Source organism: Paraliobacillus sp. PM-2 (assembly GCF_001368815.1).
Classification (GTDB): Bacteria; Bacillota; Bacilli; order Bacillales; family Amphibacillaceae; genus Paraliobacillus.
On record NZ_CTEI01000001.1, the window covers coordinates 288,357 to 346,027 of the forward strand.

General features: G+C 34.6%; 57 protein-coding genes, 8 pseudogenes, 1 riboswitch and 2 other annotated features (1 of these 68 only partly in view). Of the genes and pseudogenes, 46 read left to right on the forward strand and 19 right to left on the reverse strand.

The genetic code is table 11. From position 1 onward, the window contains the following. Positions 1–96 precede the first annotated feature (96 nt). From BN1058_RS14250 to BN1058_RS01315, 5 genes are all read left to right on the forward strand, one after another. On the forward strand, positions 97–438 hold the full coding sequence (locus BN1058_RS14250) for a hypothetical protein (protein WP_176694410.1): 342 nt from the start codon (positions 97–99) through the stop codon (positions 436–438). Between the two features lie 304 nt (positions 439–742). Next, entirely contained in the window at positions 743–1,030 is a 288-nt protein-coding gene (locus tag BN1058_RS01300) for a hypothetical protein (protein WP_255306941.1), read from the forward strand. A 130-nt stretch (positions 1,031–1,160) separates the two neighbouring features. Beyond that, complete coding sequence (locus BN1058_RS14415) at positions 1,161–1,415, forward strand: hypothetical protein (protein WP_090851743.1); 255 nt, start codon at positions 1,161–1,163, stop codon at positions 1,413–1,415. 295 nt (positions 1,416–1,710) lie between these two features. Further along, positions 1,711–2,712 (forward strand): acrylyl-CoA reductase family protein, encoded by a 1,002-nt coding sequence (locus BN1058_RS01310; RefSeq protein ID WP_090851746.1) that lies wholly within the window; start codon positions 1,711–1,713, stop codon positions 2,710–2,712. A gap of 35 nt (positions 2,713–2,747) precedes the next feature. After that, positions 2,748–3,482 carry an NAD-dependent protein deacylase gene (locus BN1058_RS01315; protein ID WP_090851749.1) on the forward strand — a complete coding sequence of 245 codons (735 nt, stop codon included), beginning with the start codon at positions 2,748–2,750 and terminating at the stop codon, positions 3,480–3,482. Between the two features lie 74 nt (positions 3,483–3,556). Here BN1058_RS01315 and BN1058_RS01320 read toward each other — a convergent pair whose 3' ends face one another. Continuing rightward, positions 3,557–3,958 carry a secondary thiamine-phosphate synthase enzyme YjbQ gene (locus BN1058_RS01320; RefSeq protein ID WP_090851752.1) on the reverse strand — a complete coding sequence of 134 codons (402 nt, stop codon included), beginning with the start codon at positions 3,956–3,958 and terminating at the stop codon, positions 3,557–3,559. Between the two features lie 406 nt (positions 3,959–4,364). Here BN1058_RS01320 and BN1058_RS01325 point away from each other — a divergent pair, with 406 nt between their 5' ends. The 3 genes from BN1058_RS01325 (at position 4,365) to BN1058_RS01335 (ending at position 6,493) form a co-directional block, all read left to right on the forward strand. Beyond that, a complete protein-coding gene (locus BN1058_RS01325; RefSeq protein WP_090851755.1) occupies positions 4,365–4,745 on the forward strand; it encodes a RidA family protein in 381 nt (126 codons plus the stop codon). A gap of 269 nt (positions 4,746–5,014) precedes the next feature. Further along, positions 5,015–5,911 (forward strand): DUF1002 domain-containing protein, encoded by an 897-nt coding sequence (locus BN1058_RS01330; protein ID WP_090851758.1) that lies wholly within the window; start codon positions 5,015–5,017, stop codon positions 5,909–5,911. Between the two features lie 30 nt (positions 5,912–5,941). Further along, positions 5,942–6,493 carry a DUF6241 domain-containing protein gene (locus BN1058_RS01335; RefSeq protein ID WP_090851761.1) on the forward strand — a complete coding sequence of 184 codons (552 nt, stop codon included), beginning with the start codon at positions 5,942–5,944 and terminating at the stop codon, positions 6,491–6,493. Between the two features lie 50 nt (positions 6,494–6,543). Here the strand turns inward: BN1058_RS01335 and BN1058_RS01340 are convergent, their stop codons facing one another. Beyond that, complete coding sequence (locus BN1058_RS01340; protein ID WP_090855862.1) at positions 6,544–7,725, reverse strand: MFS transporter; 1,182 nt, start codon at positions 7,723–7,725, stop codon at positions 6,544–6,546. Positions 7,726–8,128: 403 nt separating this feature from the next. Here BN1058_RS01340 and helD point away from each other — a divergent pair, with 403 nt between their 5' ends. The 7 genes and pseudogenes from helD (at position 8,129) to BN1058_RS01370 (ending at position 14,694) form a co-directional block, all read left to right on the forward strand. Then, complete coding sequence (gene helD / locus BN1058_RS01345) at positions 8,129–10,483, forward strand: RNA polymerase recycling motor HelD (RefSeq protein WP_090851763.1); 2,355 nt, start codon at positions 8,129–8,131, stop codon at positions 10,481–10,483. A 103-nt stretch (positions 10,484–10,586) separates the two neighbouring features. Beyond that, a complete protein-coding gene (locus BN1058_RS01350) occupies positions 10,587–11,426 on the forward strand; it encodes an aldo/keto reductase (RefSeq protein ID WP_090851766.1) in 840 nt (279 codons plus the stop codon). Positions 11,427–11,495: 69 nt separating this feature from the next. Next, positions 11,496–11,963 (forward strand): NUDIX hydrolase, encoded by a 468-nt coding sequence (locus BN1058_RS01355; RefSeq protein ID WP_090851769.1) that lies wholly within the window; start codon positions 11,496–11,498, stop codon positions 11,961–11,963. 80 nt (positions 11,964–12,043) lie between these two features. Continuing rightward, positions 12,044–12,622 (forward strand): HAD family hydrolase, encoded by a 579-nt coding sequence (locus BN1058_RS01360; RefSeq protein WP_090851772.1) that lies wholly within the window; start codon positions 12,044–12,046, stop codon positions 12,620–12,622. Between the two features lie 92 nt (positions 12,623–12,714). Then, positions 12,715–12,953, forward strand: a pseudogene (locus tag BN1058_RS01365) (HTH domain-containing protein); the annotation flags it as partial. A 142-nt stretch (positions 12,954–13,095) separates the two neighbouring features. Continuing rightward, positions 13,096–13,185 (forward strand): putative holin-like toxin, encoded by a 90-nt coding sequence (locus BN1058_RS14420; RefSeq protein WP_255307033.1) that lies wholly within the window; start codon positions 13,096–13,098, stop codon positions 13,183–13,185. 615 nt (positions 13,186–13,800) lie between these two features. Further along, the gene (locus BN1058_RS01370; RefSeq protein ID WP_090851778.1) at positions 13,801–14,694 is read left to right on the forward strand and encodes a CPBP family intramembrane glutamic endopeptidase; all 894 of its coding nucleotides are present in this window, start codon (positions 13,801–13,803) and stop codon (positions 14,692–14,694) included. An 18-nt stretch (positions 14,695–14,712) separates the two neighbouring features. Here the strand turns inward: BN1058_RS01370 and BN1058_RS14425 are convergent. The 3 genes and pseudogenes from BN1058_RS14425 to BN1058_RS14255 all read right to left on the reverse strand — a co-directional run. Then, positions 14,713–14,877, reverse strand: a pseudogene (locus BN1058_RS14425) (IS30 family transposase); the annotation flags it as partial. 437 nt (positions 14,878–15,314) lie between these two features. After that, positions 15,315–15,473 (reverse strand): transposase, encoded by a 159-nt coding sequence (locus tag BN1058_RS14135; RefSeq protein ID WP_141652096.1) that lies wholly within the window; start codon positions 15,471–15,473, stop codon positions 15,315–15,317. Between the two features lie 3 nt (positions 15,474–15,476). After that, the gene (locus tag BN1058_RS14255; RefSeq protein ID WP_176694412.1) at positions 15,477–15,641 is read right to left on the reverse strand and encodes a hypothetical protein; all 165 of its coding nucleotides are present in this window, start codon (positions 15,639–15,641) and stop codon (positions 15,477–15,479) included. Positions 15,642–16,022: 381 nt separating this feature from the next. On the opposite strand from BN1058_RS14255, the gene BN1058_RS01375 reads away from it, so the two are divergent. The 6 genes from BN1058_RS01375 to tnpB all read left to right on the forward strand — a co-directional run bounded on the left by BN1058_RS01375 (position 16,023) and on the right by tnpB (position 19,805). Continuing rightward, positions 16,023–16,586, forward strand: a complete 564-nt coding sequence (locus BN1058_RS01375) for a peptidoglycan-binding domain-containing protein (RefSeq protein WP_090851782.1) — start codon at positions 16,023–16,025, stop codon at positions 16,584–16,586. Positions 16,587–16,646: 60 nt separating this feature from the next. Further along, positions 16,647–17,315, forward strand: coding sequence for an ABC transporter ATP-binding protein (locus BN1058_RS01380; protein ID WP_176694413.1), 669 nt, complete (start codon positions 16,647–16,649; stop codon positions 17,313–17,315). 16 nt (positions 17,316–17,331) lie between these two features. Then, entirely contained in the window at positions 17,332–18,075 is a 744-nt protein-coding gene (locus tag BN1058_RS14575) for an ABC transporter permease (protein WP_369688247.1), read from the forward strand. Between the two features lie 11 nt (positions 18,076–18,086). Next, positions 18,087–18,770, forward strand: coding sequence for a tetratricopeptide repeat protein (locus BN1058_RS01390; protein ID WP_090851791.1), 684 nt, complete (start codon positions 18,087–18,089; stop codon positions 18,768–18,770). 445 nt (positions 18,771–19,215) lie between these two features. Continuing rightward, positions 19,216–19,458, forward strand: a complete 243-nt coding sequence (locus tag BN1058_RS01395; protein ID WP_090851794.1) for an IS66 family insertion sequence element accessory protein TnpA — start codon at positions 19,216–19,218, stop codon at positions 19,456–19,458. Continuing rightward, positions 19,455–19,805, forward strand: a complete 351-nt coding sequence (tnpB, locus tag BN1058_RS01400) for an IS66 family insertion sequence element accessory protein TnpB (protein ID WP_090851796.1) — start codon at positions 19,455–19,457, stop codon at positions 19,803–19,805. The genes BN1058_RS01395 and tnpB overlap by 4 nt, the downstream gene beginning before the upstream one ends. Before the next feature lie 60 nt (positions 19,806–19,865). Here tnpB and BN1058_RS01405 read toward each other — a convergent pair. The 4 pseudogenes from BN1058_RS01405 to BN1058_RS01420 all read right to left on the reverse strand — a co-directional run. Continuing rightward, positions 19,866–20,021, reverse strand: a pseudogene (locus tag BN1058_RS01405) (IS3 family transposase); the annotation flags it as partial. A gap of 76 nt (positions 20,022–20,097) precedes the next feature. Beyond that, positions 20,098–20,304, reverse strand: a pseudogene (locus tag BN1058_RS01410) (transposase domain-containing protein); the annotation flags it as partial. A gap of 29 nt (positions 20,305–20,333) precedes the next feature. After that, positions 20,334–21,445, reverse strand: a pseudogene (locus BN1058_RS01415) (IS3 family transposase). Positions 21,446–21,523: 78 nt separating this feature from the next. Continuing rightward, positions 21,524–22,876 (reverse strand): annotated as a pseudogene (locus BN1058_RS01420) (IS66 family transposase); the annotation flags it as partial. Between the two features lie 129 nt (positions 22,877–23,005). On the opposite strand from BN1058_RS01420, the pseudogene BN1058_RS01425 reads away from it, so the two are divergent. The 5 genes and pseudogenes from BN1058_RS01425 to BN1058_RS01445 all read left to right on the forward strand — a co-directional run bounded on the left by BN1058_RS01425 (position 23,006) and on the right by BN1058_RS01445 (position 29,233). Continuing rightward, a pseudogene (locus BN1058_RS01425) lies at positions 23,006–24,344 on the forward strand (IS3 family transposase). A gap of 67 nt (positions 24,345–24,411) precedes the next feature. Next, positions 24,412–24,669, forward strand: coding sequence for an HAD family hydrolase (locus tag BN1058_RS01430; protein ID WP_090851803.1), 258 nt, complete (start codon positions 24,412–24,414; stop codon positions 24,667–24,669). Between the two features lie 32 nt (positions 24,670–24,701). After that, positions 24,702–24,802: riboswitch (purine riboswitch) on the forward strand. A 116-nt stretch (positions 24,803–24,918) separates the two neighbouring features. Then, positions 24,919–26,700 (forward strand): adenine deaminase, encoded by a 1,782-nt coding sequence (gene ade, locus BN1058_RS01435; RefSeq protein WP_090851806.1) that lies wholly within the window; start codon positions 24,919–24,921, stop codon positions 26,698–26,700. A 211-nt stretch (positions 26,701–26,911) separates the two neighbouring features. Next, a complete protein-coding gene (locus BN1058_RS01440; RefSeq protein WP_090851808.1) occupies positions 26,912–27,895 on the forward strand; it encodes an aldo/keto reductase in 984 nt (327 codons plus the stop codon). Positions 27,896–28,030: 135 nt separating this feature from the next. Further along, entirely contained in the window at positions 28,031–29,233 is a 1,203-nt protein-coding gene (locus tag BN1058_RS01445; protein WP_090851811.1) for an ROK family transcriptional regulator, read from the forward strand. Between the two features lie 59 nt (positions 29,234–29,292). On the opposite strand, the gene BN1058_RS01450 is transcribed toward BN1058_RS01445, so the two are convergent. Genes BN1058_RS01450 through BN1058_RS01465 form a run of 4 tightly spaced genes read right to left on the reverse strand, consistent with a single transcriptional unit; the run spans position 29,293 to position 34,037 of the window. Further along, on the reverse strand, positions 29,293–30,339 hold the full coding sequence (locus BN1058_RS01450; protein ID WP_090851814.1) for an aldose epimerase family protein: 1,047 nt from the start codon (positions 30,337–30,339) through the stop codon (positions 29,293–29,295). A 12-nt stretch (positions 30,340–30,351) separates the two neighbouring features. Beyond that, positions 30,352–31,854, reverse strand: a complete 1,503-nt coding sequence (gene galT / locus BN1058_RS01455; protein WP_090851817.1) for a UDP-glucose--hexose-1-phosphate uridylyltransferase — start codon at positions 31,852–31,854, stop codon at positions 30,352–30,354. Positions 31,855–31,856: 2 nt separating this feature from the next. Next, positions 31,857–32,852 carry a UDP-glucose 4-epimerase GalE gene (gene galE / locus BN1058_RS01460; RefSeq protein WP_090851820.1) on the reverse strand — a complete coding sequence of 332 codons (996 nt, stop codon included), beginning with the start codon at positions 32,850–32,852 and terminating at the stop codon, positions 31,857–31,859. A 12-nt stretch (positions 32,853–32,864) separates the two neighbouring features. Further along, positions 32,865–34,037 (reverse strand): galactokinase, encoded by a 1,173-nt coding sequence (locus tag BN1058_RS01465; RefSeq protein WP_090851822.1) that lies wholly within the window; start codon positions 34,035–34,037, stop codon positions 32,865–32,867. Positions 34,038–34,258: 221 nt separating this feature from the next. Between BN1058_RS01465 and BN1058_RS01470 the strand changes: the two genes are divergently transcribed. Together BN1058_RS01470 and BN1058_RS14580 are read left to right on the forward strand one after the other, a co-directional pair. After that, positions 34,259–34,831, forward strand: a complete 573-nt coding sequence (locus tag BN1058_RS01470) for a nitroreductase family protein (protein ID WP_090851824.1) — start codon at positions 34,259–34,261, stop codon at positions 34,829–34,831. 154 nt (positions 34,832–34,985) lie between these two features. Continuing rightward, positions 34,986–35,189: pseudogene (locus tag BN1058_RS14580) on the forward strand (tyrosine-type recombinase/integrase); the annotation flags it as partial. Between the two features lie 117 nt (positions 35,190–35,306). Here the strand turns inward: BN1058_RS14580 and BN1058_RS14430 are convergent. Next, entirely contained in the window at positions 35,307–35,435 is a 129-nt protein-coding gene (locus tag BN1058_RS14430; protein WP_255306943.1) for a hypothetical protein, read from the reverse strand. Between the two features lie 70 nt (positions 35,436–35,505). On the opposite strand from BN1058_RS14430, the gene BN1058_RS01480 reads away from it, so the two are divergent. The 3 genes from BN1058_RS01480 (at position 35,506) to BN1058_RS01490 (ending at position 37,229) form a co-directional block, all read left to right on the forward strand. After that, positions 35,506–35,733, forward strand: a complete 228-nt coding sequence (locus BN1058_RS01480; protein WP_090851827.1) for a hypothetical protein — start codon at positions 35,506–35,508, stop codon at positions 35,731–35,733. Beyond that, positions 35,723–35,944 (forward strand): hypothetical protein, encoded by a 222-nt coding sequence (locus BN1058_RS01485; protein ID WP_090851832.1) that lies wholly within the window; start codon positions 35,723–35,725, stop codon positions 35,942–35,944. The genes BN1058_RS01480 and BN1058_RS01485 overlap by 11 nt, the downstream gene beginning before the upstream one ends. Positions 35,945–36,494: 550 nt before the next feature. Further along, the gene (locus BN1058_RS01490; protein WP_090851835.1) at positions 36,495–37,229 is read left to right on the forward strand and encodes a LysM peptidoglycan-binding and 3D domain-containing protein; all 735 of its coding nucleotides are present in this window, start codon (positions 36,495–36,497) and stop codon (positions 37,227–37,229) included. Between the two features lie 152 nt (positions 37,230–37,381). Here the strand turns inward: BN1058_RS01490 and BN1058_RS14435 are convergent, their stop codons facing one another. Further along, positions 37,382–37,507, reverse strand: a complete 126-nt coding sequence (locus BN1058_RS14435; protein WP_255306944.1) for a hypothetical protein — start codon at positions 37,505–37,507, stop codon at positions 37,382–37,384. Between the two features lie 154 nt (positions 37,508–37,661). Between BN1058_RS14435 and BN1058_RS01495 the strand changes: the two genes are divergently transcribed. The 8 genes from BN1058_RS01495 (at position 37,662) to trpA (ending at position 44,971) form a co-directional block, all read left to right on the forward strand. Beyond that, the gene (locus BN1058_RS01495) at positions 37,662–37,931 is read left to right on the forward strand and encodes a 3-dehydroquinate synthase II domain-containing protein (protein WP_255307034.1); all 270 of its coding nucleotides are present in this window, start codon (positions 37,662–37,664) and stop codon (positions 37,929–37,931) included. Positions 37,932–38,029: 98 nt separating this feature from the next. Then, positions 38,030–38,277, forward strand: a binding site (T-box leader). Positions 38,278–38,310: 33 nt separating this feature from the next. Continuing rightward, positions 38,311–38,531 (forward strand) — a binding site (T-box leader). Between the two features lie 85 nt (positions 38,532–38,616). Continuing rightward, entirely contained in the window at positions 38,617–39,996 is a 1,380-nt protein-coding gene (gene trpE / locus BN1058_RS01500; protein WP_090851841.1) for an anthranilate synthase component I, read from the forward strand. Between the two features lies 1 nt (position 39,997). Continuing rightward, entirely contained in the window at positions 39,998–40,597 is a 600-nt protein-coding gene (locus BN1058_RS01505; protein WP_090851844.1) for an anthranilate synthase component II, read from the forward strand. Beyond that, entirely contained in the window at positions 40,581–41,597 is a 1,017-nt protein-coding gene (trpD, locus tag BN1058_RS01510) for an anthranilate phosphoribosyltransferase (RefSeq protein WP_090851847.1), read from the forward strand. Before BN1058_RS01505 ends, trpD begins: the two co-directional genes overlap by 17 nt. A gap of 2 nt (positions 41,598–41,599) precedes the next feature. Continuing rightward, a complete protein-coding gene (gene trpC / locus BN1058_RS01515) occupies positions 41,600–42,373 on the forward strand; it encodes an indole-3-glycerol phosphate synthase TrpC (protein ID WP_090851850.1) in 774 nt (257 codons plus the stop codon). A gap of 12 nt (positions 42,374–42,385) precedes the next feature. After that, complete coding sequence (locus BN1058_RS01520) at positions 42,386–42,997, forward strand: phosphoribosylanthranilate isomerase (protein WP_090851853.1); 612 nt, start codon at positions 42,386–42,388, stop codon at positions 42,995–42,997. 2 nt (positions 42,998–42,999) lie between these two features. Continuing rightward, entirely contained in the window at positions 43,000–44,202 is a 1,203-nt protein-coding gene (gene trpB / locus BN1058_RS01525; RefSeq protein ID WP_090851856.1) for a tryptophan synthase subunit beta, read from the forward strand. Next, positions 44,195–44,971 carry a tryptophan synthase subunit alpha gene (gene trpA / locus BN1058_RS01530; protein ID WP_090851859.1) on the forward strand — a complete coding sequence of 259 codons (777 nt, stop codon included), beginning with the start codon at positions 44,195–44,197 and terminating at the stop codon, positions 44,969–44,971. Before trpB ends, trpA begins: the two co-directional genes overlap by 8 nt. An 89-nt stretch (positions 44,972–45,060) precedes the next feature. On the opposite strand, the gene BN1058_RS01535 is transcribed toward trpA, so the two are convergent. Together BN1058_RS01535 and BN1058_RS01540 are read right to left on the reverse strand one after the other, a co-directional pair. Continuing rightward, positions 45,061–46,419, reverse strand: coding sequence for an FAD-dependent oxidoreductase (locus BN1058_RS01535; protein ID WP_090851862.1), 1,359 nt, complete (start codon positions 46,417–46,419; stop codon positions 45,061–45,063). Positions 46,420–46,659: 240 nt separating this feature from the next. Beyond that, the gene (locus tag BN1058_RS01540; protein WP_090851865.1) at positions 46,660–48,279 is read right to left on the reverse strand and encodes an ABC-F family ATP-binding cassette domain-containing protein; all 1,620 of its coding nucleotides are present in this window, start codon (positions 48,277–48,279) and stop codon (positions 46,660–46,662) included. 242 nt (positions 48,280–48,521) lie between these two features. Here BN1058_RS01540 and BN1058_RS01545 point away from each other — a divergent pair, with 242 nt between their 5' ends. Together BN1058_RS01545 and BN1058_RS01550 are read left to right on the forward strand one after the other, a co-directional pair. After that, positions 48,522–49,805 (forward strand): helix-turn-helix transcriptional regulator, encoded by a 1,284-nt coding sequence (locus BN1058_RS01545; protein WP_090851868.1) that lies wholly within the window; start codon positions 48,522–48,524, stop codon positions 49,803–49,805. Between the two features lie 78 nt (positions 49,806–49,883). Then, a complete protein-coding gene (locus BN1058_RS01550; RefSeq protein ID WP_090851872.1) occupies positions 49,884–50,483 on the forward strand; it encodes a nitroreductase family protein in 600 nt (199 codons plus the stop codon). Positions 50,484–50,559: 76 nt separating this feature from the next. Here BN1058_RS01550 and BN1058_RS01555 read toward each other — a convergent pair whose 3' ends face one another. Both BN1058_RS01555 and BN1058_RS01560 read right to left on the reverse strand, forming a co-directional pair. Then, positions 50,560–51,357: a TIGR00266 family protein gene (locus tag BN1058_RS01555; protein ID WP_090851875.1), complete on the reverse strand. Its 798-nt coding sequence runs from the start codon at positions 51,355–51,357 to the stop codon at positions 50,560–50,562. Between the two features lie 59 nt (positions 51,358–51,416). Continuing rightward, positions 51,417–52,757: a metallophosphoesterase gene (locus BN1058_RS01560; protein ID WP_090851884.1), complete on the reverse strand. Its 1,341-nt coding sequence runs from the start codon at positions 52,755–52,757 to the stop codon at positions 51,417–51,419. Positions 52,758–52,934: 177 nt separating this feature from the next. Between BN1058_RS01560 and BN1058_RS01565 the strand changes: the two genes are divergently transcribed. From BN1058_RS01565 to BN1058_RS01585, 5 genes are all read left to right on the forward strand, one after another. Beyond that, on the forward strand, positions 52,935–55,109 hold the full coding sequence (locus tag BN1058_RS01565; protein WP_090855872.1) for a DNA topoisomerase III: 2,175 nt from the start codon (positions 52,935–52,937) through the stop codon (positions 55,107–55,109). Positions 55,110–55,218: 109 nt separating this feature from the next. Then, positions 55,219–56,133 carry a DMT family transporter gene (locus tag BN1058_RS01570; RefSeq protein WP_090851887.1) on the forward strand — a complete coding sequence of 305 codons (915 nt, stop codon included), beginning with the start codon at positions 55,219–55,221 and terminating at the stop codon, positions 56,131–56,133. Between the two features lie 310 nt (positions 56,134–56,443). Then, entirely contained in the window at positions 56,444–57,031 is a 588-nt protein-coding gene (locus BN1058_RS01575) for a hypothetical protein (RefSeq protein WP_090851890.1), read from the forward strand. A gap of 129 nt (positions 57,032–57,160) precedes the next feature. Continuing rightward, the gene (locus BN1058_RS01580) at positions 57,161–57,469 is read left to right on the forward strand and encodes a lmo0954 family membrane protein (protein ID WP_090851893.1); all 309 of its coding nucleotides are present in this window, start codon (positions 57,161–57,163) and stop codon (positions 57,467–57,469) included. Between the two features lie 134 nt (positions 57,470–57,603). Next, on the forward strand, positions 57,604–57,671 hold the start of the coding sequence (locus tag BN1058_RS01585) for a PspA/IM30 family protein (RefSeq protein WP_090851896.1). The gene runs 562 nt beyond the window's last position; 68 of the gene's 630 nt are visible here — the first part of the coding sequence; it begins with the start codon at positions 57,604–57,606; its stop codon lies beyond the right edge, outside the window.

Here is a 57,671-nt window from a genome sequence, read left to right on the forward strand (position 1 = left end):
CCAAGGTATAAGGTAAATCAAATCATACGTAATTTGGAAGAAAGAGATTATGTTAAAACAGTTAAACAAAGACCGATGTCAGAGAAGGGGAATTTTATGTTTATTGATACACTGAAAAATACATTTACAGATTATGATGTTGTGAGAAATAGCGAACATAATGTAGAAGATGTTTATAACTTAGTTAAGGAAAATAAATATTTTTTAGAAAATACACAAAGTCAAGATATTTCTCTTCAAGAATGCTACGAAGATATTACTGATCTCCCCCCTGGGAAAGATATTTCAAGCAAAACCTACATTTCATTTTATCAAAATAATAAATGTGCCTGTGTAATTGATTTTATTATGAACTATCCTGTAATTGATACTGGATATATTGGTCTTTTTATCATCGCTACTAATATGCATGGAAAAGAAACGGGTTCGTTGAAGTGAAGAGAAGCTCAAAAGAAAGTGAAGGTGAATTTTATGAAATAATTACTCTAAAGAAAGTCTTGTAGACCACAGTGACAACTTAGCAATCTTTTTTTAATTTGGGGATGAATTATACTTTTATCTAAAAAGAAAGGACATGAAAGGAATTGGGTATATTAAAATATAATAATTATTTATTGATAAACAATAATAATTGTATTAGGATTATACTATCGATAAATAAATGGGGTGCTTTTTTATTGAGCGAGGACTGCCTTTATAACCTTTAGAAAAATCCATGTATTTAGAATAAGGGGGGATATCATTGGCAAAGATTTTGATGATCTTAACTATACCGTTGATAGCTATTCACATGTTGATTCTTTACTTTTGGATATTTGATTGGAGACAATTAGTAACACAAGTAGGCATGATTTCGTGGATGGGCACAATCATATTAGGAATACTATTTTCTTTATTCTTTCGAAGTATTACGGTTAAAGGAAGATTATTTCAACTACTAAGAAGTGTGTTGTTTTGGACAACTGTGATAACAATCTTATTAGGTCTATTTGCTTTAATCATTGAAGCAATTACAAGTTCAATGCCTTAAATTAAAGGAGATTTCATTTAAAGCGTCCACTTAATAATTTTCGTGCGATGAAAAAAGGTCCACACGTGTTTTGATTGGAAAATGAAGTTTGGTATAATATGGAGAGAGATGCAAAATTGGAGGGGCTTGCATGGATGAGGATCTTGAAAAGGTTAGAAAGCGTGTTGAAAAACGTCTTGAACAGTATGACAACACCGACAACGAAGGTAAGCCGTTTAATGATGCTATGAATCATTTGCAAAGCATTGAAGGTTACCCGTCTACAAATCTCCGGCAATTCAATAGCAGAAGCTTACCGTTGCCAATCCGAATTATCGGCTATGTTCTGTGTGGATTTATCGGGTTGAGTGTTCTTATTATAATCGTATTTACTCTGATCCCTTGATAAAGGTTTATTGCAATAAAACGTTTGGTTGCTTAATTGATAAAACAACCTCTCTATACAATAGAAAACACTACATATACTTTTTCAAAAGATAAAGAATAAACAAAACATGACAAAAGAAAGATTATTTATGATAACGTAATACTAAGAGGATAATTATTCATTGTTAGATTAATCTAATTTAGTTAAAAAAATGTGTATAGTTTATACTTTTAAAGTGTGCATCAATAGAAAGCGTGTTAAATTATTAAGATTTAACAACGCAAAAACAATCATTCATTCTAGGAGGAAGAACATGGTAGATACATTCCGTGCATATCAGTTAACAAAAGAAAATGAAAAGGTAGTAGGGGTTGTAAAAGAACTTACAATAGATGATTTACCTGAAGGTGAAGTCTTAATTAAAGTACACTATTCAAGTGTCAATTATAAAGATGCGATGGCAAATACCGATAATAGTGCGATTGTAAAAAAATATCCTTTCATTCCTGGTATCGATCTTGTGGGTGAAGTAGTGGAATCGGCCGATGATCAATTTGAAGAAGGGGATCAAGTCATTGCAACAAGCTATAATATTGGCGTATCACATGATGGTGGATTTAGTGAATATGCAAGGGTTTCTTCTGCGTGGGTGCTTCCTTTACCAGAAGGTCTAACAATGAAGGAAGCCATGTTATACGGTACGGCTGGTTTTACTGCAGCACTCTCCGTTGATCGTCTAGAGCGAAATGGACTAACTCCAAATCAAGGGGAGGTATTAGTCACTGGCGCAACAGGTGGCGTAGGTAGCTTTGCAATTGCTATGCTAGCTAAAAGAGGATATCGTGTTACTGCTAGCTCTGGAAAGGAAGAGGCGGTAAGTTTTCTAAAATCCATTGGTGCAAAAGAAGTGATTGGAAGAAATGATGTATATGAAGAAAAGGTCCGCGCATTAGATAAACAAAAATGGAGTGCAGCAGTTGATCCAGTTGGTGGACAAACCCTTGCTGCTATTTTAAGTAAATTAAACTATGATGGAGCGGTTGCTGTCAGTGGCTTAACTGGTGGCATAAAAGTACCAACATCTGTCTATCCCTTTATTTTACGAGGTGTTAGCTTGTTAGGTGTAGATTCTGTTTATACACCAATGAGCAAAAGAAAAGAGATTTGGAATCGTATGGCTACCGATCTGAAACCAGCTACAGATGTATTAGATACGATTATGCATAAAGAGATTTCATTAGACCAACTATCAGAAGTGCTACCAACATTACTCGAAGGGAAATCATTGGGACGTATTATTGTTCGTGTACAGTAATACATCGTCGTTTAATAGGAGTAAGAGGTGATTATATGTCGCAAGCAGAAGAACTTGCTGTTATGATGAAAAATTCAAACAGAATCACGTTTCTCACGGGTGCTGGTGTATCGACTGCAAGTGGTATTCCAGATTTCAGATCTACCAATGGTTTGTGGACGGAAGACAAGTCACGCGAATATTATATGTCACGTCAATATTTTATGAAGAATCCAGAAGATTTTTGGCACAAATATAAAGAAATCTTTCGGGTGAAGATTCTAAAAAATTATCAACCAAACAAAGTACATTTGTTTTTGAAAGCGTTGGAAGACCAAGGAAAAGATATAACCATTATTACGCAAAATGTAGATGGTTTACACGGACATGCTGGAAATCAACATGTTTTGGAATATCACGGGAATTTGAATACTGCTACTTGCCCGATGTGTCAAACAACCTACGAATTAGATTATTTATTACATTCTTATGTGCCATTATGTAATCAAAATGGCTGTGGAGATGTACTAAAACCAGATATTGTGCTTTTTGGTGATCCAATCACACTCCATGAGCAAGCAGTGTATGCAATTAGACAAAGTGATTTAGTTGTTGTATTAGGAACCTCTTTAATGGTAACTCCTTTTAGTTTATTACCTTACACGGCTGCAGAAATGAAGATACCAATAGCATTAATCAATAGAGACGCTACACCTATGGACGGGTTGTTTAATTGGATCATTCATGACGATCTACTAAACACGATGGAAAAAATAAAAGGCACGATGTAAACCTTTTTTAAAAAAAGTAGTAGGGATAGATGGACCGTAATAATTATTTCCCATCTATCCTGCTATTTTATTACTTATCCCTCTATAACTTTCACATGATACCTTCGATTTCTAGGTCCATCAAATTCACAGAAATAAATCCCTTGCCACGTACCAAGTATTAGTGTTTTGTTTGATAGAATCATCGTTTGGGCATGGCCAACTGTACTTGCCTTTAGATGTGCGGCTGTATTCCCTTCCATGTGCAAATCTTTTGAATGTTCCCATGGGTAGACCTCATCTAATCTTCTTAAAAAATCAGTTTTTACATCTGGATCAGCATTTTCATTTACAGTGATTCCTGCTGTGGTGTGCATGGAAGAAATAATTACAATACCGTTACTTATTTCCTGTTCCATTAGCCATTGATTAATTTCTGATGTAATATCAATCATTTGATCATGAGCATTTGTTCGTAAAGAAAAAGTGTGTTCCACTAAAATCCCGTCCTTTCTCAAACATCTTTTGTTATTAGTCTACTAAAAAAATCAAATATGTTAAAATAACTTAAAAGAAAACGTTTGTTATTTTTCAGAAAAGGAATAAGATAATAAATCCTGAATTATTCATAGAAAATGTATATTTAAGTTTAGTCTCCTTGATAATAGTGTGTATTACATCAAGGGTGTGTTCACCTAAAAAGTGAAAGACATAATTTGTTAGTAATCTGTAGATATGAAGACTCCTACGGGAACAGCACGAGCTGAAGATCCACTCCGTAAAGCGTTTTTTGCTTTACGGAGTTAGCTGAATCCGTGCCCGTGGAAAGCGAAGTATCTACAGATTACGGAGGCATTTACTTTTACTGTGAATAATCCGGATAAATGCAGGAAGGATGATTAGATGACACGTAAAGCAATTCAAACAAATAAAGCACCGCAAGCTATTGGACCTTATTCACAAGCCATTGATTTAGGAGAACTTGTTCTTGTTTCAGGTCAAATTCCATTAAATCCAGAAACCATGCAGGTGGTAGAAGGTGATGTAGTAGCACAAACGAATCAAGTAATGCGTAATTTAGAAGCTATTTTAGAAGAAGCGGGATTAACTTTTGAACATGTTGCCAAGTTTACCATTTATATTACGAATATGGATGATTTCGCTAAGATAAATGAAGCATATGCAAAATATTTAACAGAGCCATATCCTGCAAGAGCAACAGTAGAAGTAAGCAAATTACCTAAGGGAGTTAATGTAGAAATGGATGTTATCGCTAAACGATAATGATTCTAAAATTAAAAATAAATAGAGTACATGATTAGCAGATCGTTTTCTATCCTATAAGCAAAAGAGTAAAACTGTATCGAAAACAGTCGATAAAAGTTTTACTCTTTTGCTTATAAATAACCTTAACGTATAGTAAACTATGTATGTGGTTATTTATTCCATTAATGTTTACATGTTGTTTGCAATATAGTAAAAATAGGGTTTTTCACCATGGTAGATTAACAATATCATAGGGAAAACAGATATATAAAAGGAGATTAAATACAATGAAACCATTTAAATTAATCATTGCCGTTTTAGTTATTGTATTGCTCAGTTCTGCCACAAATGTAGTAGCTAATGATGATAGTATTAATGAGAAGAATGGCGTGCCACGTGTTGTTTTTGGGGATGCACTTTCTGATGCTCAAAAACAAACAGTAAGAGAACTATTAGATGTAACAGACAATAATGCTGTCCAGGAATATATAGTAACAGGAGAAGATTTGGCTAATTATATTGGCGGTGATCCAAGCTCAAACATGTATTCTTCCGCTAAAATAACAAGAAAAAATAAAGGGTTTGGCTTAGTAATAAATGTGGTTAATGATGATAATATAACAGAAGTAACGAAAGAAATGTATGCCAATGCATTATTAACCGCAGGTGTAGAAAACGCAGAAGTTGATGTTGCTTCACCTGTGAAGGTAAGTGGGCATTCAGCGCTAACCGGGATATACAAAGCATTTAATGTCGATGGAGAGTCATTGGATAGAGATCGAATGGAAGTGGCTAACGAGGAATTAGAAATTGCTACCGATCTTGCTAATAACGAGGGAATTGATCAAGAAAAAGTAAGTGAATTACTTACAGAGATTAAACAAAAAATTTCGGAACAAAACCCTGCTTCAAAAGAAGAAGTAGAAAAAATTGTGAAAGATCAACTAGAGGAGCTTAATATTCAACTGAGCAAAGAAGACATGGAGACATTAACCAATCTATTTAATAAAATGAAAGATATTAATATTGATTTTGGCAAGGTGACTAGCCAATTGGAAGATATCGCAAAAAACATAAAAGATAGAATTTCTGATGTAGCAAACGACCCTGGTTTTTGGGAAGGTGTAAAAAAATTTTTTGCTAGTATTATTGATGGATTAAAAAATATTTTTGCTTCGGAGTAAGCCTCAAGCGTTAAAGTAGGAGGTAAATGGATGAAAGTATATCATTGGATTGTTATGACTTTAGTTGTAGTATTAATTGGCGTATTAAGTTTTTTTGGTGTTCAGATATATCAAGATTTCTATAGCAATAGCAATATGCCCGATAGTGAAGTTGATCAACAACAAAAAGAAACAGAAGGTAAACAAGTAACTGAATTGTCTGAAGAAAAATTTAAAAATAACCAAGATAAGGATTTAAATCCCTTTGGTGATACTACTTCACAAACGGGACTTACAAACAGCGACTACCAAGAATATATTCATCAAATGTCTCATCAAAAAGTAAAAGCAGATGAAAAGTGGGGTTTTTATCTTATTACCGAAGAGAGAATTAATTGGTTATTAGAAGGGTTAGAACAGGTTGAACTAGGTGAAAATGAAGCAGCGTATCAATCCATTCTAAAACGTTGGAGCAATGATGATTTCTCTCAAGCAGATGAGGATCATAATACGGTATGGCGCATGCAAGGTGGAACGATTGGAAAAGCTACAGACATATTGAGTGAATCAGAAGAAGAAGCATTTATTAATAGTAAACAATAAAGATAAAAAGCTACAGATCAAATTGATTTGTAGCTTTCTTATAGAGAAATTTAATTGGAATAGTTTCTTTCGGGTTCTGGATATTTTTTATATGTTAAAAGAAGGGTAATTCCGCAAGCCAATAGTAAAGAGCTAGTTACAATAAAAACAGCTGTATATCCAAACCCACCTGCAAGTGTACCGCCCAATACTGGGCCTATGATATTACCAAAGAAACGAATGCTTGTATTGTATCCCAAAACTTCTCCTTGCATGGCAATAGGGGCTTCTTGCCGGATATATGCAATTCGAACAGGTATAATGCCACCGATAGTAATGCCCAGTAAAAATCGTAAAATAACAAGCTGCCAAATATTTGTCACAAATCCTCCGGGTAAATAGAAGATTGCAGCAAAAAACAACAGAATGATTAGAATTTTTATGTAACCCATTCGATCAGCTACCTTTCCCCAATTCCTCGCCATCATTAAGTTACCAAGTCCAGCTGCAGAAAAAGCAACGCCAGAAAAGAATGCAATATTTTCTGGTCCGTGCAAGTCATTCACATATAACGAAAGGATCGGCTGGATACTGAAATGTGCAATTTGTATAAACATAGATACAAGCATGACCATTAAAAGCATGGGATGTTTGATGATATGAGTAAGTACTTCTTTACTTGAATAGCTTGTAGGTTGTCCAGATTCCACTTGTATTCTTCTTTCCTGGATACCTGTAAGGACAAGTATACCGGAGACGAATAATATGATAGAAAGCCATTTAAAACTAGTAGCATAACCAATAGTATCAGCAATAATTCCCCCGAATAAAGGGCCCATTAATGTTCCAGTAACACTTCCTGTTTGAAGCGTGCCTAGTACTCTTCCAGCAATATGTTTAGGTGTTTGTGTAGAAATCAATGCTTGAGACATGGAAATAAAACCTGTGAATACGCCCATGAAAAGTCGTAAGAAGAATAATTGCCAAACAGAAGTGACAAACCCCATAAGAAACACACACAATCCTAATCCAAAAGCAGAGAATACAAGGATAGGTTTTCTCCCGTAACGGTCACCAACTTTACCCCAAATAGGTGAGAAGATGAATGCAGCAACAAAGGTTACTCCAAAAGTTAAGCCTGACCAATTCTGGACATATGCATTAGAAAAATCACCTAATGTTTCTATATACAGTGATAAGAAAGGTAATACCATGGTAATACTACCTGCAATGAAAAAATTCGCAAACCACATAATAAAAAGATTCTTGTTAATCGATCTGTCTTCGTTCAACTTGACCACTTCTTTCAACGTACGTAAATTTCGATACACTAAATATCTATCATAGCTTACCTAGGCGAAATTTTAAAGGGGGTGCAACCAGGGATTATAGTTGCAGATCAAGTATTTTTAAATAATGCTTATCATCCAATCGTAGTAGCAAATTATGACTAGCAATAAAAAAGCAGATTTGATCATTAGGATATAAATGATTTAAATACTGAAAGTAACATATGTATAATTAGGTGTGTGAAAAAATTGCTAAGTACCTTTGTTATGTGGCAAGATAATAATTACTACATAATGTATGCGTTCGTTTGAAGTGTTAAAATAAACCTACAACTATGTTTGTAGTTTTAAAGTGGAGGTCTAAAACGTGGATAAACAGGATAAAGATTGGAAGAAAGAAGAAGAACGTGTGAATCAAGTAAAGAACATTATTAATTATAAAATAGATAATCTTAGTAAATATATAAAAACACTAAAGGATCGAGTAATTGATATACGTAAAAACTTTTGGGACGATGTCACTGTCAATCTAGAAGAAATGGACGATATCATTGAAACTCAAGCAAGTTTAAAACAGCAAGCGGAGTTTTTATCTGAACGCGAACGTAGTCATGGGCAATTATCAAAAGAATTGGATAAATTAGAACGATTACATCAATCACCATACTTTGGTAGAATTGATTTTCAAGAAGAAGGAGAAACAACTGTAGAATCCATCTATATTGGCATGGCATCATTAATGGATGAAAAAGACGAGGACTTCCTTATTTATGATTGGCGAGCACCAATTTCAAGTATGTATTACGATTATTCACCTGGAAAAGCAACCTATCAAGCAATAGATGAACAAGTACACGGTGAAATAACGTTAAAACGGCAATATATTATTCGTCAAGGACAATTAAAGGGAATGTTTAATACTGGATTAACAATAGGAGACCACTTATTACAATCTGTTTTAGGTGGAAATGCTTCTTCAAAGATGAAAAGCATTGTTGCAACAATACAACAGGAACAAAATCAAATCATACGCAACGAACGTAGCAAAACGCTTATTGTTCAAGGTGTTGCTGGAAGCGGAAAAACATCGGCTGCACTGCAACGCGTTGCCTATTTGTTATATCGATATCGAGAGGAACTTTCTTCAGAGAATATGATTTTATTTTCTCCAAATCCGTTATTTAATAGTTATGTTTCTACCGTATTACCGGAGTTAGGGGAAGATAATATAAAGCAAACAACATTCTATCGTTATGTAGATACCCATTTGGGCTATCAATTTAAAGTAGAATCTCCATTTGAACAGATGGAATATTATTTGCAAGCAAATAAAAACAATCCACCAGTGAGAATAGATGCGATGCGATATAAAGCGAGTACATCCTTTAAGCAGCTTATAGATCAATTTTTAGCTGATTTAAAACAGGATGGTTTGGAGTTTCGTAATATTCGTTTTCGTGGAAAAATAGTTGTATCTAAAAAGAAAATGCGTAATTTCTTTTATGCTTTACCATCTAATTTATCCATACCGCTTCGTTTTGAAAAAATGAGATACTGGTTATTGGAACAGATTGATGCGCTAGAAAAAAAAGAAAAAGAAAAAGATTGGGTATTAGAGGAATCTGAATTACTTGAAAAGGACGATTACTTAGAAGTTCATCAAAAACTAGAAGAGCAAGCAAATTTTTCAGAAGATACCTTTATGCATCATGTGAGTGAAGAGGCATTACTACGTAAAAAAGTGATGAAAAAGAAATTAAAACCGCTACGTGAAAAAATTAAACGGTTCCGTTTTATTGATATATTGCAAACATATATACAATTATTTAATAAAGGAGATCGGCTGGACATATCGACTACACCGGAGAATTGGAAAGATATCTGCGAAGAAACGAAAAAAAATCTTCAAGCCAACCTATTGACGTGGGAAGATGCTACGCCTTATCTGTATTTTGAAAGACGTTTAGTAGGCTTTCAGGCTAATCGAGCGATTAAACATTTGATTATAGATGAAGCACAGGATTATACACCCTTTCAATTTGCCTATCTAAGACATATTTTTCCGAATAGTCGTATGACATTGTTAGGGGACATGAATCAAGCCATTTATGTGCATGCATTAGAAGAAGACAATGTGTTAGCAGAGCGAAATGAAGCTAATTTTGAAAAGATAGAACTAATGAGAAGTTATCGATCAACCAGACCAATCGTAGAGTTCACCAAATCATGGATGCCTCAAGGGGATAAAATAGAGGCGTTTAATCGCGATGGTGCACTTCCTGAAGTGATGGAGGTAGATGATGTACGAGTAGTAGAGAATAAGTTACTACAGACAATTGAGCTTTATAAAGCAAAGGGTCATCAAACCATTGCAATTATATGTAAGACGTTGCAAGAAAGTGAAAAAATATATACGTATTTAAAAAAACAAATGGACGTCACATTACTTGATCCAAGTTCGCACACCTTTGAACAAGGATTACTTGTCATTCCTGCTTATTTAGCAAAAGGAATTGAATTTGATGCGGTGATTATTTATAATGCTTCAAAAACTAGGTATAACAATGAATTAGAACGAAATTTACTTTATACCGCTTGTACAAGAGCAATGCATGATTTATATGTCATATCTCTTGGTGAGATTAGTCCATTTATTCAACAGGTTCCAAAACAAAACTTCAAACATTACAAAATACATTCAGTTGGAGAGACTTATCAATAAACGCTTATGTTAGAAAAACTGTAGTTCATTCTTAAGCACGTTTGTTTAATAAAAAATCATTATATGCGAAAATAAAATTACCATAAAAAAGGAGGGCTTACAAATGCCAACACATTTACAAGACACCGTTACACTTCATAATGGTGTAAAAATGCCATGGTTAGGGTTAGGTGTGTATAAGGTTGAAGACGGAGATGAAGTGATTCATTCAGTTAAATCAGCATTAAACCATGGGTATAAAAGTATTGATACTGCTGCTTTTTATGGAAATGAATCAGGGGTTGGAAAAGCAATTGAAGAATCTGGCATTTCTCGTGATGAACTCTTTATCACCTCAAAGCTTTGGAACAGTGATCAAGGCTATGAAGCAACATTAGCAGCATTTGAAGCAACATTAAAACGCCTTGATCTAGATTATCTAGATTTATATCTAATTCATTGGCCGGTGCCAGAACAAGCCAAATTTAAAGATACATGGAAGGCGATGGAGAAGCTATATAAAGATGGAAAAATTAAGGCAATTGGGGTAAGTAATTTTAAAGAACATCATTTAGATGAGTTAATAAGAGATGCAGAAATTGTGCCGATGGTTAACCAAGTGGAATTTCATCCACATCTATCACAGGAATCTTTGCGTAACTATTGTAAAAAGCATCATATTCAAATGGAAGCTTGGTCACCGTTAAAGCAAGGCCAATTATTAGATAATCCTGTACTTAAAAGAATTGCTGATAAATATGGTAAAACTACCGCTCAAGTTATTCTGAGATGGGATGTGCAAAGTGGTGTTGTTACAATTCCAAAATCAGTGAAGGAAGAACGTATTGTTGCGAATGCATCTATATTTGATTTTGAATTATCACGTGAAGATATGGATGCTATTTATACACTAAATAGAGATGAACGTATTGGACCAGATCCTGATGAAATGAATAAGTTATAATAGCAATGGCGCTCGTATGGGCGCCATTTTGTTGTACAATAGATAATAAAAATACAAGGGAGAGTCAGAATGGATTATATTAGTTATGTACGTGATATGGTTGGTCATAAACCGTTAATAATGGTCGTATGTGGAGCAATTATATTTGACGAGTTTGGAAGAATCTTATTACATTTGCGTTCAGATAACAAAACATGGGGATTCCCTGGTGGTTACATGGAGTTAGGTGAGTCTGTAAAAGATACAGTAAGGCGAGAAGTTTTTGAAGAAACAGGTCTACAACTAGGTGCTCTAACATTGTTTAGCATATATTCTGGGACAGGAAATAAAAAAACATTAGTAAACGGCGATCAAGTAGAACTTGTCCAACATTGGTTTACTTGTCATGAATTCCGTGGAGAGCTAGTTAAGCAAAATGAAGAGTCATTGGATGCAGCATTTTTTTCATTAGATAATTTGCCGGATAACCTTTTTCCGAGTCAACAAAAAGTGATTCGGGATTTGAAGTCGAATGTTCAACGGCCAATTATACGCTAATATTTGCTCAATAGAATTACTCTTTAGACTGATAGAGATGCTATACTAATGATGCTTGTGAAAAAAGGGAGAGTGAGATAATGAGACAAAAAGATCCAAAAGCAATTTTTCTTGATATGGATGGAACGATACTAGATAACTATAATCAAACAAGTATAAAAACGAAACAAATAATTACGCAATTAAGAGAAAAAGGAATCCTTGTCTTTATTGCAACTGGACGATCAAGAGGTGAAGTTTTTTCAGCTTTGCCACATGACTTTAATGTAGATGGTGTAATTAGCTCAAATGGAATGTCAACGTATTTAGGTGATGAAAAGATTGAAGAACATAGTCTGCCATTTGATCTTGTAAAGCGAATTGTTGAGAAAGCACGTGAACATCGTGTCTATTATGAGCTTTTCCCAACAAAAGGCATGCGTGTTGCGCTAAAAGAAGATATTAAGATCCTCGCTGCTGAAGTAGAAGACCCAAAACCAAATGGAGTCGGCATTAATGAATGGATAGAAAGAAAAGACGCGATGGAAAAGGAAATTGATTGGGTGGAAGAATTACCTGAACAAAAATACTCTAAATTCTATTGTTTTAGTAAACAGGAGGAACATATTAGCCACTGGAAGCAAGTGTTAGACCAAGAAAAAGAATGGACAGATTTTTAAAATGTACCCTATAGAGTAGACACTTAAAAAAAGTCTACCTATAGGGTACTTTTGTGTAATAATAAAGAAAAAACAGTAAATGGGGAAAAAATATGAGTAAGAGATTATTTACGGAAAAGGAAATTAAAATATTATCTAAAAATCTCTATGTAAAATCTGTTAGTGAAAAGGCGATCACTTATACTGAAGAATTTAAAAGAATTTTTATTATTGAAAATGAAAAAGGTAAATTTCCAAAACAAATATTCGAGGATCATGGATTCGATATAGATATTATTGGAAAAAACGTATACAATCCTCGGGTAAAAGATGGCGTGAAGCATATCGGAAAATGGCATAGGTGGTAAGGACTTTTAAATGTAAATAAGAACACTTGTTCCTATTTTAAATAAATTATGCTATAATACAAGCAGATAATGTTCTTTTAGGGAAAGGTCGGCTAGCCTCGAGGTAGGGAGGTGATGCCTGTGGGGATGTATGAAATTTTCATGGTGCTATTTGGGTTTGGTACATTATTGATTGCATTACTCGCGTTAGTCGTTTCAATGATTAATAAAAAATAGACCTCCCTATTTACCCTGACAAGTGACTAGGAGAGGTCTATCTATCGTATCTGTAGATAGCCGATCCCTCTGGGGGAACCGCTTATCATTAGGTCACAGGGCGACTGTGGCCTAGATTTGATTTTTTATTAAATCAATTATACCACAGTTGTGTTTGCTTGAGAATAAAAGTCATTTTATGAAAGTACCTACCATGTGTATCACTCATGCAAATCCTATAACAATTATTTGCAGAGTTAACTCCAACAACTAGACTTCTAATCTTCTTATGTTTAATACATGCTTGGCGTACGGATTCATATTGTACTTATAATAGCAATGAAATTTTACCTTCATTAAAAAAGTGTTTCCCCATATTGAGTCTGATAACATGGTGCTTATGAAATGTTGTAGCTATAGTAAAAGTGTAAACAAACTGATCAAACTAACAATCTCGTGCCTTTAGTTATGATGAGTTCTATACTTAATGATGATCAAATTTTTATTTATTAGCAATTCAAAAATAACTTTTTTTATAGCAGAAAATCTGACCATAAGTTATAATGGACATAATGGGTATTTTTACTAAATTAAAACGATAAGAGTCATAGTTCTATTAAAGTAAGGGGGAAGTGGATGTCTTCATTTAGTCAATTTAAAAAAATTAGCATCTGGTCCATGTTAGGTAAGATTATTTTGTTAATAACAGTACTGTTCTTTACACTATCTTTAGTGTATTTTATCTATGACATTGATTTAACCGTATTAGGTACATATTATTCTATGTTTTTCTACATAGGGCTCATTTTTATATTGTTCTATACTTTTCGTAAAAAAGATATAAATAGAAACCATGTTTTAGGAATGCGGAAAACAAGTTGGAATGAATGGAAGCGATATATTCCTATACAATTGTTAGAAACGTTATTTTCTGCTGTAGCTATACTTACTGTTTTGTTTTATTTATCGGATATGTTTATTGAAGAGTTTCTAATGGATGAAATTAATAACATTGAGTCGGCTACTCCTGTAAACATCTACAACTTCATGTTGTCAGTAATTGTGAGTGTTTTTTTAGCTCCGGTTGCAGAAGAACTTTTATTTAGAGGGGTTTTAATCAATAGGTTGGGACTAGATATAGGTGTAGGGAAAGCTGTTTTAGTTAGTTCTATTTTATTTTCCTTAGTTCATCTTAATATAGGTTTTGTTGGACATTTTATTGGTGGATTAATATATGGGATGGTTTATGTCAAAACGAAAAAATTAATTGTTCCTATCGGTTTGCACGCATTACATAATTTGTTAATTAAAAGTCCTGAAATTTATGAAAGGATATTTTCTTCAAAAACCAATGCTAGTATGAAATATGCTGAAATAGAACAGACATTGTATTATATACAAAAATTTTTAGTAATAGGTGTTGCTCTCTTTATCCTTTTACTCCCTGTTATTTTGTATATTCTTTATCGATTGTATCCAAGAAATGAAACAGTTATTCCTTATGAAAGTAATAAGGTGAATGACGTTTAGTTTACTAATTTTTATTTGTCAAATTAAGCGAGACAAAGTTTCCTTGTCGACATGCTTCATAAAACACTCAATTGGTGTTTGATAATTTAATGATTTTCTTGGAATGTTGTTTCTTCTAGAAGCAACAGTTGATATATATTCTTGTGTAACGGAATTGAAATCCATCTCTTTTGGTAGACCGTTTCAGTGGAAATACACGAGACTCCTACGGGAACAGCACGAGCTGAAAATCACCCAAAGTGAACATAAGTGAACTTTGGGAAGTTGAAGCCGTGCCCGTGGAAAACGAAGGGTATTTCCGCTGCGTCGTACTAATTACTTCTTCTCATAAAACGTACTAGTTATTACTAATTTCATTATAACAGTAAGATTTAAATAACATAATAAACCCCAGTAAGGGACTTTTATTAATTAGTCCACTAAATGGGGTATAGTTCAAATTAAGGGGGTTGAAGTATTCTTTGTTTTTAACGTTTAAAGTCTTTACCACCTTAAGGAAAGAGTCGATATTTAAAGCTTTCATTACTTCCAGACATGCTACACACACTTTCATTAGACCACTGATCGAGCTTTTTTCTTCATCGTTGTTCAAATGTTTTGATTCCATAAGACATAACCGTTCATATATTGGCAGTAATTGATTTACTTTTTCTAGTTTCTTCGGTCAATTTATAGGTGGTTCTAAAAATTAATTTTTCACTTTGCTTTATACGGATACCAGCTTTCTTTTCTAGCGTTCGTTGCACTTCACGCCTCACTTCATCTAGTGCCCAATACACTTGTTAAATAAGGTGAAAACGCCTAGCGATAATTAACGGATGCCCTAAATCGTTAAGTGCTGTGTGGTTGAGTGACTTTGATAATCCCATGACTACAATTTGAACAAGGCTTGTATCACACGATTGTACGTAGTCATTAATTGTACCTATCCACTTTCTATCTAGCAATACATCTACAATCCTACCTGATAACAGTTTGTAATTATTCGCCCCTACATCTCATCAATAGCTATGGTGTGTAAAATTATCTTTTTCATATGTACTTCCTTTTGGACATGCATATTTATTAACCGATTGGCACTTAACTTATTCAATTACGCAACTGTATCTTTATATTGATCTCCATTTGAAGCTTTTCATAGAATGTGTTTGTACATAAATAAAATCGCTTTTTTAAATCGAATTTTACAGACTTTAAGGTTTTCGGTGTAAATTCATTACTTTTTTAACTTAAAAAGTATTTTTTTTAATAAAATGGTTGATGTTTTTTTTTGTAGTGTATTATATAAAATAAGACATGTCTAAAAATGGAATTGAGAGGAGAAAACAATGAGGAAAATTAAAAAAAATTTAGCAATTTGTTTGTCATTACTATTTTTTTCAACTACACCAATGATTGCGCTTGCAAATCAAAATGAAGCTGCTATCAACCCAGAAGAGCCTATTGCGTATGAGGAAATTCAGAATGAAGAGGAAATAGCGCCCAAGGGTTATTTAAAGTGGATAGTTAGATTCATTGTTAGTGTTGGAGGAAAAGAAGCAGCTTCATATGCAGTTGATACCTTTTCTGAAGCTTATCAGAAGTTGAAAGATTCGAAATGGTGGAACGGATTCACTAGAGATAGACCCGTAATACACACTGTGAAAGTAATGGGAGATGAATTTAATCCAGCTGATGTATCAAATTATGTAGGTTATAATTATACAAATAAATATAAAAGGGTAAATACTTTGCAAAGAGCTCTTAATGATTACTACGGATACACAAGACTTGTAACAGATGGAGCTTTTGGTCCAAATACAGCTAGCGTTTTAAGAGCTTATCAAACAAAAGAGGATCTACTCGTAGATTCAATAGCAGGACCGGGTACATGGAGACATTTGTCTAAGTAACTGTTGTTTATTAAGCCAGTCATGAAATTTTCATGACTGGCGGTAATGAGGAGTGTAAAAATGTCTGTGGAAATTAATGATGTGACTTTTGAAATAAAAAATAAAACCATTTTAAAAAATGTATCTTTTTCTTTAAAGCCTGGTAAAGTTGTAGGGTTAATAGGTCAAAACGGTGCAGGTAAAAGTACACTCTTTAAAATTATTGCTGGTCTATTAAATCCCTCTAAAGGAAACGTGGTATTCTCAGAGTATATTGATAGTGGTTCAATAGGATATATAATAGAAGAACCAATGTTGTATCCATATCTAACAGTAAAAGAGCATTTAGAAGTCTGTATGAAATTACATAATGTAGACATAGATTTTAACAAGAAAAAAGCCTATGAAATTTTAAATGTACAAAATTTTTTAAACATAAAAATAAATGCTCTCTCTTTAGGGATGAAGCAAAGATTATCAATTGCAGCAGCAGTATGTCATAATCCACAAGTTGTAATTCTTGATGAACCTACAAATTCCCTAGATGTGACTGGTGTACTGGAGGTACGTAAATTAATAGAAAATTTACGTTCGGAAAATAAATTTGTTATAATTTCTAGTCATTTGATATCTGAGATTGAGAAGGTATGCGATGAAATTATTATAATAGATAAAGGTATGATTGTTGAAAAAATAGATATTAATAATATTGATAATATAGAAGAGTTATATTTGGAGAGGTTAAAATAAAATGAAGAACTTATTAATGATAGAATTTAAAAAAGTTTATTATTCAAAGCAACTACTTTTGATTCTCACATTGTTAATGTTATCGTTAGTTATACCCTCGTTAGCATTGTATTTTTTTGGTTATAATTCAACATCTTACATGTATTTTTATGAATCGATAGCCTTAAATAACAAAATGGTATTCCCGCTGATTTACAGTGTTTTTTTTTCATGGTTAATTGCCAGTGAGTATCGGCAAAAAACCATAAGGCTTCTATATCATTCAAAGTATAGTATAGAGAAAGTTTTTTTTAGTAAAGTAATTGTTGGTTTTATTTCAATGACAATAATATTATTTATACTTTTTGTAGTAAGTGTATTGTTTATATTGCTCTATGATAATGATCAAATAAGTATTCATTACTATGTTGTAAATGAATGGGATTATCTATTACGTATAATAATAACCTTTTTATCAATATCAAATTATTTATTCACTTTTTCTTTAATAGTTATCTTATTTACAATTCTATTAAGAAAACAAAGTTTATCTATACTTTTATCCGTGGTATTAATTTTACTTTACCCTGTTCTGTCGTTTAATATTCCTTCACACTTAATTGATTTATCTCCGTTACGTGGTTTATCAATACATACTATTTTAATAACTTATAATTTAAAACCTTTAGAATTAATTCAATTTAATTTATCGTGTATAGCTTTCTCTATTATTTTAATTTTTATTAATTTACGTTTGTATAGAAAATGTAAGGTTGTTTAGGGGGGAGATCCATGAAATCAAACAAGATTTATATTTTTTTAGGTTTTTCATTAGTGATTGTAGTTATAACGTTATCAATTTTGACATTTTCAATAAACAATAATTATGAAACAACCAGTGTAACTAAAGAAGATATTGAAAAAATTGAAAAGTATGTTGAACTGTATCCTGAAAATACTGATAGTTTAATGTATTTAGCGAGGGCTTATAGTAAAAAAGGTTTATATGAAAAAGTAATACCAGTTTATAAAAAGATGATTACTCTTGAACCTGAAAACGATCAATATACTTACCGACTAAGTATTGCATATATTGAAAACAAACAATATGAACTTGGTTTGGAACAATTAAATTACACTGATAAGCTAAATCCAAGTCATCCTACAACACTTTTATTAATGTCGCAAATAAATCTTTTGTTAGGTAATTATAGTGAAGCGAATTTATTAGCTTTAAAATCATTAAAAAGCGCTGAAGAAATGATGGATAATCCATCTCATTATAAAAAATGGAGAGATATTTCTAGTAATTTCAATGAAACTAACGTACATGTATGGATAGATACAATAGAAATTTTATCCTTAGATTCACTAAAGATTCTTGCAATAGAGAATGCAATGAAACTTTCTGTGAATATGAAAGAAGAAGAAAAGGAATATTTATTAGATCAATTAGAATTTTTAAAAAAAGATTAAATTTAAATATTTAAACTTCTATATTTTGTTAAACTGTTATGTATTAAAGAATTGATATTACATAGGATTGTAGATTTAGGTTCTTTCGAATGTGAAGGTGTGCTTTTCTTTTTGCAAACGCAAAAAATAGGTGGGATACAAGGTTAACATATTCATTTTTTCTTTTGGTAATAATTTAAATGTGCTCCTTTATGTTACGGATTAGTATGCTTCCTTTTGCCTCTTCTTTCTTTTAAGGTTCTATGTCAAATAACGTTAGTGAGTCAACTGAGATATAATGTGTGTGGATACGTCTTAAAGTAGTTAAGCGACTTTAAGAGTAAGCGTCAAATACTACACACGTATGCAAATCACCCTCCCGATGAGATAATATTTGTAGATTAATTTTTGAAGGAGGTTTTTCATGTCGGATAAAAAGTAAGAATGGCAAGAAAGTGGCCTTAGTATGGCTGCTTGGTGCCGTGAAAGAAATATTAATATTCATCAAATGTATTACTGGAAACGTAGGTTTGATCAACTATTAGAAGCTAAAACAGCATCTACAGATTGGTTTGATGTAAGCCAATCAAACAGCCTGAATGAGGGAGCCTCTATCATGATTAGAGTAAATAATTTATCCGTAGAAGTTAATCCCCAAGTTGATCGACAGCTTTTATTCGATGTATTATATTTATTGAAGTATGAATGATTCATCCAAATTATGAAAAAGTCTATTTAGCTTGTGGCCCCACGGACCTTAGAAAGTCCATTGATGGTTTAGCAATTATAGTAAAAGAAGCATTTGAACTTGATCCATTCTCACCTGCACTTTTTGTGTTCTGCAATCGAAATAAGGATAAACTAAAAATTCTACAGTGGGACAATAACGGCTTTTGGCTTTATTATAAACGACTTGAGACTGGCAAATTCTTTTGGCCTGATCAATCATCTAAGCAAACAAAAGATATTTCCCCGCGTCAACTTCGTTGGTTATTGGATGGTTTAACCATTCAACAGTCAGCGCGCCGTGAAGTGAAAGCACGAACGGTTTTATAAAATATAAGAATTCGCTCTGTTCTAAACTGCACCCTTTGTAAAGGACTTTTTAAAAAAAGACTATACTACACTAGAAAGATGATTCCTGTATTGTACAGGGGTCATCTTTTTTAGACTCCATTGATACCTATAGTTATTGTAATAAGTCATATAATTCTTAACTTCACGTTTTAACTCATTTAATGTTTCACAAAGTTTAATATTTGTTTCATCTTTGAAAGTAAGCGTCAAATAGCCCACACCTATCATTCAGGTCTGGGCTCATGCTATGATTGGGTTACTTCTTACTTGGTTACCGGCAAGCTTCTGGTAAGGCGTCTGACCAAGGTAGATACTTTTGGATTTCATTACGATCTGTCAGATCTACATTAGGAAGTTCTTTAAATAAATATTTTAAATAGGCATAGGGATTAAGACTGTTTTCTTTCGATGTTTCAACTACACTATAAATAAGAGCACTACTTTTTGCACCCTTAGCTGTGTTGTTAAACAGCCAATTGGTATGTCAACACTAAATTGGACACATTTTTAAAGGTTAACCGACTTGTATTCAGTAGGTGTTAAGTAATCTAGGGATCCATGAATTCGAATATGATTAAACCAATGAACATAATCAAACAGTTCAAGATCAAGTTCGTGTTGGTCAGTAAAATAAGCCCCTTTGACAAACTCTGTTTTGATAGCCTTGAATGTAGCTTCTGCAACGGCATTGTCATACGGCGTTCCTTTTTCACTCAATGAACGATCAATACCAAACGTTTCTAATGCTTGATCAATAAGCTGGTTCTTAAACTCACTTCCTCTATCCGTGTGGAACAATTCAAGATGATGAAGATTATATGGAACGGATGCAAAGGCACGTTGAACTAAGGCTGCACTTTTATGAAGTCCTGCACTGTGACCAATAATTTCACGATTATATAAATCTACTAAAACGCAGATGTAGTGCCATTTTTGTCCGACTCTCACATAGGTTAAGTCACTTACAATTATTTTTAGTTCTTAATCCTGGTCAAACGCTCGATTGAGTGAATTCCCCACTTCTGATTCATTACTTGAGGGTTTGGATGGCTTGAATTGAGCGACCGTATATTTTGAGACAAGTCCTTGTGCTTTCATAATTCGTCCAATTCGACGTCGTGAGACAATCCAACCATGCTTTTTTAACTCAACTTTTATCTTTCTTTGACCATAATTATTACGGCTTTGTTTAAATATATCACTAATCAAGGCTGTTAATTCTTCTTCTTGGTTATCACGAATTTTTGCTTCATAATAGTAGGTACTTCGGGCAATTTGTAGGACGTCGCACATTGCTGATACCGAGTATTTGTGACAGTTATTTCGGATCACATCTACTTTCGTCCCATGATCAGCGCTGCCTGCTTTAAAATATCATTTTCCATGGCCAATTTTTGATTTTCTTTTCGAAGTTTGATTAACTCTTCTTGTTCCGGTGTCCGATTGTCTTTTTCCTGAAACGACCCACTATCATGATACTGACGAACCCACTTATCAAAGGAAGAAGGCGTCAATTCATAATCTTTAATAATTTCGGTACGGGGTTTACCGGATGCGTGCAATTGTACCATCTGCTCTTTGAATTCTTTTGAAAAGCTTCGTCTCGTTCTTCTGGTCATTTATAAAACTCCTTGGCTTTTTTGAACCAAGTCTAACTGACCTTAACTAACTTGTCCAACCAAGTGTAACCGATTCAAATTTTTTCTCCCTAAAACAAAGGGCTTAATTGCTCTCTCCGCACGATTATTAACCAACTCTAATCGTCCATCCAAAAGAAAGGCTTCCAGTTTAGGCCACTGCGACTTACAATATTTAATGGCTTTACCTAATGCACTTTTTGGTAACACCTTTGGTGTTTGTACTTTTAACCATTTAGAAAATTCATCTAAGATAGGAAGGCTTAATTCATTTCTTTTGTGATAACGGTCAACGGAATCCAATTCTTTCAATTGACGCTCAACTTTATAAAGTTGTTCACAAAAATTTAAACCTTCTTGCGCAGTAAGCCATGAGGATTTTGCTGTTTCTGGAAGTGCGGTTAATGCATCTTTAAAATTCCGGCGCGCATGTGCCCAGCACCCAACCAGCTTTACATTTGGAATCCCGTTATAACCGTTATAACCGGCATAACCGTCGACATGTAGGTAACCTTGGAATGCCTCTAAGAACTGCTTTGGATGTTTGCTCGCTCGTGTTTGTTGATAATCATATAATACAACAGGCTTGTGTGCAGCTCCTGTCCGAAACATCCACATGTACGAAGTAGATTGACATTTACGTCCAGGTTCAGATAAAACTTGAAGAGTTGTTTCATCCGCATGCAAGACTTCTTGGTTGATCATATAGTGATACAGCTGATCAAAAATAATGGATAACCATTTCTCTGCACCATAAATGATCCAATTTGCCATCGTCTGTCTTGATAATGATAATCCCAATCGCTCAAGTGCCTTTTCTTGACGATAAAGTGGCATGCCATCTACATATTTATTAGACATTAGATACGCCATCGCCGAAGGCGATGCTAAACTGCCTGGAAACACGGGAGGTGGTGATTTAGCGATTTGAATAGGTGTGTTAATTTCATGGCGTTCACAATGACGGCACCCATAGATATAACGCACGTGTTTTTTCACTTTGGCTTGCGCGGGGATAATCTCAATTTCTCTGCGCACTTCTGTGCTCATTTCATGCAACTTTCCATCACAACACGAACAGACATGTTCCTCTTCTGGTAAACGATACTCAATCGTTTCAGTCGGAAGGTCTTCGAGTTTCTGATCGCGTTGTCCTTTCTTTTTACGCTTGTAAGTAATTGTTTCAACCGTAGGCTCTTCTACATCTTTATTTGATGTATCCTCAGCTTCAATAAATAGAGAAAGTTGATCCGTGTTTTGTTCACTTGAAGCACCGAATTGTCTTTTTTGACTTAGTCTAAATTGTTCCTCATACCATTTTAGCTTTGCTTCAAGTTCTTCTTTTTCAAGCTCAAGTTTCTCCGCACGTTCTTTATAAAATTGGGCATCTTTTGCGTTCGTTAGCTTTTCCATAAAATATATTATACGAAAAAGAACCCGCCTTGAATAAAATGTACTCTATAGAGTAGACACTTAAAAAAAGTCTACCTATAGGGTACTTTTGTGTAATAATAAAGAAAAAACAGTAAATGGGGAAAAAATATGAGTAAGAGATTATTTACGGAAAAGGAAATTAAAATATTATCTAAAAATCTCTATGTAAAATCTGTTAGTGAAAAGGCGATCACTTATACTGAAGAATTTAAAAGAATTTTTATTATTGAAAATGAAAAAGGTAAATTTCCAAAACAAATATTCGAGGATCATGGATTCGATATAGATATTATTGGAAAAAATGTATACAATCCTCGGGTAAAAGATGGCGTGAAGCATATCGGAAAAATGGCATAGGTGTTTTACAGGACACTCGTAAAGAAAATTCCGGTAGACCGAGTGAAAAGGAGCTTTCTATAGAAAAAAAGTATGAAAGATTAGAGGCACAAAATAACTTATTAAAAGCAGAGGTAGAATTACTAAAAAAGATGGATATGGCAGAAAGGAGACTGGAGAAGAAACAGAAATAAATGTTCCTGCATCGTAGAGGTTTGAATTGATTAAATCCGTAATTGACAAGTTTAAATTAAAAAACAAAGTAAGATACTTATGTAAGGTAGCTGATGTATCTCCATCAGGATATTATAATTATTTCTCATTAGAGTCACGGGAAAGAAGAAAACAACGTGATAAAGAAGATGAGATTGCCAAAGAAAAGATATTGAAAGCCTTTAACTACAGAAAGCGCAAAAAGGGTGCGCGTCAAATTAAAATGACTTTAGATAGTGAGTTTAATATCAATTACAACCTAAAACGCATCCGTAGAATTATGAAGAAGTATGGCATTATCTGCCCTATCAGAAAAGCGAATCCTTATCGTCGAATAGCGAAAGCAACGAAAGGACATACTGTATTACCAAACAAATTAAACCGACAATTCAAACAAAAAATACCTGGAAAAGTATTATTAACAGATATTACTTACTTATTTTATGGAAAGGGACAGAGAGCTTATTTATCCACGATTATAGATGGAACAACCAATGAGATATTAGCATACAACGTTTCTGATCGTATCACTTTAGATATCGCAACAGATACGCTTTTAAAGTTGAGAAATAATAGGAGAGTCAAATTCGCAGAAGGAGCCTTCATCCATTCAGATCAAGGATTTCACTATACGAACCCAACCTATCAAAAAATGGTTAAAAAATATGGTTTAGGACAATCCATGTCAAGACGAGGAAACTGTTGGGATAACGCCCCACAAAAGTCATTTTTCGGACATTTCAAAGATGAAACAAATATTAAACTTTGTGAAACATTAAATGAGTTAAAACGTGAAGTTAAGAATTATATGACTTATTACAATAACTATAGGTATCAATGGAGTCTAAAAAAGATGATCCCTGTACAATACAGGAATCATCTTTCTAGTGTGGTATAGTCTTTTTTAAAAAAGTCCTTTACAAAGGGTACAGTTTATTTTACGACATCCTCCTCTTCTAATTATAATGGTTGCTGATGTAAATAAGGCAACAGGTATTCAAGCCATTTTAAATAAATTGGATATTGATCCAAAAGAAATTTTAGTTATGGGTGATAGCCACAATGATATAGAAATGTTTAAATTAGCCGGTCAAACTGTTGCAATGCAAAATGCAGTTTCAGAGGTTAAGCTGTTGGCCGATGAAATAACTATACATACTTGTGATGATGAAGGAGTCTATCATCATCTAAACGAGCGGTTTTTTCCAATAGAAAGAAGTTGACCTTTTGCAAAAGCTATGTTAAAAAGAATAAATATAATTAAATAAAAGTAACATGTATAAGCTTAAGAATTGGCTTAAGCGTTTCTACCGGGTGACCGTAAATCACTGGACTACATGTAAGGAAAATGACAGGATAAGTATGCTTATTTAGGCTACTATTCTATCATCATACCTTCATGTAATGACCTAAGGATGAACGCATGCCTTAGGTTTTTTGTATATAAAAAGAAAAAGAAGGGGTTAAAAGACATGAGATATCCATTGCATCAAGTTAATCGCCACTTAGCAAAAGTAGCACAAGGTGAGGAAAAAGCAGAGCTTGTACTTCAAAATGGTACACTAGTTAATGTAATAACAGGTGAATTACAAAAGAATATAGATGTTGCTATATCCAAAGGACGTATTGCTTATGTAGGAGAAGCTGACCACACAATTGGAAGTGAAACAAAGGTACTGGATGTTGGAGGTAAATATATTGCCCCTGGTTTAATGGATGGACATATGCATGTAGAGAGTACGATGCTTACTGTGACCGAATTTGCTCGAATTGCATTGTTGAAAGGGACAACTAGTATTTTTATGGATCCACATGAAATTGCTAATGTATATGGAGTAGAGGGAGTAAAACAGATGCACGAAGAGGGTCAACAATTACCTATGCGTGTGTTTACTACCTTCCCTTCATGTGTTCCAGCGACGGAAGGATTAGAAGATGCAGGAGCAACATTAGAAGTAGAAGATATTAAAGAAGGATTGACATGGGAAAATGTTGTTGGACTTGGAGAAGTAATGAATTTCCCTGGAGTTGTAACAGGTGATAACAAAATGTTAGGCGAACTTCAAGAAACAATGAAAGTAAGTAAAACAGTGACAGGGCATTTTCCAGCTGAAAATAATAAAATGCTACAAGCATATATGGCATCAGGTGTTACCTCTTGTCATGAGACAGTAACTCGTGAACAAGGACTTGAGAAACTTCGCTTAGGAATGTATGTCATGATACGGGAAGGTTCAGCATGGCAAGATGTTAAGGAAGTAATTAAGATAGTAACAGAAGACCGCGTTGCAACCGAGCATATATTGTTAGTGACAGATGATGTATATCCACAAACATTAGTAGAAAAAGGACATATCAATCATGTTGTTCGTCGTGCAATAGAGGAAGGTGTAGATCCAGTTACGGCAATTAAGATGGCGTCATTGAATGTGGCAAGATATTTTAATATGTCTGATGATTTTGGCAGTATTTCACCAAGTAAATGTGCTGATCTAATCGTATTAGATGATTTAGAACAAATGGAGCCAAGTGACGTTGTTGTAAATGGTGAAGTAGTAGTAGCGGATAAACAATTAGCAGTTACATTACCAAACTACACGTATACGGAACAAATTAAACAATCCATCCATGTTAAAAACAAACTAGTACCTGACGACTTTAATGTAAAAGCGGACACGACAGCTAATCAAGTAGTCATTAATGGTATAAAGGTAATCGAGAATAGTGCAAGAACGGAAAAGATGGAAGCTGTGTTAAAGGTCAAAGACCAACTGGTTATGGCAGATCTTTCACAAGACGTCGTTAAATTAGCATGTATTGATAGACATCATCAATCAGGAGATATCTCTGTTTCTTTTGCAAATGGTTTCCAATTAAAACGTGGCGCTGTAGCATCAACTGTCGCACATGATAGCCATAATTTATTAGTAATGGGTGCAGATGAAGCAGATATGGCATTTGCTGCGAATGCGTTAATTGATTTAGGTGGAGGAATGGTTGTAGTTGAAAATGGAGAAGTACTTGCACAGGTTCCAATGCCAATTGCAGGATTAATGTCTGATGCAAATGCACATGAGGTTGTTGCACAAGTGAAAGATTTAGAGACAGCCTGGAAGCAACTTGGTTGTCCAATTCACGCACCTTTCATGACCTTTTCTCTCATTGCTTTACCTGTTATTCCAGAGATAAGAATCTCCAATAGAGGTTTAGTTGATGTCACCACATTTTCTCTTATTGACGTGATAAAAAAGTAAAGGAGAATGTGGCATAACTAAACAATAGGTAGTTAAAGACGAGTTTTAATCCCGATATGAAGAGGGTTAAGACTCGTCTTTTTAAAAAGAATCATTTAGTTTGTTGAAATATACGATATTACTAGAAAATAAAGCAAAGAATTTTCTTATGTAAGGTGTTTTATTGTAAACTATTAATGAAAACGAATACAAGAATAAGGAAGTGATATGCATGCACTATCGTCAACTGGGAAATACGGATCTTAAGGTAAGTGAACTAAGCTTTGGTACTTGGGCTATCGGGGGTTCATGGGGAAATACAGATGATAAAGAATCGCTTCGAGCGCTTGAACGTGCAATGGCAGAGGGAGTGAACTTTTTTGATACAGCAGATGTATATGGAGATGGACATAGTGAAGAATTAATTGCAAAAGCAACAAAAGGAAAAGAATCAGAAATCTATGTAGCATCGAAGTTTTGTCGAGCTGGTGATATACACGATCCAGAAACATATACAGAAAGGGCGGTAAATGCCTATTTAGAAGCAACGTTACGCAGGTTAAATCGGGATCATTTAGATTTATATCAAATCCATTGTCCACCACTTGATATTCTGAAAGATGGAAGTGTGTTTCAAGTTTTAGATAAGTTAAAGCAGCAAGGCAAGATTCGTTATTACGGTGTTAGTGTTGAAACGGTGGAGGAAGGACTTTATTGCTTGGAGCAAGAAAACGTTAGCGCTCTCCAAGTCATTTTTAACATGCTACGTCAAAAGCCTATGGATCAGCTATTTCCTAAAGCAAAAGAACAAGGTGTCGGTATATTAGCTAGAGTCCCTCTTGCTAGCGGACTTTTAACTGGGAAATTCTCTACTGATCATCAATTTGAAGCAAGTGATCATCGCTCTTTTAATCAAAATGGAGAGTCATTTAATGTTGGCGAAACATTTGCTGGTCTTCCGTTTTCTAAAGGTGTTGAATTAAGTAATCAATTGAAATGGATAGCTAACGAGCGAGATAATATGACACGCGCTGCTCTAAAGTGGATATTACAACAAAAAGGGATATCAACTGTTATTCCAGGTTTTAAAAATGTGAAACAAGTAGAAGATAATTTAGCGGCTGTTTCAGTAAATGATTTCTCAACCGAAGAGCTTGAGAAGATTGAGTCATTTTATAATAAAGAAGTTAAAGAACATATTCGAGGAGCTTACTAATTACGCAAAGAGATTTGTATAGCATTGCAAATCTCTTTTTGCATACTGTTGTTTTACATACAGTTAGTTCTTTAATTAATTTAATTAATATGGTACGCTAATGGATAATGAAAGCATATTGTAGGAGGATAAAAGATGCAGACTGGTAGCTTTAGATGGATGAAATCTTTAAATAAATCAATTATTTTAAATAAAATATTAAATAGCGGGCCAATCTCTCGTGCTCAAATAGCTAAAGAAACAAATCTAACACCTCCTACTGTAGGTAGTATTGTAAAAGAATTAATTGATCAAGATATTGTAAAAGAAAGTACGCTTGGGACGTCACAAGGTGGAAGAAAGCCCACGATGTTAGTCATTAATTATCAAGGATTCTATGTTGTTGGAGTAGATGCAGGACCGAGTGAAATTGAGACAATATTAACTGATTTATCTGGAAAAGTAATTGAACACCATATGATAACAATCGATGAAAAGGTAACAAGTGATTCCTTTTTAATGATGCTAGAAACCAGTATTGACATAGTGCTCCAATCTTATTGGAGAAAAAAGGACAAAATTATCGGGATTGGTGTAGCGATGCATGGTGTGGTTGATGTAGATACCGGTACATCGCTTTATGCGCCAAATTTAGATTTGAGAAATATTCCGATTCAAAAATCATTAGAAGATAGATTTGATCTAATGGTTAAAGTAGAAAATGATGCTCGTGCTCTTGCCTTAGGAGAAGTCTGGTTTGGACAAGGAAAAGATACAGAAAGTATGGTAGCGGTCAATATTGGTAATGGCGTAGGTGCGGGTGTTGCAATTAATGGGAAACTGTACCATGGAGATAGTAGTATTGCCGGAGAAATTGGTCATATGACAGTAGATATGCATGGTAAACGATGTTCATGTGGAAATAAAGGATGCTTACAAACCGTTATTTCTGGGCCTGCAATCGCAGAACGAGCTGTGGAAGAATTCGATACAGTACAGCAGTCTATACTTAAAACGCTACACTCAATAACTGGATTAGATGTATATCAAGCTGCATTAGAAGGTGATGGCTACGCTATTCGTTTGTTGGAAGAAACAGGAGAATATATAGGGATAGGGTTAACCAATCTGATACATCTTATAAACCCAACCAAAATAATTATTGGTGGTGGAGTATCAGCCGCTCAATCCTTTATTCTAGATCCGATTATTAAAACAATAAAAAAACGAGCGCTTACACCACAAGCCAAACAGACGCAGGTTGTCATATCTGATTTAGGTGACAAAGCAACTGCCTTAGGAGCAGTAGCATTGTTATTGGCTGAGTTATTCGAACGAAATGGAGAGGTAATCATATAAAAAGTCATGAAGCATTTTACTAGCTTCATGACTTTTCTTTGTTAGGAAAGCTTTATTAATTAATCCATGGTTCGAAATGAAAAGGTTGTTGTTTTATGGTAGACTTCATCTTTATCTAAGAATATGCTGGGGAACCCGTCATGCTTCAACGATGCTGGAGATGCTTGTGTTTCTAAACATAAACCTAAATACTTCGTTGAATCACGTTCTTTTAGTTTAAACGTCTCATCTAAACCATTTGATGTATACATGACCATTCCAGGTTGATTGGTTTCCATTTCTAATTTCCTGCCACTTTCTTGGTCTGTTACGATAACATTTGGTTTGGTATGATGGTCAAAAATAAAGTAATGATCAAACCCATTTGAAGCAACTAAATTTTGTTGATCGACTGAGTGAACACCATCAATGATCGGGTGTGCTTTGCGAAAATCAAATACGGTATCATCAACAGATAAAATCTTGCCTGTTGGGATTAATTCATGATCTAATTCAACAAATTGACTTGCATCCATCTGAACTTCATGGTGTAAAATATCTTTTTTTAGATCCCCGCTCAAATTAAAGTAGGAATGATTTGTTGTGGCTAGTATCGTATTTTGATCTGATTTCGCCTGATACGTAATTTTAAAATCATTCTCATTTGTTAATGCATACGTAACCGTAACTTCCAATTCACCAGGGTATCCGCCTTCACCATCCGGGAAGACATGTGATAAGTTAATTCCTACCTGCTTATCAGTTTTAAAAGGTGTTGTATCCCATATAATTTGGTTAAAACCAGTCTTTCCACCATGTAAGTGATGGTTTCCTTCGTTGGCAGGAAGCGTATACGTTTTCCCATCAACTGTGAAGGATGCTGATTCGATCCGACCAGCAACCCTACCAACTAAAGCACCAAAAAAATTAGGGTTATCTAAATAGTCCTCATAGTCAGCGTAGCTTAAGACAACATTCTCCATTTTACCATTACGATCTGGTACGGTAATATTCGTAATAATCCCGCCGTAGTTAAGACAACTGACAGACATGCCCTGATCATTATTGAAGGTATATTCTGTCCAGTTTTGTCCAGCTACGGTGTGTTTTTTTTCTTGAATATTCATGAAAATATCCTCCTATAGCGAATGATTTAACGTTTCAATAAAACGTTTAAATGCTTCTTTTCCTTCCTGATCTGACTTAAATACCCCAGCATCTTCTAGAACTCGACTGAATTTTTCACCCAATGATTGATGGAGAATAGCTTTTACATTGGACCTGTCAATCGAATGATTTTGTTGTTTTATTTGCTCCACCCAAGGTTGGTGATAGTCAGCAACAGGTGTTTGACCATCGATCAAATGTGCTTCAATCGCATCTAGCTCCTCTTTTAAACGAGGGGGGAGTACTGCTAGTCCCATCACTTCAATTAAACCGATATTTTCTTTTTTAATATGGTGAACATCCTCGTGTGGATGGAAAATACCAAAAGGATATTGTTCAGTTGTGCGATTATTACGTAATACTAAATCTAATTCAAACGCATTATCACGCATTCTTGCAATTGGTGTTATCGTATTATGTGGCGTATCACCTGTGAACGCAAGGATATTTACAGCAGGGTCGTTATAATCACGCCACTGATCTAATAGATAAGAAGCTGCCTCGATCACATCTTTTTTATTTTCACTGCGCAAGCGAACCACAGACATTGGCCATTCAATAACAGAAGCATCTACAGCAGGGAATTTCACCAATGGAAATGTAAATGCATCTGCTGCATTAGTCATTGCAAAGGTATATCGTCCGCCTTGATAATGATCATGAGATAAAATACTTCCACCAACAATCGGAAGATCTGCATTAGATCCCATAAAGTAATGTGGGAACTTTTCGACAAAAGCAGTCAATCTTTCGAAAGTTGATTGCGTAATTTTCATTGGTCGATGTTCACTCGCCAAAAGAATGCTGTGCTCGTTATAATACACATATGGTGAGTATTGTAAAAACCAAGTCTCACCTTCTAAAGGCACTTCAATAACTCGATGATTGGATCTGGCTGGATGTCCTGTTCTCCCGATATACCCTTCATTTTCACGACAAAGTAAACACTTTGGATAACTAATCTGATTTTTTAATGCTCGCTCACGTTTAATTTGTTCTGGGTCCTTTTCAGGTTTAGAAAGATTGATCGTAATGTCTAATTCTCCATAGGGACTATCTGTTTTATAATGGATGTTCTTTGCAATTCGTTTCATTTGGATATAATTACTATCCTTGCTTAGTTTATAAAAATAATCAGTAGCTGCTTGTGGTGATGTTGCATATCTTTGATAAAATTCTCGGTTGATTACCGATGGTTTTGCTAAGAAACAGTTCATTATTTTTGTACTTAAGATCTCTTTATCATCTAATACATCTTCAATTACGTGTTCATTAACAGCATAAGTCACTAATGCTTCTAATAGATCAGGAATCTCTCGATCATCTGTTTCGTCAATTGACGGCTCATATCCACTTAACTGTAATAGGCCTAGTATTTGATTTTGAACATAGACTTCATCTTGAACGTGAATTAAACTGCGTTCCGTCCCTTTTTTCACCAATTGGTCAATAATTTGGAAGATGTTGGTTGACATATTTACACATCCTCTCGGTAGCCGTGTGGATGGTTCTTATGCCAATTCCAAGCATCTTCAATGATTTGATGAATATTTGTTCGTTTTGGATCCCATCCAAGTATTTTTTTAGCCTTGTCAGAAGAAGCAATTAATGTGCTTGGATCTCCTGGTCTTCTTTCTCCTGCATTAGCTGGGATCGTGTGATTTGTAACGGATCGTGCAGCATCAATCATTTCTTTTACGGAAAATCCCTGACTACTACCAAGATTAAAAATGTTACTTTCTCCGCCATCTTGTAAGTACTCCAATGCAAGGATGTGGGCATTTATTAAATCTTCCACATGAATGTAGTCACGAATACAAGTACCATCTGGTGTATCATAGTCTTCACCGAAAATGGTAATCGCATCTCGTTGTTCGAGTGCTACTTGTAGAATAATAGGAATCAAGTGTGTCTCTGGTCTATGATCCTCACCAATTTCTCCTGTAGACCGTGCACCTGCTACATTAAAGTATCTTAACGATACATAACGCATGCCGTACGCTGCTTCACACCACTTCATAATTTTTTCCATCGTTAATTTTGTTTCTCCATATGTGCTGGTAGGATTGGTCGGCATTTGTTCTGTAATTGGTACTTCATCTGGCTCCCCATATGTTGCTGCTGTAGAAGAGAAAACAATGTTACGAATTGAAAATTCTTGCATTGCTTGAAGCAATACTTGTGTACCATACACATTATTATCAAAATACTTTAGCGGCTTTTCCATTGATTCACCAACCAATGAATTTGCTGCAAAATGTAATACAGCATCGATAGACTCGTTTGAAAATACTTCTCTTAAGAAAGAAATATCACGGATATCCCCTGGATAAAATGTAGCGTTAGAATGAACAGCATCTCGATGTCCTGTTTCTAAATTATCAATGACAATGACATCGTGTCCTTTGTCAATTAATTGATATACAGCGTGTGAACCGATATAACCGGCTCCGCCTAATACTAAAACGCGCACTTATATCACTCCTTAAAGTTTTATTTCTTTTGCACCATCCCCAATGGTAGCCATATAAAATGTAGCATCATAACCAATGACATCTTTATATTGTGCATTTACATTTGTTTTAAATTGATCCACTTGGTCTTTTGGCACAAGGGCAATTGCACATCCACCAAAACCTGCACCTGTCATACGAGCACCTAAAACACCTGGCTCATCCCAAGCTGCTTGAACAATGGTATCAAGCTCAATTCCTGTTACTTCATAATCATGCTGTAAAGAAATATGAGATTGATCTACAAGCTTTCCAAACGCTTGTAAATTCTGTGCTTCTAATTGTTCTAATGCTTTTTTTGTTCGTTCATTTTCATAAACAGCATGTTTGGCACGTTTTCGATCAGTGTCATTAACAATTACATGTTTGTTGGCTTCAAACGTCTCAATACTCAATTCACCTAAACTATTAATTTCTAAAATAGTTTGTAAATCTTTTAATGCACGTTCACATTCACTTCTTCGTTCATTATACTTTGAGTCTGCTAATTCTCTACGTTTATTTGTGTTCATAATCATAATCACATAATTTTCTAAAGCAATCGGTGCATACGTATAATCTAATGTGTTGCAATCAAGTAAGATAGCGTGATCTTTTTTACCCATACCTATAGCAAATTGATCCATTATCCCACTATTTACACCAATGTAATGATTCTCAACCTTTTGACCTAATTGTACCATTCGAATACGATTGATTGAAAGATCATATAAATGTTCAATGAGTACACCTGTAGCAAGCTCGATCGAAGCAGAAGAAGATAATCCTGCACCGTTTGGAATATTGCCATAGTATAAAACGTCAAATCCAGAAGTAACTTCATGACCATCCTTTATAATTGCTTGGAGCATCCCTTTAGGATAGTTTGCCCAATCGTGTGTTTTATTGTATGAGAGATTATCTAATGAAGTTTCAATGATACCGCTTTCTTCAAAGTTTTTAGAGTATAAACGAATCTTTTTATCAGAACGCTTTACTGCAACAGCATAGGTACCAAATGATATGGATGCAGGGAATACATAACCCCCGTTATAGTCAGTATGTTCACCAATTAAGTTAATTCTTCCTGGTGCAAAAAAAACGCGTGGCTCTTCTGTGCTAGAAAAAATAGTTTGAAAATCTTTTATTAACGAAGCAATTTCCATTTTTCATCCTCCTAATTTTGAACTTAATTAAATTAATTTATTAACTAGCTATAGGTTATCATTTTTTTCAATTTAAAACAATAGAAAATAAAATAAAAACCTATAATTTTTACAGAGCTGAATAAGTGTTACCTCATCCTCGTATATTTATTTTTGAAAATATAGTTGTATATGCTATACTTTAATGAAAATTATTCTCAATTATTAGGGGTGATGGGGAAATGGAACTACAGGAGATTATTAAAGATAGGCGTTCGATTCAGTTATATCAGGATAAAGAAGTTGATATTGTTCTATTAAAAAGTCTCTTAGAAACAGCAATATGGGTGCCAAATCACAAGATGACTCAACCATGGCGCTTTGTCTTTGTCTATGGGGAAGGCAAAGAAAAAATTGCACAATTAAATAAAAGCTTTTCAGCTAAAGGGGCAACTAAAGAAGAAAAAGAACGCAGTGGTGAAAAAGCATTTCAAAAAATGATGGATGTTCCAGTGTTTTTAATGGTAATCATGGAAGAAAACGCTGATCGTAAACAAAGAGAAGAGGATTATGCTGCTACAAGTTGCTTTATTCAGAACTTTAGCTTACTTGCTTGGGAAAAAGGAATCGGCATGATATGGAAGACTGGACCACTTACGACTACTCCAGCTTTTCGAGAAGCAATTGGTGCCAAGTTAGGTGAAAAAGTTGTGGGGATGTTACAAATAGGCTATCCAGCAAAGGTGCCTAAACCTCGAAAAAGAGTAGATATCCATGACCGAATAGAAGAGATTAACTCAGCACCACTGTATTAAAATGTAAATGTTAACTTAAAAGTGAACCACATTGTTAATTGAAAAATGAACCACTCTATGACTCAATCTGGAAAGCAATAGTAAAAAACATCTGGGATAGATTAATTGATTATGATAATTGGTATTTAAGTGATATTCATATCGCCTATTAAAAAGTGCAGCTAATACAATTAACATTAAAGATTTTGGAACGCATAGCTTCAGAAAAACTTTCGATTATCACTATTATAAAAACACTCGTGATATTGCTACACTACAAAGAATATTAAAACATTCTTCATCCTCTATAACATTACGTTATAGAGGTGTAGAACAAGATGAGATTGATGAATCAATGCAAAGTTATAGTTTATTATAAGAAAAAGCACCCTACAATGTAGAGTGCTTTTTCTTATCTTGTTCTTACTTTTAATCCTGCAAGTTTCACTTCTGTTCCAAGAGTATATGCGTAATAATCGCCGTCTCGGTGTTCAATTCATGTTTTAATATATAATTCATCTTCTTCATCCCAAACTGTAATAGGACTACCAGAAGTTAGATAATCATTTGTTTCTTTAATCTCATACCTTCCATCACTTCGCTTTGTTAAAATCCCCCACATCACGAATTGGTTTATTCATGTATTCAACTAATTCTGCAATTTTTTATAATTTTTAATATGTTGATGAATAGGCTTGTTAATAACAGACATATTAAACTCAAAGGAAAGAAGTGGTATTGATGAAAAAAAGAACTACTATTATTATCTTTTTGTTGTTACTGTAACAGCAGATGAAAAAGGAACAAAAGATACAGAAGACATGATTAAAATAGGAGATAATAAGGTTCCAGAAGAAGACCATAATGACCTGGTAAAAAGAATAGCAAAATTAAATACAGAAATATCAAAAAATGGTAGATAATACACAATTTAAATATAATGGCATAGCAACTGATACTCCAAATTACCCAAACCACTTTATTTATTTAAGTTCAATTGAAGAAACTACAGAGGCAGACAAGGAAAATATAAAAAGTGAAATTCAAAATATAATCGATTCCAGAGAGTTTAAATTAACTGGAACATTTGAAATAATTTTCGATAAAAAAGAAGAACAAATTAATTATCCCTAATTTGTTCTTTCTGTTTAAATTTAGTCATTTAATTGTACAATAACCGATTCGTATTTCTCAGCATATCCAATTTAACAAAAAATTCTGCTTTTCCATTGGAACCGTCAACCAAAGTCACGTTTAGCGGGTATAAATAATAGTAAATTCATTCTCAAATAACCCTTGATTTACGATGTAACGTAAACCAAGGGTTATTTTATATTTTTCCTTAAAATTAAATTAATTTCATCCCTCATTGTTATGGACAACTAGTGTTGATAAAAACGAGTAATGAAATCTAGGTCGTTCGTAAAGGTTCGTTCTTTTTACAAAACTTAGTACTTATGAAACTGATTCCATTGATTAGGGATTTTACTTAAAATAACAAAAAAATTCAGAAATATTTCAATTTCATGTATAAAATATTGCAAAAATGCCCCAAAATGACGAATATGACAAGGGAAACGTTAAAACGTAAACATTGAAATGATATCTTAACTGTTTTGTAACCACAATGTGCTAGTAGATATGTTAGGATAAGCCTTGTCACATTTTGAAGGAGGGAAAACAGATGAAAAAGAAGTTTGTAGCTTTGGCTACTGGATTACTCCTCGTAGGCATTGCTTCAACCCATGCATCTGCAGAAGAGTACCAAGTTGAAAAAGGAGATACACTTTGGGAAATTGCCCATGAAAATGAAATCACAGTAGATGATTTAAAAGAATCTAATAACCTAGCAACAGACATCATTTTTCCAGGACAGTTATTACAAATAGATAAAGATATTGTATATACCGTCAAAGCGGGCGATACATTAAGTGAACTTGCAGAAGAATATCAAGTAACAGTAGAAGATTTGAAAGTATGGAATGCATTGCCTTCTGATTTGATACTTATTGATCAATCACTAGTTATTAAAGAAGTCAAACAAGCAACGAATGAAACACAAACGAAAGCAGTGGAAGTGTCGAATAAATCAAAGACTAACTCAACCGAAGAAAAGAAGGATGATCAACAGAAAACCTTAACAGTAACAGCAACAGCATATACTGCAGAATGTGATGGCTGTTCAGGTATCACAGCAACAGGTATTGACTTAAGAAATGATCGGGATAAAAAAGTAATTGCAGTTGATCCCAATGTTATTCCATTAGGTACAAGGGTCTATGTAGAAGGTTATGGAGAAGCTATTGCGGGAGATACTGGTGGTGCAATAAAAGGAAACAAAATTGACATTCATGTTCCAACAAAAGACGAAGCTTACCAATGGGGAGTAAGAACAGTTAAGGTAACTATATTAGGATAATTATTGAACCGGACGTGATTATATCACTTCCGGTTTTTATTTTGAAAAATTATAAGCAGAATCAATTGAACAAATGAATGATAAAGTAAATTTTTTTATGCGTTTATTTATATGAAAGCATAAACATATCTGACAAAAAAATTTTTTAGTAGTTAATCAATAGATATTGTTGTATTATCTTCTACTTCAAATCCCTGAGTTGAACCACTTTTCATTAGTCCCAAAGTCCCGATTGTTATAATCAAAAGAAGAAATAAAAATACCAACCATTTCCTCATTTTTCATCCTCCTGTTTGTAAATCTAGCATATATTGTATATCATAAATACATTACTGGCTATAACAAATTGATATATAACCAACTTTTTTTGTAAAGGAGTTCAAGGATGGAAAAACTAGCAAACGCAGAAGTAGTATCTGTCACATCAATTGGATTAGGAACAAGGACGGTGTAAGAAAGGTTGCCATAGGAAGGGTAAAAGTAGAAAAAAGACCATTTTTACGAGTGGTTTGTCGAGTGGAGGGGACGGATCAAGAAATATCTGCTACATTACAAGAAGCCGATAGTGTACATGTACAAACAGCAGATGGAGAAGCAAAGCCAGTGTTGGATTTACAAAAAGGTGATCGACTTGCTTGTTATCCAGATCAACCTGGAAGACATTTAGGTGAGAAGATTGAAGAAGAAATAAATGAATATTAAAAATAAAATGTGATATTAAATGAAAATTTAGAAAATTCACATCTTTGTATTGACATTGGAATGAAAACATACTATGATTAGTAACAACAAAAGAAACGGAAGAAGCGTTGATGAAGAGGAGTAGCTTATATCGCTTTATTAAGAGAGCTAGTGGTTGGTGTGAACTAGTATAAAGCATAAAGTGAATGGACTTCTGAGCTTTCAAACCGAACCCTTTGACTAAAGGTAGTAGGCTTTGACGATGTCGTCTCATCGTTATCTGAGACAACTATTCGAGTGTGTACTCGGATAGTAAAGTGAGCGTTTAGCTAACTAAGGTGGTACCACGGGTTTCCTCGTCCTTATAGGATGAGGAAATTTTTTTGTTTTTTAAGAATAAATCAAATCGTAGATGGAGAGTAGTAGGTCTGCTTAATGATCTTCATGACAGAGAGCCGGGGCGGTGGGAACCGGTATGAAGAACAGGCTGAATGGACTTCGGAGTGCTTTTCTGAACTAGACTCTTTAAGAGAAGCCGTTTAATCAGCGTTATTTGATTAAGAGTGGAAGAGTGATTTACTTTTCAATAGAGGTGGCACCGCGGTTCCGACCGTCCCCTATATAAACAACATGTTGTTTATATAGGGGACTTTTTGTTTTCGTTTTATAGTCTAAAAGCATACGTCAATTAAAGGAGTGTTAACAAATGGCTAAAGTAAATTTGAAACAGAAAGAGATAAATGGTGATACATTAACTCCGATTACAGTTTTTAATCGTATACAAGGGAAAAAGAAGTTTTTATTAGAAAGTTCGAGCGGTCATGGTGAAAAGGCGAGATATTCATTTATTGGTTGTAATCCCTTCAAAGAAATTGTTGGCGAACGAACTGAAACTAGAATTTATGATCAGGATGGCAACATTGTTGATACCTTGAAACAAAATCCGTTAGAGGTAGTTAAAAATCACACATCACATGAGTCGCTTGACTTACCATTTAGCTTCTATGGGGGAGCTGTTGGATATATAGGGTATGATATGATTCGCCATTATGAAGATATTGGCATGATACTAGAAGACGAATTAACCATGCCAGATCTCCACCTCATGTTCTATCAACAAGTAATTGTTTTTGATCATAAGAAACAAAGTGTAACAATTATCGCGCTTAATTTAGATGGAAAGCAATCAGATGAGGACTTAATAAAAGGGATTGAAGTAATGGAGCATGCGATTGTTAATCAGCAAGGAGATGATCAGATAAAAGAAATAAACGTTTCCTTTAAACCTTCAATCAATCAAGCTACATTCATTGATATGGTAAAAACAGCAAAAAAACATATCATTAACGGTGATGTATTCCAAGTTGTATTGTCCCAGCGCATGAAAGCAAGTTTTGATACAGATCCGTTTATATTTTACCGGCGGTTACGTATAGCCAACCCTTCTCCGTATATGTTCTTTATTGATTTTGAAAAATATATTGTTTTAGGTGCATCACCGGAAAGTTTAATTAAAACAAAAGGAAGACAGGTCATCACAAATCCAATTGCAGGAACACGACCTAGAGGAAAAACAGATGCCGAAGATGAATTATTGGCAAAAGAATTAAAAGCAGATGAAAAAGAACGAGCAGAGCATAAAATGTTAGTTGACCTAGGTCGAAATGATCTTGGGCGAGTTTGCAAAGTGGGCAGTATTACATTACCGAAGTATATGACGATTGAGCGTTATCAACATGTTATGCACATTGTCTCAGAAGTACAAGGGGAATTAAAGGAGGATTATTCAGGCATAGATGCATTGGTTGCTACTATACCTGCAGGTACTGTATCTGGTGCACCAAAAATTCGAGCTATGCAGATTATAAATCAGTTAGAAAGAAAAAAAAGAGGCGTTTATGCAGGAGCGGTTGGCTATATTAATATGAATGGAGATTTAGATCTTGCGTTAGCGATTCGCACCATGCTCATTAAAGATAATAAAGCATATGTTCAAGCAGGTGCGGGTATTGTATTTGATTCAGACCCAGAGGCAGAATACCAAGAAACGTTAAATAAGGCCAAATCTTTGTTGGAGGTTCAGTAAAATGATTTTGTTAATCGATAATTATGATTCATTCACATATAACTTGTATCAATATATTTCTGAATTAGGAAAAGAAGTTACCGTTTTACGCAATGATCAAATAACGGTTGACGAAATCCATCGTCTTCATCCTGAAGCAATTATATTATCGCCAGGGCCCGGGACACCGGAACAAGCTGGTATATGTATGGAAATAGTTAAACAGCTAGATACATCATTCCCGATATTAGGGATTTGTTTAGGCCATCAAGCAATTGGGGCAGCTTATGGAGCAACCATATCCCACGCAAAACAAATTAAGCATGGAAAAACATCAAAAATAAGACATGAACAAGATGAAATTTTTCATTATCTAGAACAACCGTTACAGGTGATGCGTTATCACTCGCTAGTTATTAAACCAGATACGTTACCTAAAGTATTACAAGTGACAGCGACATCGATAGACGATAATGAAATCATGGCAATAAAACATACTTTTTTACCAATCTACGGATTGCAATTTCACCCAGAATCGATTGGAACAAGTACAGGAAAGCAAATATTAGCGAACTTTTTTAAAGCAATTAAAAAGGAGCGATTAGATGAAACCATTTCTTAAAAAAATCTCAAATAACAAAGATTTAACTTTATCTGAGATGGAACAAGCGACAAGACAGCTATTTATGGAAACAACATCTGATGCGGAAATCGGTGCTTTTTTAACGGGGCTAAAGGCTAAAGGGGAAACCACAGAAGAAATAACAGGAATTGTTAATGTTATTCGAGAAAAATCACTTACCCTTCATGATAATATACCAAATGTAATGGATAATTGTGGAACAGGTGGTGACGGATCGCAAAGTTTTAATATCAGTACTACATCCGCATTTGTTATTGCTGGAGCTGGTATTACTGTTGCAAAGCATGGAAATCGAAGTATTTCTAGTAAAACTGGAAGTGCTGATGTATTAGAAGCATTAGGTGTATCTTTAACGATGGAAAAAGATCAAATGCAACGTGTGTTGGAGAAGAACGGTATTGCTTTCTTATTTGCCCCACATGTTCATCCAGCTTTGAAGCGAATGATGAAAATACGCAAAGAACTGAATATACCAACAATTTTTAATTTAATAGGCCCTTTGACAAATCCAGTCCAATTGACAACGCAGTTATTGGGTATTTATCGAAGGGATATGCTTGTTCAGATGGCAGAGGTACTCCATCAATTAGGGCGCAAACGAGCAATCGTATTAAACGGTGCTGGCTATATGGATGAAGCATCATTAGCTGGTGAAAATGCTTTAGTCTTACTAGAAAATGGTGAATTACGAACGTTTACCCTACGGCCAGAGGATGTTGGATTGCCACAGTATGACAATGAAGAAATAAAAGGGGGAAATGCCTCTGAAAATGCACGTATTCTTCGGAATGTGTTAGAAGGGAAGAAGGGTGCGCATCGTGATACTGTTTTACTCAATGCTGGTCTTGGAATTTATGCACATGGAGAAGTTGATACAGTTAGAGAAGGAATTCGTATGGCAAAAGAAAGTATTGATTCAGGAAAAGCATTGAAAAAGTTAAAACAATTAATTCAATATAGTTTGGCAAAAGAGGTGTAAGTATGACAATTTTAGACGACATATTAAAGGAAAAAGCAAAAGAGGTGGAGGTATTAAAAAAGTTTTTTCAAGTAAATGAAAAAAAGAATTTTTTACCTAAACGTTCCTTATTTAAGAGGTTTATGAAACATGATCATATGAACATCATCGCAGAAATTAAGCGTGCATCACCATCGCGAGGGATAATTAACGAGGGTGTTGTACCTAGTGAACAAGCTGTAAAATACAAAAATCATGGTGCTGGAGCCATTTCTGTTCTAACCGATGAGCCTTTTTTTAAAGGGACAATGGATGACCTAAGTGCGGTAAGAGAAAAAGTAGACATCCCTATTCTAAACAAAGACTTTATTATTGATGAAATCCAAATTGATCGAGCAAAAAATGCAGGTGCTGATGTCATTTTATTAATTGCTGCAGCTTTACCTGCTCAAAGGTTACAGGAGTTATTCGAATATGCAATAAATGCTGATTTAGAAGTATTATTTGAGGTACACAATGAAGAGGAACTAACGGTGGCTCAATCTATTGGTGCGTCGATTATTGGTGTGAATAATCGTAATTTAAAGACATTTGATGTAGATTTGGCAACCACAGAACGTTTAGCCGAACAAATTGATACATCGAATACACTATTAATCAGTGAAAGTGGTATTAAAACAACTGCTGATGTAGAACGAGTCAAACAAGCAGGAGCGAAGGGAATCTTAGTTGGTGAAACCATGATGCGTTCACAAGCACTGGATCAAACATTTACTCAGCTTCAGATTAAGTTATAAAGGTGGGAGTATATGCTAGTTAAAATATGTGGAATTACTTCATTAGAAGTGGCAAATTTAGCAATAGATGCTGGCGCAGATTTTATCGGATTTGTTTTTGCTGAGAGTAAAAGGAAGATAAGTATGGAATATGCTGAGGAAATTTCCCGGGAAATACCGAAACATGTCAAGAAGGTGGGGGTATTTGTCAATGAATCTTTAGATGTTGTCCGTAAGATTTCGACAGTTGTCGGCTTAGATTATGTCCAATTACATGGTGATGAATCTCCTACTTACTGTGATCAGATTTCGGTTCCAGTTATTAAAGCAATTCAAATGAAACATAAGCATGATGTGACGAAGTTGGATCAATATAATGTCGATTATTTTCTACTAGATAGTCCGCCAGGTAAATACCGAGGCGGAAATGGAGATACATTCGATTGGAGTTTAGTGAAACATGTATCAAAAGGATCTGATCAGATATTTTTAGCTGGTGGATTGCATTCGGGAAATGTCTATCAGGCTATTAAAGAAGTACAACCAATTGGTGTTGATGTATCAAGTGGTGTTGAATCAAATGGTAAGAAAGATCCAGAAAAAATGTTAGCTTTTATTCGTGAAGCAAAAAAGAAAGGTGATTGATAATGGAGAAATATAATAAGCCAAATAAAACGGGTCATTTCGGTACATTTGGTGGTCGATTCGTACCAGAAACATTGATCCCCGCAATACTTGAATTAGAACAAGCATATAAAGATGCGATGGACGATCCAGCTTTTCATGACCAATTAAATGATTATCTCAAGCAGTATGTCGGTAGAGAAACTCCTTTATATTACGCAGAAAGATTAACTAAAAAATTAGGCGGACCAAAAATCTATCTTAAACGTGAAGATCTTAACCATACAGGAGCACATAAAATTAATAATGCAATTGGTCAAGCACTTTTAACGGTTAGAATGGGGAAAAAGAAGGTAGTCGCAGAAACTGGTGCTGGACAACATGGTGTTGCAACAGCAACTGTTTGTGCGTTACTTGGACTTGAATGTATTATTTTTATGGGTAAAGAGGATATACGCAGACAAAAATTAAATGTTTTTCGCATGGAACTTCTTGGTGCACGTGTAGAAAGTGTTGATCAAGGAAATGGTACATTAAAAGATGCAGTAAATGAAGCGTTACGGTATTGGGTTAGCCATGTGGAAGATACCCATTATATTATTGGATCGGTAGTTGGACCACATCCATTTCCACAAATCGTTCGTGATTTTCAAAGTGTCATTGGAAAAGAAACGAAACAACAAATTCAGTTATTAGAAGGTAACTTACCAGACGCCGTTGTTGCCTGTATTGGTGGAGGAAGTAATGCAATGGGCATGTTTTATCCTTTTATTAATGACAACGTTGAGCTGTATGGCGTTGAAGCCGGCGGAGATGGGTTAGATACGGATAAGCATGCTGCCACTTTAACACATGGAAAGCAAGGTATTTTACATGGAACCATGACTTATCTCTTGCAAGATGAAGCTGGGCAAATCCAAGAAGCACATTCCATTTCTGCTGGGCTAGATTACCCTGGCGTTGGCCCTGAGCACAGTCATCTGAAGGAAACTGGGCGTGTGAACTATGGAGCGATTACAGATAAAGAAGCATTAGATGGGCTTCAATTGTTATCGAAAACAGAAGGAATCATCCCGGCATTAGAAAGCGCACATGCTATCGCCTACACAACAAAGCTAGCTGAACAAATGAATCCTGATCAAACGGTCGTTATTTGCTTGTCAGGTAGAGGGGATAAAGATGTAGAAGCAGTAAAAGAAGTATTAGGAGGTGAAGATAATGCCTAAGGGAAAGTTAGATCATGCATTTCATCAAGTACTACAAAAAGGTGATAAAGCATTTGTACCATATATTATGGCTGGTGACGGTGGACTAGATCAGCTAAATGAACAAATATCCTTTTTAGAAGCCTGTGGAGCCACAGCTGTGGAAGTTGGTATCCCCTTTTCTGATCCGGTTGCGGATGGACCAACGATTCAAAAAGCTGGTATTCGAGCATTAAAAAATCATGTTACATTAGAAAAAGTATTAGACACATTACGAGAAGCTAAGCCAAAGAGAAATATTCCAATTGTGGTCATGTCTTATATTAATCCAATTTATGCTATGGGTGTTAAACGATTTGCAGCCTATTGCGAACAAGCGGGGATAGATGGTTTAATTATTCCAGATCTTCCTTTGGAGGAAGAAGATATCATAACAAAGCAGTTAGCTATCTTTCAAATAGCACTTATTCGCTTGGCGGCATTAACCAGTACCGATCATCGAATGCAAGAAATAATCAATCGAACAGAAGGTTTCCTCTATGCTGTTACTGTAACTGGAACAACAGGTGAACGTGCACAGTTCAAAGAGAACTTAGCTGCGCATTTGAAAATGTTACAAGAAAAAAGTGCTGTTCCTGTTTTAGCTGGATTCGGTGTTTCTACACCCGAACAAGTGAAAGAATTAGCAGTGAATTGTGATGGGGTAATAGTAGGGAGTCGAATTGTTGATTTATTGCATGATAAAAATTATGACGCAATTCAAGAACTAATCGCTGCTGCTAGACAATAAGTAGTGTGGCTTAGACGAAATAAAAACCATGAAAAAGCGAACGATTTCGTTCGCTTTTTGTATTGCATATTCATAAAGATTCTATTAATTTATGCTTGTGTTGTTTTTTGCTTTGCTTCTGCTTCCATTGCATTTAATGCTACCTGATTTAGGAAGTTAACTGGTTTATTAAAATGTGGTTGGAAGAAAAAGTCAGTTAATGCCAATTGTTCAATAGTCATATCATTTGCGATTGCAACACTAACTGTATTAATTGCTTGTGTAAAATCAGAATCTGCAATTAATTGAGCACCAACAACACGATGACTTTCCACTTCATATACCAGTTTTATTTTTACTACATCATTTTTTGGCATGAACTCAGGACGATACGTATCCTCCATATATGCACTGCGAACCTGTAATCCGGAATCAGCAGCTGCTGTTTCCGTTAGTCCTGTCGAAGCGATATGATGGTTATAAATTTTAAGTCCAGACGTACCTTGTGTCCCTGGGTAAGCAAGTTTTGACTCGACTAAGTTGTGTGCTACTAATGTTCCCATACGAACAGCATTCGTTGCTAGTGGAATATAAGCTGGCTCTTTTGTAGGGTTATAGCTTACGGCACAACAATCCCCAGCTGCATAAACATCTTTAACACTTGTTTGCATGTATGGATCAACGACAATAGCACCATTTTTTAATGTATGGAGTTGATCACGGACAAGCTCAGTATTTGGTCGGAAACCGATACACATAACCACCAAGTCTGCATCATACTCCCCTTTATCTGTAACAACTTTCTCAACTGTTTCTGTTCCTTTAAAGGAAGAAACGGTTTGATCTAAGGCTAAGTGAATGTCTTTATCCTTGAATGATTGTTCTACAGGTGTCGTAAAAGTTTCATCTAAGTAACGATTTAAAATGCGTTTTTCTGCATCAATTAGCGTAACATTTTTACCATTTTCCTGAAATGCTTCCACTAGCTCCACACCAATATAACCAGCACCAACCACTACAACTTTGTCTACTGATTCAGAACGACGGATAATTTCTTTTGCGTGATCATAATTTTTGCATAATACAACATTATTTAAATCTGATCCAGGTATTGGTGGAGTAACAGGCCAAGAACCAGTAGTAACGATTAATTTATCATACGTATACGTTTGTATTTTTTCTGTTTTTAAGTCTTTTGCTTCCAATGTTTTGTCTTGAATATTGCAATTTGTCACTTCATTTTGCATATGCATGCGTACACCATGTTTTTCGAATTGTTCGACTGACGCGTAAAATAAGCCACTTGCATCTTCGACAACCCCACCGACATACAATGCAATTCCACAAGATAGGAAGGAAACATTATCATTTTTCTCAAAAACATCAATTTGTGCATCTGGATATAAATTCAAAACATTAGTAATTGCTGCAGTTCCAGCATGTGTACAACCAATAACAGCTACTTTCATTATTTATCATCCTCCATTAGGTTCATTTTTTCACAAAATATTATAAAATATGCATTTATTTATTTTTAAACTTATTATACCTTTATGTATAATATTTCACAATAATATGATCAATTCTTCACAAAAACGTCAAAATTTAATTGTGTCAAATTAATTAGCGCGCATTATTGTTTCTGTTTCCTAAACAAAAAGTAGAAGCTTCTATTAGAAGCTTCTACTTTGTTAAATAAAAAACATTATTTAAGCATACATGGATGCTATTTCTTTTTGTAATTTCTGGTCCGCTACGTATTCATCATAACTAATTTCTTTGTCAACAATTCCTTTAGGTGTGATTTCAATTAGTCGGTTAGCAATACTGTTGATAAATTGCTGATCGTGTGATGTGAATAAAATAGATCCTTTAAATTTAATCAACCCATTATTTAATGAGGTGATTGATTCTAAGTCAAGGTGGTTTGTTGGTTCATCTAATACAAGTACATTTGCTTGACTAAGCATCATTTTAGAAAGCATACAACGTACCTTTTCACCACCGGATAGTACGTTTGCTTTTTTCAATGCTTCTTCACCAGAGAAAAGCATTCTACCTAAGAAACCTCGAAGGAATGTTTCTGTTTGATCCTCAGGTGAATATTGACGAAGCCATTCTACTAAGGTCATATTACTTCCGTCAAAAAACTTGCTATTATCTTTAGGGAAGTAGGATTGGGATGTTGTCACTCCCCAAGTATAAGAACCTTCATCCGGTTCCATTTCTCCCATTAATATCTGAAATAAGGTTGTTTTAGCAATTTCATCTTTACCAACAAAAGCAACTTTATCATTGCGATTCAATGTAAAACTTACATTATCTAATACCTTTTCTCCATCAATCGTTTTAGATATGCCTTCCACACGTAGTAGGTCATTTCCAATTTCGCGACCTGGATTAAAAGCAACATAAGGATAACGTCTTGAAGAAGGTTTGATATCATCTAGTGTAATATTATCCAACATTTTTTTTCGAGATGTAGCTTGTTTAGATTTAGAAGCGTTCGCACTAAAGCGCGCAATGAAATTTTGTAATTCTTTTATTTTCTCTTCTTTTTTCTTATTCGCATCTTGTGCCATTTGTAATGCTAGTTGGCTGGACTCATACCAGAAATCGTAGTTACCAACGTATAATTCAATTTTACCGTAATCTACATCAGCAATATGCGTACATACTTTATTTAAAAAGTGTCTATCGTGTGAAACAACAATAACTGTGTTTTCAAAATTAATTAGAAATTCCTCGAGCCACTGAATGGCTTGGATATCTAAGTGGTTAGTAGGCTCATCTAATAATAAAATATCCGGTGAACCAAATAATGCTTGTGCTAGTAACACTTTTACTTTTTCAGCACCACTAAGGTCAGCCATCTTTTTATCATGAGCAGATTCATCGATACCAAGTCCTTTAAGTAAAACAGCAGCATCTGATTCAGCTTCCCAACCATTCATCTCAGCAAATTCACCTTCTAATTCTGCTGCACGCATGCCGTCTTCTTCAGAGAATTCACTTTTCATGTAAATAGCATCTTTTTCTTGCATGACTTCATAAAGTCGTGTATGTCCCATGATTACTGTTTGTAATACTGGATATTCCTCGTAAGCAAAATGATCTTGTTTTAATACAGCTAAACGTTCACCTTTTCCTAAAGAAACATGTCCTGTTTGTGGTTCAATTTCTCCTGATAAGATTTTAAGAAACGTTGATTTTCCTGCACCATTTGCACCAATCAAGCCATAGCAATTACCTGGAGTAAATTTAATATTTACATCTTCAAATAACTTTTTATCACCATAACGTAAACTAACATTTGTAGCTTGTAACATAGATTTATTATTCCTCCACAAAATTCATAATCAAAGCTAGCTTAAGCGATAAAGACGCGTAAGTCAATCTAGTAAGTTTCCTGAATAAAGAAAATAGCTATTTCTAAATAAAAAATTTAAAATAAATTAGAAGAAATTTTATTAAAATCGGGAACGTTTTGCAATATCTAACCGTCTTATACATGATTACAAGAAAAATATTCTAACAAATCAACATTAGAGATACTAGGAGAGTGAATAGGTTGAGTACTGGGATTGGAAATAAAATTAAATATTATCGTGTGAAAGCAAAAATGACACAAGAAGAGCTAGCATCTGGTGTCGTATCTGTGTCCTATTTATCAAAGATTGAACATGATAGTGCAGAAGCAAATCCAGAAGCAATCCAGAAATTATGTGAAAAGTTAAATATCAATCCAGTTCGCATGCGAGACGATGCGATTCAGCATTTAAGTGATCAATGGCATAAAGAATTGTTACAACAAGATATTGCAAAAGCGAAGGATACCTATTTGTTGCTAAAAGAAGAAATGGAAAAAATTATTGATGCTGAATTGTATTGGGTAACTGAGTTACATCGATTGTATTACTATGTCCTATCAAAACAATACGAAAAAGCAATAGAAATGTGTTGTTTCTTAGAACAACATCAAGAAAAATTTAATGAATTAGAACAATACTATTGGTATAAGTTTTCAGGTTATTACTATTATATTGTTGATTTATCTTATCTCAAAGCATATGGACAATTAAGGCGTGCCGAAGAGGTAATAAATGTAGAAATAGCCAATTATAACGAGGAGATACATGATTTATATTTTTTAATTGCAAATGTTTCTACCAAGGTTTATTTTACTTATCATACAATGGTTTATATAGAAAAAGCATTAGAATTTTATCGTAACAATTATCAGTTAAAGCGTTGCGCAGAATGTCAAATAATTAAAGGGATTGCCTATACACGTATGAATGAAATGGCTAAAGCAAAGAAAAGTTTTCATCTAGCGTTTTCCATTTTAAATAAGTATAACAATAATGCTGTTTTAGCTTCGTGTAATCGTGAATTAGGCGACTTATATAATAGAAATGGTGAGCCAACTAAAGCAGTTACATACTTTGAGAAAGCATATCAAATTGCTAAAGATAAAGAACAAGTGGAGCAACTTAAAGCTATGCTTTGCTTGGTAAAGATATACGTTGATCGAAAAGAATTAGAGCAAGCAAAACAGTGGTATGAAGAGGCAATGTCATTTTTACAAATAGCAAAAGACTTACCAATCAATTATGTATATGAGTTAAAAACATATTATTACCTTATTTATGGTTTTGATCAGACATTTGAAGTATTGATGGAAAAGACTGTACTACCATTCTTAAAGCAAAAAGAGCAGTGCAAGCAGTATAGCAGGTACAAGTTATTATTGGGAGATTATTATTATGAAAATAGAAAATATAAATTAGCTGCGTCCTGTTATAAAAAAGCACATGAGTCCGTTAACCATATTCAAATAAAAGATAATCTATAATTCCATTTTGATTAGCATCAATAATAATTATTTTTTTGTAAAAGATAAGATTATTGAATCAATTTGGAGGGGTTTATCATGTCAAAAGATTTTTATACAGCTGTGAAGAATCGGCGTTCGATTTATACAATTGGTAAAGAAAAAGTAGTTACGGAAGAACGTATTGAACAGGTTGTGAAGCAAGCAGTAAAGCATACGCCATATGCTTTTAATGCAACCAGTGGTCGAGTTGTTCTGTTATTCGACGAACATCACGACAAACTTTGGAACATTACAAAAGAAACCTTAAGAAAAATCGTTCCTGAAGCAGATTTTCCAGCAACAGAAGATCGAATAAACAGTTTCGCAAATGGGTATGGTACCGTACTTTTCTTTGAAGATCAAGAAGTGATCGAAGGTTTGCAAAAACAAATGGAACTATATAAGGATAATTTCCCGATATGGTCAGAACAAGCGTCTGGTATGTTGCAGTTTGTTATTTGGACATCACTAGAGTTAGAAGGGTTAGGTGTATCCTTACAGCACTACAATCCACTGATTGATAAGGGAGTAAAGGAAAAATGGGGGATTCCAAACACATGGAAGATGCGTGCACAAATGCCATTTGGTAATCCAACTGCTCCACCGAAAGAGAAAGAATTTTCATCCGTTGAAGAACGTATGAAAGTATTTAAATAGTAAGGTTATCTTTTAATTAATAAAAAAGCGATCATCAATCATTTTGCTATTGATGATCGCTAAACAGATGCCAAAATTAGTTGCGATCTCCACCAAAAATATCGAATAGGCCGCTAGCAATACTACCTTCTCCTTTAGAGCCTCCTTCTTTTGGCATAGCGGAGAAGACACGACTAGCTAATCGGCTAAATGGTAACGATTGAATCCAAACGGTTCCAGGTCCCCGTAGTGTAGCAAAAAACAGACCTTCACCACCGAAGAGTGCTGTTTTAATTCCGCCAACGTACGCAATGTTGTAATCAATGTCACCCGTCATGGCAACTAAGCAGCCCGTATCCACACGAATCGTTTCTCCAGCGTTTAACGTGCGCTTATGAATGGTGCCTCCTGCATGAACGAAAGACATCCCATCTCCCTCTAATTTCTGCATAATAAAACCTTCTCCACCAAAAAAACCTGTACCAATTTTTTTCTGAAATTCTATCCCAACGGAAACACCTTTAGCTGCTGCTAAGAATGCATCCTTTTGACAAATAAGTTTTCCATCCATTTCACTTAAATCCATTGGGATAATCTTACCTGGGTAGGGGGAAGCAAAGGAAACACATCTTTTTCCGACCGCTTCATTGGTAAATGCAGTCATAAATAAACTTTCCCCTGTTATGACTCGTTTCCCTGCTCCAAGCAATTTACCCATAATTCCTGACCCTTGAGAAGAAGAACCATCACCAAAAATGGTTTCCATTTGAATGCCATCATCCATCATCATTAAACTTCCAGCCTCAGCAATGACCGTTTCATTTGGATCTAGTTCTACCTCTACAAATTGCATGTCATCTCCATGAAGCTTGTAATCGATCTCATGATTATTCATTTTCCCAGCAACTCCTCTCATCGTTATATCTATTGTACAAAAAAATAATGAAAATAGCGTTAATTATTTTTCGATGGGATAAAAAGTTTATTGTCATCTTGATTATTATCAGATTGAATACTTTGCATATAACGATATAAAAACGTTTCTTTTATTTGCTTCCAATCTTTAAAACGTCTATCTAATAGAAGGTCTGACTGATTTAAATACTCCGTTCCAGAGAAGAATCGTTGATTCATAACAATCATCATATTTGCTAATTCCTTTTTGGCTTCATCTGAAAGAGGTGTTTCTTTTAACCCTTTATAAGCTAAATCATATGCGAATTCGCCAAAATAATTGGCCGAATAGGAATCAAAATTTATAAATTTATGTTCCTGTAAGCCAATTTTCTTTGCCCAAGCTGCCACATTTAACTTTTTAGTCTCATACATAAAATCTTGGGTGGAGGCGTCGTAATTTATCACACCATATTGCTGTGGATAAACAGATAATGCGCTAGTGACAATATCATAAATATCCCCTGTTTGATGGATATCTTGTGCATGAATGTGTCCAGATAAAACAAATGATGTGGCATAACGATTAAGTATTTCTGTTACTTGTTCCTTATTATCTAATGTATAGCCTTCGTTTAGTGCATCATTATGTTTCGCCAGGTTATGATGCATCACAGGGATAATGTGCGCATTCTTTTTTTTAGCGTAAGCAAAACAAGCTTTAATCCAATTGATTGTTTCAGGTGATAAAGAGCCGTTTATTTCTGGGTATCCCTTATTTTTATTGGTTGTATAGTGATTGGTATCGAGCATTAATAGCCAAACGTTCTCAGAAGGTGCTGCTAGATAACTTAACGATTTTGGATCAGTAGAAAGAGCTTCTTCATAACCAAAATCTTGATAAATAGAAGAAAAATCATTTGCTTTAATGCTATCTATTTTGACTTGATCTGATCCACTAAATTTGCGGGCCCAAGGGTTAGCGATATCATGATTTCCAGGAATAACAAAAACATTTGTTCCACTATCCTCTAACTTAGCTAATCGTTTTGCAATTGCTTTATGACTTGCTTTTTCGCCATTATTGGTTAAATCTCCGCTAATAATAACAAGATCAGGTTTTGTTTCATTTACTTCATAAGCGAATGTATCTAAAATCTCGTCCATATCTTGTAGTTGTTTACCGTCTCCGGATTCGAGATACTGTTGAAATGCTACCCCGTTGTCTGTTAATGATTCGGCTAAGTAGTGCCAGTCTGTTGTAACAAACATAGTTAGCTCTTGTTCGCTTGTTATGTATTTCGTTTGGGGATTTTTAAATGAAAATGAGCTCTCTTCTTTGTTGACACTACATCCAATAAAGAGAAATAAAAAAGAAAGGATAATATAGATAAAACGCATGAATGCACCACCTTACTGTTTCTATTCTTAGTATAAACTACTAATATGGGTTGTTCTAGTTGTACCGTTATGATCTGATGTTGAAGCGAAATTATGCCTTATATTAGATACTTACTTCAACTTTTAAATGAATCTGTGTTAAAGTTAGAGAAGTATCATTCGAAAGGGATGGAACAGATGAGTAAAACGGTTGTATTAGCAGAAAAACCTTCAGTTGGTCGTGATATTGCACGTGTACTACAATGCAATAAGAAAGCAAATGGTTACTTTGAAGGGTCAAAATATATTGTAACATGGGCACTTGGTCATTTAGTTACGCTAGCGGATCCAGAGGCCTATGATGCGAAATATAAAACATGGAAGTTAGAGGAGTTACCAATGCTCCCGTCTAACTTGAAACTCGTGGTAATGAAAAAAACCAATAAACAATTTCAAACAGTAAAAGCACAACTGCAACGTAAAGATGTAGCGGAAATTGTGATTGCGACAGATGCTGGTAGAGAAGGAGAATTAGTTGCACGTTGGATTTTAGCAAAAGCACGTGTAAATAAGAGAGTGAAGCGTTTGTGGATATCCTCTGTAACAGATAAAGCTATTCGAGAGGGTTTTCAAAAACTGAAACCGGGAAAGAATTATGAGAATCTATATGCAGCTGCTGTTGCAAGAGCAGAAGCTGATTGGTATGTTGGACTGAATGCAACAAGAGCATTAACAACGAAATTTAATGCACAACTGTCAAGTGGTAGAGTGCAAACACCTACTTTAGCGATGATTGCTAAACGAGAAGAAGAAATCAGACGATTTAAACCAACAGATTTCTATGGGATAGAGGCACAAACAAAACAAGGTTTTACATTAACGTGGAGAGATACAAACAATGATACACGTATCTTCTCAAAAGAAAAGGCAGAAAAAATAGTCAATCAATTAAAAAATAAACAAGCGGTTATAACTCAAATCGAAAAAAAAGAAAAACGATCCTATGCACCACCATTATACGACTTAACAAGTTTACAACAAGAAGCAAATAAAGCATTTGGCTTTTCTGGTAAGCAAACATTATCGATTATGCAAAAATTATATGAACAGCACAAGGTCTTAACTTATCCAAGAACAGATTCTCGATTTTTATCATCTGATATTGTACCCACACTGAAAGATCGAATCGAAGCTTGTGGTGTACAACAATATGCTAAAGCTGCTGCGAATGTACGGAAGTATGGGATAAAAGCAAATAAATCATTTGTGGATGATAAAAAAGTATCCGATCACCATGCGATTATACCAACAGAACAACCTGTTGTATTATCAGATTTAGACGATAAAGAACGGAAGATTTATGACTTAGTAGTGAAACGTTTCTTAGCAGTATTGTCACAACCTTATCTTTACGAACAGACTGCTTTTGAAGCAAAGATAGACAAAGAACGTTTTACTGCAAAGGGGAAAAAGGTAAAACAATTAGGTTGGAAAGAAGTGTATCAGAATCGCTTCCAAGATGATCGAGAAGAACAAGATGAACAGCGATTACCAGACTTAAATAAATCTGATGTTTTATCGGGGGTTAAAATTAGACTGACAACTGGTCAAACAAAGCCTCCAGAACGTTTTACAGAAGGAACATTGCTACAAGCCATGGAAAATCCCGTGAAATACATGGATCAAGAAGATAAACAATTAGTAAAAACAATCCATCAATCGGGTGGTCTAGGTACTGTAGCCACTCGTGCTGATATCATTGAGAAATTATTTTCGACACATTACATGGAAAGTAAAGGTAAGTATTTGCATACGACCTCTAAAGGGCGACAATTACTAGAATTAGTCCCAGCTGAACTCCAATCGCCACTATTAACAGCGGAATGGGAACAGAAATTAACGGCTATTGCAAATGGAAAGTTAGGCAAACAACAATTCATTAAAGAAATGAAGGATTACGCCAATAAGGTTGTACAAGAAATCAAACAAAGCAAGGAAAGTTATAAGCATGACAATATAACTGGAACAAAGTGTCCAACTTGTGGGAAATTAATGCTTGAGGTGAATGGTAAAAAGGGACGAATGCTTGTCTGTCAAGATCGTTCTTGTGGAGATAAAAAACATATTGCTCGAAAAACAAATGCACGTTGTCCAAATTGCCATAAAAAAATGGAAATGCGCGGGCAAGGAGATGCGCAAACCTTTACTTGTAGTTGTGGGTATCGTGAAAAATTATCTGCATTTCAAAAACGAAAGCAAAAACAGACAAATCAAAAAGCAAATAAACGTGATGTGAACAAATATATGAAAAAGCAAGACGATGAATTAAATAACCCTGCATTAGCAGAAGCCTTAGCAAAATGGAAGAAATAAAGCATCCTGTAGAAGAAGTAGTTAGTGACTATAGCGATATAATCACGAATTGGGCTGATTCATTGATTGCTTGAAAAAATGAAAAAATAAATCTTGGGAGGGGATATTCATGAATCTTAAAGCTTATGGAATGGCGTTAACCACTATCATTATCTGGGGTTCTACTTTTGCGGCCATCCGCTCTAGTTTACATGGTGGATATACAGCAGGCCACTTAGTTTTATTCAGATATTTAGTTGCCTCTCTCATTTTTCTTTTGTATGCATTGTTGCCAGGAGTTACTTTCCGTTTGCCAAATAAAAAAGACGCCTTCAAGATTTTACTATTAGGTTGGATTGGAATTAGTATTTATCACACTGGCGTTACATTTGGCGAATTAACGGTTACCGCAGGTACTGCTGGGATGTTTATCGGATCTGCACCTGTTTTTACCGCACTAATTGCAGTAATTATATTAAAAGAACGTTTAGGAATCAGTGGTTGGATTGGTTTAAGTATTGGCTTTATCGGTATTATTATTATTACGTTAGGTACAAGTGGGCCTAACTTTGAAATTTCACCAGGAGTATGGCTGCTTCTTATGTCTGCCTGTGCCGCCTCTGTATTTTTTGTGTTTCAGAAGCCATTACTTAAACGATATCGCCCAATTGAACTAACCGCCTATTTCACTTGGGCAGGTACATTGCCTTTCTTGCTATTTTCACCAGGCTTCTTTCAAACAGTACAGGAAGCAACGATGGAGGCTACGATGTCAGCCATTTATGTTGGGATTTTTCCAGCTGCTATTGCTTATGTTACCTGGTCAATTGCACTTTCTATTGGAAATGCAAGTTCTGTTACTAGTATGATGTATCTTGAGCCAGCTATTGCTATATTAACTGCTTGGGTATGGTTGAATGAATGGCCATCCACTCTTTCAATAGTTGGAGGTTTTGTAGCAATTGGTGGTGTAATAATAGTTAATAGTTTTAACGCCAAACAGTTTAAAGTACAGAAAAAATTAAATGAATATGAATCTTATTAGATCTTTTTTTGGTGAAGCTCTTCTTAAATACAACAAAGAATACGACATAATGTTTTAGAATACAAGGATTTGATCACAGCTAGATGATCGTTTAACTGTAAAAATAAGCTTACAATTATTTCAACTATTGATTAAATCCACTTTTTGTCATATAGTTAAACCAACCATTAACGTATTTTGTTAGTTCGCAAGTCTTACAAAACCTTATAACCTCCGTCCATTGTTCATTTGATAATTGTTGTTATGATAGAAACATAGCGAATCAAATATCATAAAGATAGAAGCAGTGACGAGAGAAGGGGGAGGAAGAGTGGAGAAAAAAACCATTTATTTGTTATTTTTAGATACAGGAACATTCTTAACAAAAATAATAAATGTATTTACGAATTCAACGTTAAATCATGCATCTATTGCACTGGATCAATCATTAACGCATGTTTATAGTTTTGGTAGAAAAAGACCTAAAAACCCTTTTATTGGTGGTTTTGTGAGGGAAAACCTACAGTCAGCATTCTTTCAAAAATCAGAATGTGCGATTTATCGCTTACAAATATCCGAAGTTGAATATCAACTCTTAGAACAACGAATAAATATAATGGAAACACAAAAGCACTTATATCGATATAATACGTTAGGGTTATTTGGTGTAATGTTAAACAAAGAACTACAAAGAGAGAATGCATATTTTTGTTCCCAATTTGTTGCAACGATGCTCACAGAATGTGGTGTGCATCAGTATGATAAGCCTGCGTGCCTTATTCGACCACAGGATTTAAGAGAATGGCATGAGCTTGAATTAATTTATCAAGGAAGTCTTTGCAATTATCCATATTTTACAACAACGAATCAACATGTATATTCACATAAATGGAAGTCCTCAAATATAAAACTTGGCTAAATGCCAAGTTTTTTTTATACATTAAATATGCAAATTAAGCCTCAAGTCTTAGATGAAAATATACCGCGGGTCCATTATGAACAAAACGTATAAAGGATAAGATAGAAGCATGGAAGGAGGGAATGGAACATGAAAACAATCTTATTTATCTTAGTTGGAGGACTTGCTGCTATTGTATTACTTGTTGCGCTTGGACCAATGATCTTATTAGGAATTAGTTTAGCCATTACCTACTATGCTGTTCGAAGGTTTATCTTATCAGATTCAACTGGGGGTAAAATTGGCTGGGCCATTGTAGGGCTAATTTCACTTTCTATCTCATTATCTAACACGGCAGCTTTTGTTGGTGCAATAGCATTAATCATTTTGTATTACACTTATAAGAGCTGGAAAGAAAGTAAAAAACAAACCTATGAAGATGATTGGATCATAGAATAATAAACTAAATTAGGTTAGCAGTGACGATCTCTTCATTTAAAAAAGTTAATACTTAACTGTTATAAGCATCTATGGATAAGAATTACTAAAAACAAACCTATTGCAAAAAATTTGAAATAAGGAGAGTAATACACATGGCAAATATTTTTACTCGTGTTAAAGATACAATTGTAGCTGATTTTCATGAACTATTAGATCAAAA

What these genes read in the sequence shown, in the direction of transcription:
- BN1058_RS14250 (WP_176694410.1), top strand. Translation starts at nt 97, where the DNA reads ATGTTTATTGATACACTGAAAAATACATTTACAGATTATGATGTTGTG.
- BN1058_RS14415 (WP_090851743.1), top strand. Translation starts at nt 1,161, where the DNA reads ATGGATGAGGATCTTGAAAAGGTTAGAAAGCGTGTTGAAAAACGTCTT.
- BN1058_RS01310 (WP_090851746.1), top strand. Translation starts at nt 1,711, where the DNA reads ATGGTAGATACATTCCGTGCATATCAGTTAACAAAAGAAAATGAAAAG.
- BN1058_RS01315 (WP_090851749.1), top strand. Translation starts at nt 2,748, where the DNA reads ATGTCGCAAGCAGAAGAACTTGCTGTTATGATGAAAAATTCAAACAGA.
- BN1058_RS01325 (WP_090851755.1), top strand. Translation starts at nt 4,365, where the DNA reads ATGACACGTAAAGCAATTCAAACAAATAAAGCACCGCAAGCTATTGGA.
- BN1058_RS01330 (WP_090851758.1), top strand. Translation starts at nt 5,015, where the DNA reads ATGAAACCATTTAAATTAATCATTGCCGTTTTAGTTATTGTATTGCTC.
- BN1058_RS01335 (WP_090851761.1), top strand. Translation starts at nt 5,942, where the DNA reads ATGAAAGTATATCATTGGATTGTTATGACTTTAGTTGTAGTATTAATT.
- BN1058_RS01340 (WP_090855862.1), bottom strand. Translation starts at nt 7,725, where the DNA reads ATGTGGTTTGCGAATTTTTTCATTGCAGGTAGTATTACCATGGTATTA.
- BN1058_RS01350 (WP_090851766.1), top strand. Translation starts at nt 10,587, where the DNA reads ATGCCAACACATTTACAAGACACCGTTACACTTCATAATGGTGTAAAA.
- BN1058_RS01355 (WP_090851769.1), top strand. Translation starts at nt 11,496, where the DNA reads ATGGATTATATTAGTTATGTACGTGATATGGTTGGTCATAAACCGTTA.
- BN1058_RS01360 (WP_090851772.1), top strand. Translation starts at nt 12,044, where the DNA reads ATGAGACAAAAAGATCCAAAAGCAATTTTTCTTGATATGGATGGAACG.
- BN1058_RS14420 (WP_255307033.1), top strand. Translation starts at nt 13,096, where the DNA reads ATGTATGAAATTTTCATGGTGCTATTTGGGTTTGGTACATTATTGATT.
- BN1058_RS01370 (WP_090851778.1), top strand. Translation starts at nt 13,801, where the DNA reads ATGTCTTCATTTAGTCAATTTAAAAAAATTAGCATCTGGTCCATGTTA.
- BN1058_RS01375 (WP_090851782.1), top strand. Translation starts at nt 16,023, where the DNA reads ATGAGGAAAATTAAAAAAAATTTAGCAATTTGTTTGTCATTACTATTT.
- BN1058_RS01380 (WP_176694413.1), top strand. Translation starts at nt 16,647, where the DNA reads ATGTCTGTGGAAATTAATGATGTGACTTTTGAAATAAAAAATAAAACC.
- BN1058_RS14575 (WP_369688247.1), top strand. Translation starts at nt 17,332, where the DNA reads ATGATAGAATTTAAAAAAGTTTATTATTCAAAGCAACTACTTTTGATT.
- BN1058_RS01390 (WP_090851791.1), top strand. Translation starts at nt 18,087, where the DNA reads ATGAAATCAAACAAGATTTATATTTTTTTAGGTTTTTCATTAGTGATT.
- BN1058_RS01395 (WP_090851794.1), top strand. Translation starts at nt 19,216, where the DNA reads ATGGCTGCTTGGTGCCGTGAAAGAAATATTAATATTCATCAAATGTAT.
- tnpB (WP_090851796.1), top strand. Translation starts at nt 19,455, where the DNA reads ATGATTCATCCAAATTATGAAAAAGTCTATTTAGCTTGTGGCCCCACG.
- BN1058_RS01430 (WP_090851803.1), top strand. Translation starts at nt 24,412, where the DNA reads ATGGTTGCTGATGTAAATAAGGCAACAGGTATTCAAGCCATTTTAAAT.
- ade (WP_090851806.1), top strand. Translation starts at nt 24,919, where the DNA reads ATGAGATATCCATTGCATCAAGTTAATCGCCACTTAGCAAAAGTAGCA.
- BN1058_RS01440 (WP_090851808.1), top strand. Translation starts at nt 26,912, where the DNA reads ATGCACTATCGTCAACTGGGAAATACGGATCTTAAGGTAAGTGAACTA.
- BN1058_RS01445 (WP_090851811.1), top strand. Translation starts at nt 28,031, where the DNA reads ATGCAGACTGGTAGCTTTAGATGGATGAAATCTTTAAATAAATCAATT.
- BN1058_RS01450 (WP_090851814.1), bottom strand. Translation starts at nt 30,339, where the DNA reads ATGAATATTCAAGAAAAAAAACACACCGTAGCTGGACAAAACTGGACA.
- galT (WP_090851817.1), bottom strand. Translation starts at nt 31,854, where the DNA reads ATGTCAACCAACATCTTCCAAATTATTGACCAATTGGTGAAAAAAGGG.
- BN1058_RS01465 (WP_090851822.1), bottom strand. Translation starts at nt 34,037, where the DNA reads ATGGAAATTGCTTCGTTAATAAAAGATTTTCAAACTATTTTTTCTAGC.
- BN1058_RS01470 (WP_090851824.1), top strand. Translation starts at nt 34,259, where the DNA reads ATGGAACTACAGGAGATTATTAAAGATAGGCGTTCGATTCAGTTATAT.
- BN1058_RS01485 (WP_090851832.1), top strand. Translation starts at nt 35,723, where the DNA reads ATGGTAGATAATACACAATTTAAATATAATGGCATAGCAACTGATACT.
- BN1058_RS01490 (WP_090851835.1), top strand. Translation starts at nt 36,495, where the DNA reads ATGAAAAAGAAGTTTGTAGCTTTGGCTACTGGATTACTCCTCGTAGGC.
- BN1058_RS14435 (WP_255306944.1), bottom strand. Translation starts at nt 37,507, where the DNA reads ATGAGGAAATGGTTGGTATTTTTATTTCTTCTTTTGATTATAACAATC.
- trpE (WP_090851841.1), top strand. Translation starts at nt 38,617, where the DNA reads ATGGCTAAAGTAAATTTGAAACAGAAAGAGATAAATGGTGATACATTA.
- BN1058_RS01505 (WP_090851844.1), top strand. Translation starts at nt 39,998, where the DNA reads ATGATTTTGTTAATCGATAATTATGATTCATTCACATATAACTTGTAT.
- trpD (WP_090851847.1), top strand. Translation starts at nt 40,581, where the DNA reads ATGAAACCATTTCTTAAAAAAATCTCAAATAACAAAGATTTAACTTTA.
- trpC (WP_090851850.1), top strand. Translation starts at nt 41,600, where the DNA reads ATGACAATTTTAGACGACATATTAAAGGAAAAAGCAAAAGAGGTGGAG.
- BN1058_RS01520 (WP_090851853.1), top strand. Translation starts at nt 42,386, where the DNA reads ATGCTAGTTAAAATATGTGGAATTACTTCATTAGAAGTGGCAAATTTA.
- trpB (WP_090851856.1), top strand. Translation starts at nt 43,000, where the DNA reads ATGGAGAAATATAATAAGCCAAATAAAACGGGTCATTTCGGTACATTT.
- trpA (WP_090851859.1), top strand. Translation starts at nt 44,195, where the DNA reads ATGCCTAAGGGAAAGTTAGATCATGCATTTCATCAAGTACTACAAAAA.
- BN1058_RS01535 (WP_090851862.1), bottom strand. Translation starts at nt 46,419, where the DNA reads ATGAAAGTAGCTGTTATTGGTTGTACACATGCTGGAACTGCAGCAATT.
- BN1058_RS01540 (WP_090851865.1), bottom strand. Translation starts at nt 48,279, where the DNA reads ATGTTACAAGCTACAAATGTTAGTTTACGTTATGGTGATAAAAAGTTA.
- BN1058_RS01550 (WP_090851872.1), top strand. Translation starts at nt 49,884, where the DNA reads ATGTCAAAAGATTTTTATACAGCTGTGAAGAATCGGCGTTCGATTTAT.
- BN1058_RS01555 (WP_090851875.1), bottom strand. Translation starts at nt 51,357, where the DNA reads ATGAATAATCATGAGATCGATTACAAGCTTCATGGAGATGACATGCAA.
- BN1058_RS01560 (WP_090851884.1), bottom strand. Translation starts at nt 52,757, where the DNA reads ATGCGTTTTATCTATATTATCCTTTCTTTTTTATTTCTCTTTATTGGA.
- BN1058_RS01565 (WP_090855872.1), top strand. Translation starts at nt 52,935, where the DNA reads ATGAGTAAAACGGTTGTATTAGCAGAAAAACCTTCAGTTGGTCGTGAT.
- BN1058_RS01570 (WP_090851887.1), top strand. Translation starts at nt 55,219, where the DNA reads ATGAATCTTAAAGCTTATGGAATGGCGTTAACCACTATCATTATCTGG.
- BN1058_RS01580 (WP_090851893.1), top strand. Translation starts at nt 57,161, where the DNA reads ATGAAAACAATCTTATTTATCTTAGTTGGAGGACTTGCTGCTATTGTA.